At 40.4% G+C, this 57,671-nt stretch carries 44 protein-coding genes (1 of these 44 running past the window's edge); 22 read left to right on the top strand and 22 right to left on the bottom strand.

Features of this window, described 5'->3' with window-relative positions; genetic code table 11:
- From NK987_RS10140 to NK987_RS10110, 7 genes are all read left to right on the top strand, one after another.
- A protein-coding gene (locus NK987_RS10140; protein WP_259263743.1) for a carboxypeptidase-like regulatory domain-containing protein crosses the window boundary here: on the top strand, positions 1–1,417 show its 3' portion. It extends 290 nt beyond the left edge of the window; the window shows 1,417 of its 1,707 coding nt (coding positions 291–1,707); its start codon lies off the left edge, out of view; the stop codon is at positions 1,415–1,417.
- Positions 1,418–1,571: 154 nt separating this feature from the next.
- Positions 1,572–2,264: a hypothetical protein gene (locus NK987_RS10135; protein ID WP_259263742.1), complete on the top strand. Its 693-nt coding sequence runs from the start codon at positions 1,572–1,574 to the stop codon at positions 2,262–2,264.
- A gap of 260 nt (positions 2,265–2,524) precedes the next feature.
- The gene (locus NK987_RS10130; RefSeq protein WP_259263741.1) at positions 2,525–3,760 is read left to right on the top strand and encodes a hypothetical protein; all 1,236 of its coding nucleotides are present in this window, start codon (positions 2,525–2,527) and stop codon (positions 3,758–3,760) included.
- A gap of 159 nt (positions 3,761–3,919) precedes the next feature.
- Positions 3,920–4,525, top strand: coding sequence for a hypothetical protein (locus tag NK987_RS10125; protein ID WP_259263740.1), 606 nt, complete (start codon positions 3,920–3,922; stop codon positions 4,523–4,525).
- A gap of 153 nt (positions 4,526–4,678) precedes the next feature.
- Positions 4,679–7,024 carry a TonB-dependent receptor gene (locus NK987_RS10120; RefSeq protein WP_259263739.1) on the top strand — a complete coding sequence of 782 codons (2,346 nt, stop codon included), beginning with the start codon at positions 4,679–4,681 and terminating at the stop codon, positions 7,022–7,024.
- A gap of 383 nt (positions 7,025–7,407) precedes the next feature.
- On the top strand, positions 7,408–9,693 hold the full coding sequence (locus NK987_RS10115) for a hypothetical protein (protein WP_259263738.1): 2,286 nt from the start codon (positions 7,408–7,410) through the stop codon (positions 9,691–9,693).
- A 54-nt stretch (positions 9,694–9,747) separates the two neighbouring features.
- Positions 9,748–10,635, top strand: a complete 888-nt coding sequence (locus NK987_RS10110) for a hypothetical protein (protein ID WP_259263737.1) — start codon at positions 9,748–9,750, stop codon at positions 10,633–10,635.
- 91 nt (positions 10,636–10,726) lie between these two features.
- On the opposite strand, the gene NK987_RS10105 is transcribed toward NK987_RS10110, so the two are convergent.
- A complete protein-coding gene (locus NK987_RS10105; protein WP_259263736.1) occupies positions 10,727–12,718 on the bottom strand; it encodes a DUF4365 domain-containing protein in 1,992 nt (663 codons plus the stop codon).
- A 359-nt stretch (positions 12,719–13,077) separates the two neighbouring features.
- Between NK987_RS10105 and NK987_RS10100 the strand changes: the two genes are divergently transcribed.
- The 4 genes from NK987_RS10100 (at position 13,078) to NK987_RS10085 (ending at position 18,323) form a co-directional block, all read left to right on the top strand.
- The gene (locus NK987_RS10100; RefSeq protein ID WP_259263735.1) at positions 13,078–14,691 is read left to right on the top strand and encodes an ABC-F family ATP-binding cassette domain-containing protein; all 1,614 of its coding nucleotides are present in this window, start codon (positions 13,078–13,080) and stop codon (positions 14,689–14,691) included.
- A 339-nt stretch (positions 14,692–15,030) separates the two neighbouring features.
- Positions 15,031–16,440 (top strand): high affinity choline transporter 1, encoded by a 1,410-nt coding sequence (locus NK987_RS10095; protein WP_259263734.1) that lies wholly within the window; start codon positions 15,031–15,033, stop codon positions 16,438–16,440.
- Positions 16,409–17,590, top strand: coding sequence for a class I SAM-dependent rRNA methyltransferase (locus NK987_RS10090; protein WP_259263733.1), 1,182 nt, complete (start codon positions 16,409–16,411; stop codon positions 17,588–17,590). The genes NK987_RS10095 and NK987_RS10090 overlap by 32 nt, the downstream gene beginning before the upstream one ends.
- Before the next feature lie 298 nt (positions 17,591–17,888).
- Entirely contained in the window at positions 17,889–18,323 is a 435-nt protein-coding gene (locus NK987_RS10085; RefSeq protein ID WP_259263732.1) for a hypothetical protein, read from the top strand.
- A gap of 132 nt (positions 18,324–18,455) precedes the next feature.
- Here NK987_RS10085 and NK987_RS10080 read toward each other — a convergent pair whose 3' ends face one another.
- Both NK987_RS10080 and NK987_RS10075 read right to left on the bottom strand, forming a co-directional pair.
- Positions 18,456–20,036: an NAD(P)/FAD-dependent oxidoreductase gene (locus tag NK987_RS10080; protein ID WP_259263731.1), complete on the bottom strand. Its 1,581-nt coding sequence runs from the start codon at positions 20,034–20,036 to the stop codon at positions 18,456–18,458.
- A 258-nt stretch (positions 20,037–20,294) separates the two neighbouring features.
- Positions 20,295–21,257 (bottom strand): tryptophan 2,3-dioxygenase family protein, encoded by a 963-nt coding sequence (locus tag NK987_RS10075; protein ID WP_259263730.1) that lies wholly within the window; start codon positions 21,255–21,257, stop codon positions 20,295–20,297.
- A 116-nt stretch (positions 21,258–21,373) separates the two neighbouring features.
- Here NK987_RS10075 and NK987_RS10070 point away from each other — a divergent pair, with 116 nt between their 5' ends.
- Entirely contained in the window at positions 21,374–22,582 is a 1,209-nt protein-coding gene (locus NK987_RS10070; RefSeq protein ID WP_259263729.1) for an acyl-CoA dehydrogenase family protein, read from the top strand.
- Positions 22,583–22,876: 294 nt separating this feature from the next.
- Here the strand turns inward: NK987_RS10070 and NK987_RS10065 are convergent, their stop codons facing one another.
- The 7 genes from NK987_RS10065 to NK987_RS10035 form a co-directional block, all read right to left on the bottom strand.
- Positions 22,877–24,358, bottom strand: coding sequence for a kelch repeat domain-containing protein (locus NK987_RS10065; protein WP_259263728.1), 1,482 nt, complete (start codon positions 24,356–24,358; stop codon positions 22,877–22,879).
- A gap of 646 nt (positions 24,359–25,004) precedes the next feature.
- Positions 25,005–27,074 carry a fibrobacter succinogenes major paralogous domain-containing protein gene (locus NK987_RS10060; RefSeq protein ID WP_259263727.1) on the bottom strand — a complete coding sequence of 690 codons (2,070 nt, stop codon included), beginning with the start codon at positions 27,072–27,074 and terminating at the stop codon, positions 25,005–25,007.
- Between the two features lie 284 nt (positions 27,075–27,358).
- Positions 27,359–29,446, bottom strand: coding sequence for a fibrobacter succinogenes major paralogous domain-containing protein (locus tag NK987_RS10055; RefSeq protein ID WP_258425259.1), 2,088 nt, complete (start codon positions 29,444–29,446; stop codon positions 27,359–27,361).
- A gap of 459 nt (positions 29,447–29,905) precedes the next feature.
- Positions 29,906–30,544, bottom strand: coding sequence for a response regulator transcription factor (locus NK987_RS10050; RefSeq protein ID WP_259263726.1), 639 nt, complete (start codon positions 30,542–30,544; stop codon positions 29,906–29,908).
- Complete coding sequence (locus NK987_RS10045; RefSeq protein WP_259263725.1) at positions 30,516–32,462, bottom strand: sensor histidine kinase; 1,947 nt, start codon at positions 32,460–32,462, stop codon at positions 30,516–30,518. Before NK987_RS10045 ends, NK987_RS10050 begins: the two co-directional genes overlap by 29 nt.
- 223 nt (positions 32,463–32,685) lie before the next feature.
- On the bottom strand, positions 32,686–32,943 hold the full coding sequence (locus NK987_RS10040) for a YtxH domain-containing protein (RefSeq protein ID WP_258425255.1): 258 nt from the start codon (positions 32,941–32,943) through the stop codon (positions 32,686–32,688).
- Between the two features lie 400 nt (positions 32,944–33,343).
- On the bottom strand, positions 33,344–34,426 hold the full coding sequence (locus NK987_RS10035) for a DUF1573 domain-containing protein (protein ID WP_259263724.1): 1,083 nt from the start codon (positions 34,424–34,426) through the stop codon (positions 33,344–33,346).
- An 83-nt stretch (positions 34,427–34,509) separates the two neighbouring features.
- On the opposite strand from NK987_RS10035, the gene trpS reads away from it, so the two are divergent.
- The gene (gene trpS / locus NK987_RS10030; protein WP_259263723.1) at positions 34,510–35,493 is read left to right on the top strand and encodes a tryptophan--tRNA ligase; all 984 of its coding nucleotides are present in this window, start codon (positions 34,510–34,512) and stop codon (positions 35,491–35,493) included.
- Positions 35,494–35,525: 32 nt separating this feature from the next.
- Here the strand turns inward: trpS and NK987_RS10025 are convergent, their stop codons facing one another.
- From NK987_RS10025 to NK987_RS10015, 3 genes are all read right to left on the bottom strand, one after another.
- The gene (locus tag NK987_RS10025; protein ID WP_259263722.1) at positions 35,526–35,675 is read right to left on the bottom strand and encodes a hypothetical protein; all 150 of its coding nucleotides are present in this window, start codon (positions 35,673–35,675) and stop codon (positions 35,526–35,528) included.
- Between the two features lie 73 nt (positions 35,676–35,748).
- Positions 35,749–36,171, bottom strand: a complete 423-nt coding sequence (locus NK987_RS10020; protein ID WP_259263721.1) for a hypothetical protein — start codon at positions 36,169–36,171, stop codon at positions 35,749–35,751.
- A gap of 60 nt (positions 36,172–36,231) precedes the next feature.
- Complete coding sequence (locus NK987_RS10015; protein ID WP_259263720.1) at positions 36,232–37,575, bottom strand: polysaccharide deacetylase family protein; 1,344 nt, start codon at positions 37,573–37,575, stop codon at positions 36,232–36,234.
- 96 nt (positions 37,576–37,671) lie between these two features.
- Here NK987_RS10015 and NK987_RS10010 point away from each other — a divergent pair, with 96 nt between their 5' ends.
- Both NK987_RS10010 and NK987_RS10005 read left to right on the top strand, forming a co-directional pair.
- Positions 37,672–38,109: a DUF6526 family protein gene (locus NK987_RS10010; protein WP_258425250.1), complete on the top strand. Its 438-nt coding sequence runs from the start codon at positions 37,672–37,674 to the stop codon at positions 38,107–38,109.
- Positions 38,102–38,506, top strand: a complete 405-nt coding sequence (locus tag NK987_RS10005; protein WP_259263719.1) for a nuclear transport factor 2 family protein — start codon at positions 38,102–38,104, stop codon at positions 38,504–38,506. Before NK987_RS10010 ends, NK987_RS10005 begins: the two co-directional genes overlap by 8 nt.
- 128 nt (positions 38,507–38,634) lie before the next feature.
- Here the strand turns inward: NK987_RS10005 and NK987_RS10000 are convergent, their stop codons facing one another.
- Positions 38,635–39,996 (bottom strand): AGE family epimerase/isomerase, encoded by a 1,362-nt coding sequence (locus NK987_RS10000; protein ID WP_259263718.1) that lies wholly within the window; start codon positions 39,994–39,996, stop codon positions 38,635–38,637.
- Positions 39,997–40,212: 216 nt separating this feature from the next.
- Between NK987_RS10000 and NK987_RS09995 the strand changes: the two genes are divergently transcribed.
- Together NK987_RS09995 and NK987_RS09990 are read left to right on the top strand one after the other, a co-directional pair.
- On the top strand, positions 40,213–40,824 hold the full coding sequence (locus NK987_RS09995) for a hypothetical protein (protein WP_259263717.1): 612 nt from the start codon (positions 40,213–40,215) through the stop codon (positions 40,822–40,824).
- Positions 40,805–41,374, top strand: a complete 570-nt coding sequence (locus tag NK987_RS09990) for a Riean_0653 family protein (RefSeq protein WP_258425246.1) — start codon at positions 40,805–40,807, stop codon at positions 41,372–41,374. The genes NK987_RS09995 and NK987_RS09990 overlap by 20 nt, the downstream gene beginning before the upstream one ends.
- On the opposite strand, the gene NK987_RS09985 is transcribed toward NK987_RS09990, so the two are convergent.
- The 4 genes from NK987_RS09985 to NK987_RS09970 form a co-directional block, all read right to left on the bottom strand.
- Positions 41,375–42,979 (bottom strand): GMC family oxidoreductase, encoded by a 1,605-nt coding sequence (locus NK987_RS09985; protein WP_259263716.1) that lies wholly within the window; start codon positions 42,977–42,979, stop codon positions 41,375–41,377.
- A gap of 90 nt (positions 42,980–43,069) precedes the next feature.
- The gene (locus NK987_RS09980; protein ID WP_259263715.1) at positions 43,070–44,752 is read right to left on the bottom strand and encodes an AMP-binding protein; all 1,683 of its coding nucleotides are present in this window, start codon (positions 44,750–44,752) and stop codon (positions 43,070–43,072) included.
- A 134-nt stretch (positions 44,753–44,886) separates the two neighbouring features.
- Positions 44,887–46,044: an acyl-CoA dehydrogenase family protein gene (locus NK987_RS09975; protein WP_259263714.1), complete on the bottom strand. Its 1,158-nt coding sequence runs from the start codon at positions 46,042–46,044 to the stop codon at positions 44,887–44,889.
- A 334-nt stretch (positions 46,045–46,378) separates the two neighbouring features.
- Complete coding sequence (locus NK987_RS09970) at positions 46,379–47,914, bottom strand: M20/M25/M40 family metallo-hydrolase (protein WP_259263713.1); 1,536 nt, start codon at positions 47,912–47,914, stop codon at positions 46,379–46,381.
- A 219-nt stretch (positions 47,915–48,133) separates the two neighbouring features.
- On the opposite strand from NK987_RS09970, the gene NK987_RS09965 reads away from it, so the two are divergent.
- The 5 genes from NK987_RS09965 (at position 48,134) to NK987_RS09945 (ending at position 52,215) form a co-directional block, all read left to right on the top strand.
- On the top strand, positions 48,134–49,111 hold the full coding sequence (locus tag NK987_RS09965) for a phosphotransferase (RefSeq protein WP_259263712.1): 978 nt from the start codon (positions 48,134–48,136) through the stop codon (positions 49,109–49,111).
- Positions 49,108–50,391, top strand: a complete 1,284-nt coding sequence (locus NK987_RS09960; protein ID WP_259263711.1) for an ADP-ribosylglycohydrolase family protein — start codon at positions 49,108–49,110, stop codon at positions 50,389–50,391. The genes NK987_RS09965 and NK987_RS09960 overlap by 4 nt, the downstream gene beginning before the upstream one ends.
- Before the next feature lie 152 nt (positions 50,392–50,543).
- Positions 50,544–50,792 carry a DUF6364 family protein gene (locus tag NK987_RS09955; protein ID WP_259263710.1) on the top strand — a complete coding sequence of 83 codons (249 nt, stop codon included), beginning with the start codon at positions 50,544–50,546 and terminating at the stop codon, positions 50,790–50,792.
- The gene (locus tag NK987_RS09950; RefSeq protein WP_259263709.1) at positions 50,792–51,208 is read left to right on the top strand and encodes a type II toxin-antitoxin system VapC family toxin; all 417 of its coding nucleotides are present in this window, start codon (positions 50,792–50,794) and stop codon (positions 51,206–51,208) included. Before NK987_RS09955 ends, NK987_RS09950 begins: the two co-directional genes overlap by 1 nt.
- Positions 51,209–51,264: 56 nt before the next feature.
- A complete protein-coding gene (locus NK987_RS09945; RefSeq protein WP_259263708.1) occupies positions 51,265–52,215 on the top strand; it encodes a polysaccharide deacetylase family protein in 951 nt (316 codons plus the stop codon).
- A gap of 178 nt (positions 52,216–52,393) precedes the next feature.
- On the opposite strand, the gene NK987_RS09940 is transcribed toward NK987_RS09945, so the two are convergent.
- From NK987_RS09940 to NK987_RS09925, 4 genes are all read right to left on the bottom strand, one after another.
- Positions 52,394–52,981: a DUF3244 domain-containing protein gene (locus NK987_RS09940; protein WP_258425235.1), complete on the bottom strand. Its 588-nt coding sequence runs from the start codon at positions 52,979–52,981 to the stop codon at positions 52,394–52,396.
- A gap of 391 nt (positions 52,982–53,372) precedes the next feature.
- On the bottom strand, positions 53,373–53,879 hold the full coding sequence (locus tag NK987_RS09935; protein ID WP_258425234.1) for an acyl-CoA thioesterase: 507 nt from the start codon (positions 53,877–53,879) through the stop codon (positions 53,373–53,375).
- A 548-nt stretch (positions 53,880–54,427) separates the two neighbouring features.
- On the bottom strand, positions 54,428–55,621 hold the full coding sequence (locus NK987_RS09930) for a succinylglutamate desuccinylase/aspartoacylase family protein (RefSeq protein ID WP_259263707.1): 1,194 nt from the start codon (positions 55,619–55,621) through the stop codon (positions 54,428–54,430).
- Complete coding sequence (locus NK987_RS09925) at positions 55,621–57,471, bottom strand: glutamate-cysteine ligase family protein (RefSeq protein WP_259263706.1); 1,851 nt, start codon at positions 57,469–57,471, stop codon at positions 55,621–55,623. The genes NK987_RS09930 and NK987_RS09925 overlap by 1 nt, the downstream gene beginning before the upstream one ends.
- Positions 57,472–57,671: the final 200 nt, after the last annotated feature.

Below are 57,671 nucleotides of genomic sequence, written 5' to 3'. Positions count from 1 at the left end.
GGAAGGGAAAGTGGATATCAAGCAAAAAGGTGTTTATGTCATATTGACTCCAAAACCAGATTCGCCAAAGGACATTGTCATTAGCGGATATATTAGGGATGAAAATACAGGAAAGCCGGTGCGGGATGCGACTGTCTATGACCCCATTACATTGAAGTCTTCCTTGACAGACGAATTCGGGTATTTTCAGCTTTCGGTGAAAAATCCCGCCGAGGATCTCAAATTGGTAATCAATAGTCAGTCCTACTCCGACACACTTTTGATAGACGAAAAACAACCCACTTTCCAAAAGATTCTCCTCAAATCAAAGGAAATTGACTTTGAAGAAGTAGGCAAAAGCATAGCAGAACCTATGAAGGACTTTTGGGTATGGACAAAGAAATCTGTGGCCTTCACCAATATGGATAACATGAGCGATACCCTGCACCGGGGATTTCAGCTTTCCTTAGTGCCTTTTGTCAGCACCAACAGGAAGTTGGCGGGAAGTGTGGTCAATGATTTTTCCTTCAATATTTTGGGCGGTTTTTCGGGAGGAACGAACAAGGCTGAATTTGGGGGTTTGTTTAACCTCAACCATGGAAATGTTAAGTCAGTACAAATGGCAGGGCTATTGAATCAGGTCAGCGGTACGGTCAAAGGTGTCCAGATGGCGGGTTTATCCAATTTTGTTTTGGACTCAGTAAATTCCGTTCAAGCTGCAGGATTGGTGAATTTCACCACAGGAAATGTCAAAGGCCTTCAGATGGCAGGTCTGATGAATGTGGGCACATCAAACTTTCAGGGATTTCAATTGGCCGGGCTTGCCAATTATGCCAACAGGGATGTTGATGGTGTGCAGATGGCAGGTTTATTGAATGTGGGACGCAATGTCAAAGGAACACAGATCGGACTTTTCAATTATGCGGACAGCGTACAAGGAGCGCAGTTCGGGTTAATCAGTTTTGTAAGGAAAGGATACCATCAGGTTGAGATTGGTGCGGATGAAATGTTGCCTTTAAATCTTGCACTCCGGACGGGAACAAGGTCATTTTACAATATACTTTTCGCGGGATTGAGGACAGACAGTTCTGACTCTACGACATGGGCTTTTGGCTATGGAATAGGCACTTCCCCTGCTTTGGGCAAGAAAACCCATCTGAATATCGAACTGAGTGCCCAACAAATGAACAAAGGCTATGTCTCGGCTTTGAACCTTGTCAACAGACTTTACATCGGGCTGGAAATTCGCCTGGCAAATAAAATCCATTTCTTCGCCGGACCAAGTTTGAATCTAAGGGTGTACGACAGCACTTATGCTGACCATCCTCCACTTTTTACTTACACCAATCCAAGAATCATTTCTGAAAGCAGCTATCCCTCTGAAAATATTGCCACACAATTGTGGATTGGCGGAAGAGGGGGATTCAGGTTTTTTTGAGTTGGATTAAATAATATATGCGAAAATAAATCTGAAAATTATTTATAAAGAACCAGCATTAAAAGCTATTATTTGGAAACAATATCTTCAAAGAAATTATTAGGGGTATATTAATCGGATTATTTTATTTTCTTTAATTCTAAATTTAAATCCAATGAAAATTGAAGACAAAAGGTTTATTCTTAGAAAGGTTTATTTTTTCATCTTTGTCTTTAGCTTTTTTTCTTGTTCCGAAAAATCAAAAATCAGTACTAAAATAAAGCAGGTTGAAAGTCAAGACACAATTATTGTAAGGCAGATTTATGATGTCTCAAAATTTAATTACAGCCTTTCCTCAAAGTCAATCAGTTATTATTCGATAAGTGGTAAAGATACCTTAGACATTTCAATTGGAGTAAATGAATCCAAAACCTCGGGCGAGGTAAATATTGATTTTCGAAATAATAAATCTATAATGTTCAAAGATTTACTAAAGAAATTTGATAGATTTTTGCCATTTGTAAAGGAGGATTTTGACTTAACAAGAATCGAAAGTCTAGTTTTTGATCCACCAATTTTTTATCAAGACATTTGTATTCAATTATCTAGGGATTATAAATTAAAATATGGACGAAAAAATATTGACGTCCTGACCCAAAAGGAATTCTTAATGGAAACCAAATTAAAATCAAGCATAGACAGTGTTTTTTTGCCCTATAAAAAGAAAGTCAAATGGATATCAATTGAAAAATTTCATCTTTTTGAAAAGGAGCATTATGATGAATATTTAAATATTGACTTTTCAGCTTATCCTGATTTTGCAATCGACGGAATTATGTTAAATGTTCAATTGACAGAAAACCAATAACTTCACAAAATTCCAAGAAGTCCATTTGTTGAGTAAAAACCGTTTAAATTCCATTAATCATTTCCAAAAAGCCCAAAAAGGACGGGATCACTTATCTTCCAAAAATATTTCGTCCATTCATTGCTTAGTTGTACTTTCCCGATCGAATTTTCAAAATTTTTTCCCTTCTTCCGTCTTCTGTCTTTTTTAAAAAATTTTTTCATTTCGCATAGGGGTGTCTTTGGTTTCGCTTGTCATAGGATTGAAACTAATCCAAAGACATGAATACCATAAGCAAAATCTTAGCAACAGCGGCTTTCTTCTCCCTTTCTCCCGTAGAAACCAAAGCCCTTTCTGGTCATGAAAAAAACCCGACCGATAGCCTCGAAAAGGTGGATTCGAAGATTTCATTTCACCGCTTCGGTGAAAAAATCGGCAAATTAAAATTCAAGCCATTTAGCGTAAATCCTGAGGATACCACCATCGTATCTGTACAGTTTGCATTTGTTCCTTTCGTCGGGACGAATGGCACCCAATCCGGAAACATGATCAATGATGTTTCCTTTAACCTGCTCGGAGGATATTCTGCGGGAACCCGTGCTTTTGAAATGGCAGGACTTTTCAATATCAACCGTGGCGACATGACCGGCGTGCAGTTGGCAGGCCTATTCAATCAGGTAGGTGGAAAAGTCGACGGGGTACAGTTGGCCGGTCTGATCAACTCCAATCTACAATCTGTCAAAGGAGTCCAATTGGCAGGATTGACCAATTTTACCACAGGTGAAGTAGAAGGTGTACAGCTTGCCGGATTGGCTAATTTCTCACCCAAATCAGTCAAAGGAGTTCAAATTGCAGGCCTAGCCAATTTCTCAGGGAAAAACACCGAAGGCTCACAGATCGCCGGTTTGGCGAATTTCACTCCCCATGAAGTCAAAGGATCGCAAGTAGGAACATTTAATTATGGAGGTAAAGTCAATGGCTTTCAGCTTGGTGTGATCAACTATGCCGATAGCATGAGCGGGGTTCCGGTGGGTCTGATCAGCTTTGTCCGCTCAGGTTATCATACGGTCGAGTTTGGAGTCAATGAAGTCCTTCCTCTCAATATTGCATTGCGAACAGGAAAGAGAGAATTCTATAACATCCTATTTGCAGGTATAAGACCAGAAATCAACAAAGATGTCACTTGGGCATTTGGTTATGGCGTAGGAACTTCTCCAAGATTGGGAAAAAAAACTTTCCTGAATGTAGAAGTCAGTTCCGAACAACTGAACAAAGGAGAAGTCCAAGCACTCAATCTGATCAACAAACTCTATGTCGGAGGGGATTATCAGGTGGCGAAAAAGTTGGCCTTATTTGCCGGACCGACGATTAATTTCAGGGTATTTGACGATTCCTTTGATGGCCATCCTGAACTTTTTACCTATACCAAAACACAAATCCGAAATGAAAGGGCCCATCCTGAAAACATCTCCAGTCAATGGTGGTGGGGATTCAGAGCTGGATTTAGATTTTTTTAACTGATATCCCTTATTAATAGAAAAATCAAAAAATCAGATAGGGGTAAAATTCCTTTGAATTGTCATTAAAATAGAAGCTAAACCAACTGCAGAAGCTGCCCGGCTCAAATGAGCTTGGGTAGACCATCTGCCTCAAAAAACAATAACACTTAAAACAAAATGAAAAAGCTATTCACCATTATTATCGCATTACTTATTGTCCAAGCGGCATATAGCCAAGAAGCCGACAGATTTAGATTTCAAATGGACCTCGGAGCTGCTGCTCCAAAAGGAGGGGGAATCGGAGCATTGGTAAATTTTGAACCACAAATTCTCGTTAGAAGAAACCTCGCCTTGGGTGTGAGAATGGGTGTAGCAGGACTTGCCAAAGACATTGTCTATTATGACATTCCGGATGATTACACCGGAGAATTAGGCGCAAATGCATCCATTTCCGGTACTGCAAATTATTATTTCAACTACGGAAAAGGAAAAGCGGCACCCTATATCGGTGGCGGTTTTGGGTACTACACCATGAGCAATGTCAACATTGAAAGCACCAATATCGATGAGGATGACTTGGGAGACCTGAGGGCGAACTTTGCCTGGGCTCCAATGATTAGAGCCGGCGTGGAACTGGGGAAATTCAGGTTAGGCGCTGAATATAATTTTGTCCCTAAAAGCGACCTCCAAAACATCAACGGAGAAGTAATCGGTCAAGCCACCAATGAATACTTCGGGTTTACGATTGGCTACTTTGTTGGTGGTGGAAAATGGGGAAGGTAATCTGAATCAGTTCACCTGCTTCTCAGGAAGCAGGGTTCAAATTTTCCTCGCTTGATATCCTCGTTCTTCGGCTTCTCCAATAGCAGAACTCATTTATCCAGTTAACCTGCATCTCCGGAATCAGGAAAACTACCTGTTAACTAAACCAACATTATGCATTCATTTACAAAAATCCTTGCCCTGATTTTTTTATTCGGGCTCCATTCGCTGCAAGCACAGACTTTGACCCAAACCATAAGGGGAAAAGTCGTAGACCAAGTCACCAAGTTTCCAATGCCAGGTGCAACAGTCATGATCTTGGGGACTGACCCTTTGATGGGTACTGTGACAGATTCTGATGGCTATTTCAAAATGACACAGGTTCCAGTTGGAACACATTCCCTAAGGGTCAGTTTCGTTGGATACCAGGATTTGATTTTGCCTCAGGTGGCAGTAAATTCCGGAAAAGAGGTTGTCCTTGATCTGAATCTGGAAGAAGAATTCAATCAGATTGAGGAAGTGGTAGTCCTTGCCAATGAAAAAGACAGGACCGTCAATGACATGATTGCAGTGAGTGGAAGGACATTTTCGGTAGAGGAAACAAGGAAATTTGCGGCAGCAGTGAATGATCCTGCAAGGATGGCGGCTTCTTTTTCGGGAGTTGTGAGTGCAGACGACGGCAACAACAACATCTCCATCCGGGGCAACAGCCCGAATGGCCTGCTGTGGAGAATGGAAGGAATCGACATTCCAAACCCAAACCACTTCGTCAATCCCGGAACTTCAGGAGGCGGTGTTTCCATTCTCAGCGCACAGTTATTGGCCAACTCTGATTTCATCACAGGAGCATTTCCTGCGGAATATGGAAATGCACTTTCAGGAGCATTTGACCTGAACCTCCGGAAAGGAAACAATGAAAAACGGGAATTCACAATTCAGGCCGGCTTTTTGGGAACTGATGTTTCAGCTGAAGGACCCATGGCCAAAGATTACAAAGGATCTTACCTGATCAATTACCGATACTCTACCCTTTCCTTACTTTCCAAAATCGGGGTTCCGTTGGGAGACTTTGTGACTGACTTTCAGGACCTGTCTTTCAACTTTTATCTTCCGACAGGAGAAAAAAGTGCAATTTCAATATTTGGTTTTGGGGGATTGAGTAATCAAAAAAGTGAAGCCGAAAAGGATTCCCTGACTTGGACGGGAGAATTTGACAGGTTGAATTCTACTTTTTTTTCAAACACAGGCGCGGTAGGGATCAAGCACGCCTACATGATCAATAAATCAAATTTCCTCCAAACCACGGTCCTCGCATCTGGAAATGGAATTGGGGACAAGGCTGAACGGCTCAATGGAGAATACCAAACTGAAGAAAGGTATTATGAGAATTTCTCCCAGTCCAAAATCACTTTCAGCTCGGTTTTGAATACCAAGCTATCAGCGAAAAGTAACCTGCGAAGCGGCTTTTTCCTCAACCACCTCCAATATAACCTCTTCGAAAAAGGCTATGATGAAAGCCTGGGGCAATTGGTCACAAATATTGATGCCCAAGGGGCTACCCAAAGTATTCAGGCATTTTCCCAGCTCAATCTCAGGGCCACCGAGCGTCTCAGCTTCAATGTCGGCGTGCATTACCTCCAACTCTTGCTCAACAATTCCAATTCTCTTGAACCGAGGCTCAGCGCTTCCTATGAAATCGATGAAAAGCAACGGGTCAGTTTGGGCTACGGTCTCCACAGTCAGGTGCAGCCTTTGGGAACGTACTTTGCCAAACAGGAAGAAAACGGGATCACCTCACTTCCCAATAAAAATCTTGGTCTGAGCAAATCCCATCATCTGGTTTTGGGCTATGACCGGTCTCTGAATCCATACCTCCGCATGAAAATCGAAACCTATTACCAGCATTTGTTTGATATTCCTGTCAAACCGGGCGAAGATCAGACCTATTCCATCATCAACCAACAGTGGTCATTTATGACTGATCCATTGGTAAATAGCGGATTTGGTAAAAACTACGGGGCAGAATTCACCTTGGAGCAGTTTACGCACAAAGGCCTGTACTTCTTGGTCTCAGGTTCTGTGTATAACTCTCTTTATAAAACGGAGGAAAATAAATGGAGAAATACCAGATTCAATGGCAAAGCAAACCTCGCCATCACCGCAGGAAAAGAATACAATTGGAAAAAGAACCGGGTTTTTGGCATGAACCTACGGACGATATATGGAGGCGGTTTGTGGAATACCCCGATTGATTTGGATGCTTCTATTTCAAGCGGAGAGACAGTTTTGTTGGAGCAATATGCCTTTGAGGAACAAAATCCTGCTTACTTCAGGACCGACCTTAGGCTCAGTCTGAAACGCAACAGACCAAAATCCACAAGAACCCTCGCCCTAGACATCCAAAATGTAACCAATAAGGCCAATGTCTTTGGCAGCTACTTTGAACCCATGGAAGGTGTTATCAAAACAGCCTATCAGACACCCCTGATTCCTATATTGAGTTATAGGGTGGAGTTTTGAGAGGAAGGGATCCTTCCGCTTCAATTATTTGAAATCAATAAACATTTATGAATTACCTTAATTTTTACCATTTTAAAATAGGCTATTTTAGGATTGCTTAAGGTAAATTTTACCTTCTCCACCAATAGCTTTTGTGGAATTGAAGATCAAAATTTTATACTTTTTATTTATATTGAACATGTAATTTGAATTTGTTCACATCAAATTTTCGGAATTAAGTTTCTTTCAAATCCTTTGGATCATTCTTATTCTGAAATATAAAAATTGGTGAAGGATAGTCTAATCTGTTTGCCCAATTCAAATTATACCAGTAATAATCGAAAATCATCCCAAAAACCGATCAGAGTCCGCTTAGATCTATTTACTATCAAATTTGAAAATCTATGAATCCAAGAATCTTTTTAGTAGCATTTTTGATCACCCTATTTTCTGTCAACGGACTTGCCCAATCCAAAGAAAGGATCTTTTATTCCTCTTTCAGCCCACAGGATTGGGATATTTATCTTTCCAAAGATTCAGGAAAAAGCTTTGGAAAGTTTACTGATCATCCTTCGCTTGACTACGATGCGGTAATCAGCCCGGACGGAAAATGGATTGTCTTTACTTCAGAGCGGTCCGGTATTCCGCAACTCTACATCAAACCTGTTGACGGAGATATTCCTCCTCGGCTTTTGGTGAAAAGCAACTCTTTTCAGGATCAGGCAGCATTTTCACCAGATGGGACACAAATGGCTTTTGTCGCTTCGCACGAAGGAAATTCTGAAATATATATCATCCCGTTTTTACCGGACTCCCTTCAGGATATTTCCAATGCAAAGAATTTGACCAAAAATCCAGGTGGTGATTTCAGGCCTGCTTTCTCTCCTGATGGAAAACACATTGCCTTCAGCAGTGACCGTGGCCACAAAATCGTACCCCATCCCCAATTCCCATTTGCACGTCAACGCATCGGGGATATTTATTCGATGAATATCATGGGAGAGCAATTGAAGAGGTTGACGGATTCAGATTCGTGGGACGGAAGTCCGGTTTGGACAGGCGATGGCTCAAAAATTATCTTCTACAGCGCAAGGAACGGGGATCCGACAATTTTTGAAATGAACTCGGACGGATCTGACCAACATCAGGTAATCGAATTTGACGGACCGGCAGTTTCTCCCAAACTTCTGAAAAATGGTAAAGTGGTTTTTACCACTTGGAAAGGCGAAAGTGATTTTAAAATCATGCAGGCAGAATTGGGGGCCAAAGAAGTCACTCCCCTATTTTCTGGCTCACCGGATTTGATGTTCAATATAGATGTACATTCAGACGGATTGATGGTTTTTCACGGAGGCAAATACCCTAAGAATCAAGATACAAAAGGAATTTTCGGATTTGAAGGTGATGTATTGACAAAAGGGCCAGACACAATAACAATTGCAGACAAGCCAATCCAAATTTTCGGAGTCCGAAGGGCATTTGTGGCACCGCCCCAAGTGGGAAATACTTTACTTTTTTATGACGCCTCAGATTTTCAAGGGTTCTTTGATAACCTCAAACCAATGGGATACAGTGTTTTTTGGCTTCCTATACTTGTGATTCTGATGTTTGTGGCAGGAATTGTAAGCGGTATTATAAACAGAAAAAGCATCCCCTTTTGGAAATATTTGCTGCTCTGCTTAATTGTAATACTTTCAGGAATTACCGTTGCGGGAATTTTCCTTTTTGTGGATGCAATCAACCCGATGTCCATAAATGTGATCCGGTTGGTCATGGCAATATTGACTTTGGCCTTGGTTACTTTAGGTTGGTGGTTTTATAAAAGAAAAACCCTACAAAAATCGAATCAAAAAGCGGTCTATCGGGTATCAGGCCTTTACAGTATCCTGTTTTTTGGACTTGCGGTATTTTCCCTTCTTTGCGCGGTCTTTATCAATAATTTAGTCCATACAGCAATCCATTTTTATCAGGTTGATTATGTTTCAGGAGAGAAAAAGCCGCTTTTTGTTTTTGACAAAGAGGCGAATACCAACCCTGCCAATTTTGGTGTTATCGACAGTAAGGTAACCCACGATGGCAAAGCATTGCTGTTTACGACAGGAAGTTTCAGGGGAAGACCACATACTCAAGGGGATATCTGGAGTTATGATTTTCAGACAAAAAATGTGGCCAAACTGTCGGATTCCCCCTATAATGATGGCTTTGCAGACTTGAGTGATGATGGTAAATTGGTTTTTCGAAGTGGTAGAACCGGAAATTTTGATATTTACCTTAAAACAAATGGCGAACTGACAAACCTTACCAACGATGTGCACCGGGATAATTTTCCTGCTATTTCCAAGCAAGGGGATAAAATTGTATTTGCTTCGGACCGCCTGAGAAAGGAAAATGAATACAAGACAATGGACATTTTTATGATGGAGTTACAGGCAGACAATAGCTGGACCAAACCGGAAAAAATTTCAAGAGGAGAAGGACAAAATGCACACGCCCATTTTTCTCCTGATGGCGAATGGGTGATTTACACAACAGAAGGTTTTGGAATCAACGATGAACAGGCACTTATCCAACCCATTATTTTTTCGCCCCAGATGTATGGCGAAATCGTAGCCTACAATATTATCACCAAACAAAGAATCAGATTGACCCATAATAAATGGGAAGACGGGACGCCACTTTGGCTGAAATAAACATAAAAATATTCTCTAAATTCAGAATTAAAATTCTTGCCCTATCAGGATTGCATGATGGATCAAACAGCCCAAAAACCTAGGTTCACCCCATTCTTATTTCTTGCAATCCTTCCGTCACTCTTGCTTGGAACCTACACCATGGCTTTTTCTGAGGTTCCGAGAACTCTTTGGATGATGAACCTTGGATTCGGATTGATGGGAATTGCTTTGCAATTGGTATTTTTCAGGTTTAGACCGGTTTTCAAAAAGGTGAACCCCTACCCCATCATGTTGATATCGATACTATTATTGCTGCTGACTTTTTGGGATGATGGCTACCAGGATGTCCACAGATGGGTCAGTATTGGGAGCTTTAAGGTCAATATTGGTTTGATCGTAAGTCCATTGATTTTGATCCAGATTCATAAAATGGAAAATAAAATCATGGCCCTTTTGGTCTCCTTACTTACAGTTATCATTTTCCTTTTTCAACCCGATGCTTCATTGGTAACCGCTTTTTCAGCAGCTGCAGTTATGTTACTAATCAGGAAAAATAGCTCCAACATCACCAAAGGCTTGATTTTGATTGCCGCTATTGGTGCTTCGGTTTATGCTTGGTACAATTTGGACAGTTTGCCTGCTGTCAGTTACGTGGAAGATATCCTATCACTAGCCTGGAAAATCAGCGGGTTTTATGGCATTTGTTCAGTGCTTTCTTTAGTGTTGTTACCCCTTCCGTTTTTTGTATTGGCTAGCAAAGAAAACAGGACAATGGCCTACAGTTTAGGCTTGTATTTCTCCCTGATTTTGTTGGCTACCCTTTTTGGAAACTTCCCCGTGATTGTAATGGGTTATGGAATTTCACCGATTATCGGATATTTTATGGGATTGATTTGGTTGGGGGAGGTTACAGATTCTTTTGATCTGACAGACGATAAACCAAGCTTCACAGGAACATAACTTAATCAAAAGAATGATTTAGGAAATCAAAAGGTGTCCAGAAATCCCTTATGTCAAAAATGCAAGGTTTACATTTATTAATTGCAAGTTTTTATTTTTCGTTTAGGCAGGAGTGTGAACTAACAAAGGAAAGAATTGTATTTATTTCTTTACTAGATTCTGAATTAGCACCGCATTTTTTACATTGAATAATATAGGTACAAAAGTTTTTAAAGTATGAGTCAAAAGATTTTGTGTGCCTTAAATCTTGAAGCAAATTAAAGTCTTTGCTTTGATCTGTAAGTCTAAAAACTTCTATGGTTCTCAAATCTGATATTATATTAATTTTCCTGTCTTGAGGCAATTTCAGCTGTTCTACAATTAAATCAGCATATTGCTCTATTAATTCTTCAGTTAAAATCACTCCTTTACTTTTATTAAGATAATAATCATCAACTTGTGATTCATACGGCTCAAATCCATACTTAGTGGCAAACTCTTTGATTATTGAATTAATTACAAAAAGTTCATTTAAAATTACCACTCCATAAGTGTGAAAATAAAATGCTGTTAACTCATACGCAATACAAATTGAACTATAAGCATCCTTATACCTTGCTATTCCTTCATATAAGCTTGATGCAGAAAAAGCTTGATTAATCTTTGTTTCATATAATTCTTCATTAGATTCTAAAGGCAAAAGAAACTCTTCATTCATCAGCAATGCGTTAAGATTTTTTATAAAGAAAAAATTTGAAGTATCCTGTAAACACTTTGCTTTTAAGAAATTATCTTCATTCTTATCTGCATAGATGTAAGTTTTTGCTAATGTGCTTTCGATTAATTTTTCAATTAAATCTTTTTTTTGAATGAATTGAGCTACTTCAAGGTTAAAAATAGGTTTATTAATATCATTTCTTAATTTAAAATTTCCGACTAAACTAGTAATATAATTTATGTAGTACACTTGAATGTTTATAGCATTATAAGCGGAAAGATAGAATTTGGCTTTCTCTGCTAAAGCCGAGCTTTTAATATTTTCTACAATTGACATTATATCAATAATTGTTTCTTCATTGCATTTTCTATTAGTTGTGTCATTTATCAACTTGATATACAAAAGGTTAATTTTAACAATGATTTGATTATAATCTCCTTTTATCTTTTTTGAAATTTTATCTAATAATTCATGATATCCATTATAATCTAAGTTTCCTAACGCAAATTCAACTTTATATTTTATGAATTGCACAGAATCGTAAAATTCATCTTTATTATCAAATTTTTGGAAATATTTTTGTAAGTAGAATTTTGATTCTATAAACTGACCACTTTCGCAAAAAGTTGTAGCTGCAATTGCTATAAGACTGCTAGAATTTAAGATGTCTTTTTGTAAAATTCTTTCCAGCATACCTAATAGGATGCTATAATCATTAGAGTATATTAATTTCCATCCATTAATATTTAATTGATTTATAATTTCTTTAGGATTATTAAAATCTAATTTTCCATCCGTAATTTCATCCTCATAGGTATTAATTCCATAATCAGAACCATAAGCATTAAAACAAAGACTAGCATTTTGATGCCTTTGAAACATTTTTGAATGAATCTCTTTAACTGATTCAGAATTTAAAACAATATCAATTGCTATATAAATTGTAACCAACTTTTTCTCCTTCCAAGAATCTCCATTATGGATATCTTTCAAGTAACTATAAATTTTCTCAGCATATTCATAGTACAGAGTTTCTTTTCTCATATCATATACTACAATTATTCCAAATGCGGGTTGATTTCTTAATAAGTATCCTAATCTAGAAGTTTCAAATTGTAGCTTTAAATAATCTTTGCCTCCTTTATTTATGTACGGATTATCTTTATCTATACTTTTTAATTGTGCAGCAAAGTGCTTATTGGATGCTCCAGAATATTCCTTTCCATTGTAGTAAAGCAGTTCAATATTTTCATCTACACCGAAATCAGGTGATACTGAACGCGTAATAAACCCCCTTTTTTGAGTAACTTGAAACTTAAATGCATTAACTGATTCTTCAGAATTTTTTGCATACTTATCTGATGTGGGATTATCTTTAAATGCCATATACTATTTTGAATAGTTAATCAATTAATTTATTTAATCTTGTGAATATGAATAATTCTACTTTTAATTTATAAATGGGATTGCAATTTTTTGTATCAACAATTTCTAAATTTTTAATCATATAATTTCCAACCAAGAAAAGTAATGTTATTAGATCAAAAAATTGTCATCAAATCAATCAAAGAGATGTAGACAATTTAAAAGTCCAAAAAGCAATTTGAAATATTAAATTCAATTGTCCAGAAGTCGCTAGTGAACTTCTAGCCCCCCACTTTTTAATTTCCCACCAATTCTCCCCTCTCCCTTAGTCCCTTTGTGGGAAATACCTATCTTTGCACCTCGAAATAATTTAGCCAAAAATGATTACTGTAGATAACCTCTCCCTCAAGTTCGGCAAGAGAACCTTATTTGATGAAGTAAGCCTTAAATTCACACCCGGCAACTGCTACGGTGTCATCGGTGCCAACGGTGCCGGAAAATCCACTTTTTTGAAAATCCTCTCCGGAGATCAGGACAGCACCTCCGGTTCGGTGCACATCACCCCGGGCCAAAGGATGGCCGTTTTGAAGCAAAACCACTTTGAATTTGATGAGGTAGAAGTACTGAAAGCTGTCATCATGGGCCACAAAAAACTCTATGCCATCATGGCCGAAAAGGACGCCATCTATATGAAGGAGGACTTTACCGAAGCAGACGGGATCAAAGCTTCCGAACTTGAATCGGAGTTTGCCGAAATGGACGGTTGGAATGCCGAATCCGATGCCGCTTCCCTCCTTTCCGGTCTTGGCATCAGTGAAGACCTGCATTACCTCAAGATGAAGGAACTTGCCGGTAACCAAAAGGTAAGGGTGCTTTTGGCACAGGCGCTTTTTGGCAATCCTGACATCCTGATCCTCGATGAACCAACCAACGACCTTGATGCCCAAACCATCAATTGGCTGGAGGATTTCCTGGTGAATTTCAAAAACCTCGTGATCGTCGTTTCCCACGACCGTCACTTCCTCGATGCGGTTTCTACCCATATCGTGGACATTGACTTTAGCAAAATCAGGATTTACTCCGGTAACTATACCTTCTGGTACGAATCTTCCCAATTGGCCGCCAAGCAGAAGTCGGATCAAAACAAGAAAGTAGAGGAAAAGAGAAAAGAATTGCAGGAATTCATCCTGCGTTTCTCTGCCAACGTTTCCAAATCCAAACAGGCAACTTCCAGAAAGAAGATGCTCGAGAAACTCAATGTGGACGACATTCAGCCTTCAACAAGGAAATATCCGGGCATCATCTTCAAACCAGAAAGAGAAGCAGGCGATCAGATTTTTATGACCGAAAGTCTGGAATTGAGAGATGCCAACGCAATCTATTTCACGGATGTGAACCTAATGATTGACAAAGGAGACAAAATCGCGTTTATCTCCAAGACCAAGCAGGCCGTTACCAAGTTTTTCCAGACCATCATGGAAGAAATCCCTGTTCAAAAAGGAAGCTTCAAATGGGGTGTGACGATCAACAAGGCCTATTTACCGAATGATAACTCCAAGTTTTTTCAGACAGACCTCAACCTGATTGATTGGCTCAAGCAATATTCGACCAATCAGGAGGAAGCGTATGTAAGGACTTTCTTGGGAAGGATGTTGTTTACGGGAGAAGAATCTCTCAAGAAATGTACAGTCCTTTCCGGAGGGGAAAAAGTGCGCTGCATGATCTCCAGGATGATGCTCCAAAATCCAAACCTCCTTGTCATGGACGAACCTACCAACCACTTGGACTTGGAATCCATCACGGCATTCAACAACGCCATCATAGATTACAACGGAACGGTGTTGATGACTTCCTATGACCACGCCTTTGTACAGTCCACTGCCAACAGGATCATCGAATTTACCCCAAAAGGAACCATCGACAGAAGGATGCCTTACGACGATTACCTTGAATCAGCCGAGATCAAGGTTCTTCAGGAGAAGATGTATAAATAGATGTGAGACGCAAGACGTGAGATGTGAGATGTGAGATTTGGATACGACCAGTGATGTAATTGTCGGTGCCGTCACCCTGAGTGAAGCGAAGGGTCTCCCAAAAATTAAATGAGATCCTTCAGTCGTACCTCCTTCAGGATGACGCATCACAAACTCAATTTTACTTTCTGAAAATGCTGAATTATATTAACTCGAATGACAAGAATGCTCCTAGAAAAAGATATTAGATGGATATTGGATATAAATTGATATTTTGATCTTCCCAAGCCTAATATCCCATATCAATCAGTATCCATTAATATCCCATTTTAGTAGATCACATTTAATTTATAGCCAAAGTTGCTTATAACTGCCATCATCATCTACCTCTTAGTCACTGTAGCGATAGGTGCTTGGTCATCGAAGCTGGTCAAAAACTCGAATGACTTTGTATTGGCAGGGAGGCAGTTACCGCTTTTTTTGTCAGCTTCAGCATTGTTTGCGACATGGTTTGGATCAGAGACGATTTTTGGGGCATCTTCAGAATATCTCGAACACGGACTGCAAGGTGTGATGGAAGATCCTTTTGGCGGAGCACTTTGCTTGGTTTTGTTCGGCGCTTTCTTTTTGAGACCGATGTACAGGATGAATGTCCTGACTTTGGGTGATGTTTATAAAAAAATCTTTGGTAAAAGGGTCGAGTTTTTCGCCTCGGTCTTTATGGTTCCGGTTTACTTCGGGTACGTGGCTGCACAATTGGTAGCCATGGCTTTGATTTTCAGCACAGTCACAGATTTAAGTATTCCCCATGGCATTATGATCAGTGCGGTTGTGGTGGTTTTTTACACTTTTCTTGGTGGGATGTGGGCCATTTCTATTACTGATTTCATTCAGACGACGCTGATCGTGGTGGGCTTGGTTTGGGTAGCTGTTTTGGTAGCCCAAAAAGCCGGAGGAGTGATGCCGATTTTAGAATCAGCGCCTGAGGGAAGTTTCCAGTTTTTACCGAATCCAGACCCGATTTCATGGCTCAATTACCTAGGCGCATGGATGGTTTTGGGTTTGGGAAGCATTCCGAGTCAGGACATTTACCAAAGGGTTATGTCTTCCAAATCTGAGAAAGTCGCCGTCCAATCCACCTACTTGGCAGGCGGTTTTTACGTAACGATTGGTCTTTTGCCTCTGTTTATTGCGCTTGGTGCCAAATTCCTTTATCCTGAAATCTACCTCGAAAACAAACAGCTTCTTCTCCCTGAAATGGTCCTAAGGCACAGTGGGATGCATGTTCAAATCCTGTTTTTTGGAGCTTTGATTTCAGCAATTATGAGCACTACGAGTTCGGGATTGTTGGCTCCTTCCGCCATCTTATCAGAAAACATCATCAAACCCTATTTTGGATCAAGGTTAAAAGAGAAATATTTTCTTTGGATCCTGCGGGGAAATATTGTGGCCGTCGCCTTGATAGCAACTGTCATGGCACAATGGAAAACCAATATTTATGAGCTTGTGGCAGGAGCATCGATCCTGTTGTTGGTCTCCTTGTTTGTACCACTCACGGCAGGATTATATTGGAAAAAAGCCTCCGAAATTGGCGCTTTGATGTCTATTGTCTTTGGGATGATTGCTTACCTTGTGTTGGAAATGTTTGAATTGCCGATTTATACCCACATCCCGGCACTGTGCGTCAGCGCTGTCGCCATGATTGTGGGAACTTTGATTTTCCCTAAAAACAAATACCATGCTCCCCTATCCCATCATCAAACTCCTTAAAGGAAAAGAGATTTCAAGTCTCAGGAAACACCATTGGATTTTTTCAGGTGCGATTGCTACCAAAGATGAAGCACTAAAAAACGGAGAATTGGTACAGGTTCTTAGCCACAAGGACCAACTTCTCGGTGTAGGCCATTTCCAATACGGCTCGATCATGGTCAGGATGGTGAGTTTCGAGGAGGAAATAATCGACCTGGAGTTTTGGAAAAAGAGACTTGCCCAATCCTATCGTCTGCGTGAAGCGATCGGGCTGACAGACAATCCGGAAACGAATGTATACCGCTTGGTTCATGGTGAAAGTGATGGGCTGCCAGGGTTAATCATTGATTTTTACAACGGAACGGCTGTCATCCAAACCCATCATATCGGCATGTATAGGCACGTGAAGGAAATCAGTCAGGCACTTCAGTTTGTCTTGGGATCAAAACTGCAATGTGTCTATGACAAAAGCGCGGAGACTTTACCAAGGGATTTGGGGGTTGAAAACAGGGTGGTCTTTGGTCAACCTGATACCAATATGGTGGTGGAATATGGCTGTCAGTATGAAATCGATTGGGAAAAAGGACAGAAAACCGGCTTTTTTGTTGACCAAAGGGAAAACAGGTTCTTGCTTGGCAAATACAGTAAAGGGAAGAAGGTCCTCAACACCTTTTGTTATTCCGGTGGGTTCTCGGTTTCGGCCCTTAAAGCCGGTGCATCGGAAGTCCATTCGGTGGATATTTCTGCCAAAGCCATAGAACTGACAGACAGGAATGTGGCCTTAAACGCAGGATTTGAAGGAAAACACCAATCCATCGTCGCTGATGTGGTGAAGTACATCCGCGAAATCGAAACCGACTTTGACATCATCGTCCTCGATCCACCGGCTTTTGCCAAAAACCTAAAAGCCAAACACAATGCGGTTCAGGCTTACAAAAGGCTTAATCTCGAAGCGCTCAAGCATATCAAAAAGGGAGGAATTTTATTTACATTTTCCTGTTCGCAGGTAGTGGACAAACAGCTTTTCGCGAATACCATCACGGCGGCGGCCATGGAAGCAGGCAGGAATGTCAAAATCCTCCATTATCTTTCCCAACCCGCTGACCACCCGATCAATATTTTCCATATGGAAACGGAGTATTTGAAGGGGTTGGTGGTTTATGTGGATTGAGAGGGAAATTAGATTTGAGATATGAGATCGGCCGAGTATGGGATGGATGAGAATTCTGAATGCTGAATTAATAATGAAGAATTAAAAAAAACAGAAGACGGAATACGGAAGTTATGGTATAAAAAGATATGCCGATTGGGTTAACATCAAACATATAAAAATCCTGTCCTTGTCACTTCGACCATAGGAGAAGTCTTTTGAATCTTGCAAATATTTTAGAAAGTATCCTTATTTATTCCCTGCATTTGCCGGATTATAGGAATTAGGCTTAATTTTAAACCAAAATTATAAACGAAATATGTATACAGGATTACAACATCTACATTCCGGTCTGGCTTACCTGGCCTTGGCTGCTTTGGTCATCGTGATGATTTACGCATTAATCGGCTCATTGGGCGGCAGGGAATTTACCGAAAAGGACAGAAAATTTGCCATGATCGGCTTCATCTTGGCCCATATCCAATTATTAGTTGGCTTGATCCTCTACTTTGTGAGTCCTCTTGGATTTTCATTGTTGACAAGTGGTAATGCCATGGCCGATAAAGTCGCAAGACTGACTGCCTTGGAACATCCGGTCATCAATATCCTGGCGATTATCATCATCTCCGTTGGATATATCCGTGCCAAAAAAATGACTGAAAGCCGTGCGCGCTTCCGTTCCATTTACATGATGTATGCGATCGGATTGGTTTTGATTCTGTCAAGAATCCCTTGGTCAAGCTGGTTGGGGTGATCAGTAATCAATCTCAGTATTCAGTGGGCAGTTTTCAGTAACAGTATTCAGTGGTCAGTTGGCACTCGGCTGACCACTGAGGTCTGATGTTTTGGTCTTGAAAACTATGGACTATGGACTGTGGTCTGTGGACTATTTCAAAACATACATTTCCACCAATTTTTCAGCGCATCGCTCTCCATCCATAGCCGCGGATACGATTCCTCCGGCATAACCTGCGCCCTCCCCACAGGGAAACAATCCTTTGATGATCGGATGCTCAAAACTCTCTTTGTCCCTAGGAATACGTACAGGTGAGGAAGTCCGGCTTTCCACCCCAATAATCTGTGCGTCGTTGGTCAGGTAACCTTTCATTTTTTTACCAAAATCAATAAATCCCTTTCTCAACCTTTCTGAAATAAAATCCGGTAAAACTTCATACATGTCGGCTGATTCCAAACCCGGCTGATAGGAAGTGTCCAACAAACTTTTACTGATCTTTTTCTCCGTAAAATCAACCAATCGTTGGGCTGGAGCAGTTTGGGTTTGACCGCCTGCTTTCCATGCCTTTTGCTCCACTTCGGCTTGAAACATCATCGCAGCAAGTGGTCCATATTTTTGATATTGGGGCAAATCCTCCAATTCGACGGCCACGACTATTCCTGAATTTGCAAACTTGCTGTCCCTCCTACTCGGACTCATGCCGTTGACAACAATCTCGCCCGGAGAAGTGGCTGCAGGCACGATAAATCCACCCGGACACATGCAAAAAGAGAAAACGCCGCGTTGCTTTCCCTTGAACATGGTCTGATTGACCAAAGCATAGGAAGAAGCGGGAAGGTATGGTCCCCGGTCAACTTCACAATGGTATTGGATGCGGTCGATCAGGTTTTGGCTGTGCTCGACCCTTACGCCCAATGCAAAAGGCTTGGCCTCGATCAAAATCTTTTTGGAATGGAGCAAATGAAAAATATCCCTAGCAGAATGTCCGGTGGCAAGAATTACTCCTTTTCCTAAAATCCTTTCTCCGGTATGGGTGGTAATTCCCTTGATTTCATTACTGTCCAAAATCAGGTCAGTCACTTTTGTTTCGAACAGAATCTCCCCTCCTGCGTCAAGGATGCTCTTTCGCAGTTCGGCCACCAAAATGGGTAATTTATTGGTTCCGATATGGGGATGTGCATCGACCAGGATATCTTCCGTGGCACCATGGGCAACCAATATTTCCATGATCCTTCGAATGTCACCACGCTTTTTGGAACGGGTGTAAAGCTTGCCGTCTGAGTAGGTGCCTGCACCACCTTCTCCAAAACAATAATTGGATTCAGGGTTGACGATATGGTCTTTGTTGATGGCGGCAATATCCCTTCTCCGGGCTCTGACATCCTTGCCCCGTTCGATGAGGATAGGTTTCACACCCAATTCAATTGCCCTCAAAGCTGCAAAAAGTCCCGCCGGTCCTGCCCCGACTATGATAATTGGATCTGAATTGCTCACATTTTGGTAAGCTTTGGGAGTCGTCAGGAGTGGCGTTGGGGCTTCATTGACAAATACCTCAGCGGTCACATTCACCCTGACCTGCCTTCCCCGTGCATCAATGGAGCGCTTGACCTGACGGGCATAAGCATTAGGTTGCTCTGCGGAAATTCCCGCCCTTTTGAGCGCCGTTTCCCTAAAAACCTCCTCGTCATATGCTTCCTGAGGGGACAATTGTAATTGTAATTCTTTTTTCATTTTGTAAGGTATTTATCCTTAAATAGATATGAGATTTGAGACGTGAGACATAAGACGTGAGATTTGAGACTTGATCCTAGACGTCAATCTGAGTGTAGAGAAGAATCTCAAGTTAGAAGCGAATTGCTAGACTCAGAATGTTAATACTAATGATACTAATTCAAGATGTGTGGCTTTGTAAGTCTTATTCTTAATTTTAAACAACACATTAACCCTACAACTGATCCAATCTTGAATCTAGTGTCTTTTGTCTTTTGTCTAGACCTCTTCTCCAAAAACCTCTTTCACCACCCAACCTTTTCCCCATTCTTCTTTTTCTTTTTCAGTCCAAAGCTCCGGGTAGAAAATGACTTTCTGAAAACGTGGCGGTAAGTATTTCTGCCAGTTGGTACCACCTGTGGCGGCAATATCAACCGGGTCGCGCTGAAGGTATCTCACTGCCGATTTATAATGTGCCAATGGCCAAAAGACATTTGCCTTCAGGTCAAAATCTTTCATCAGTTTGGTCAACTCTTCGTCCTTGTCGACCCAGGCAAGGTATTTTCTCCAAATATTATTGCTCTTATAATTGGTTATAAATTCTTTGAGTCTTTTGCTGTATTTGGTTTCAAAAGACTTTAGCGTCAGTGTTTTTTCGCCAGTAGCCAATTCCACAGCACCATGTTGCCAATAGAGATTCTCAAACAAGACATCCACATTTTGCTCGCTCTGCATCTTTTCCCTGATGTCGACAAAAAGCAATTGTTGGATATCGCAGGCAAGGATTTCAATCACACGGTATTGTGCACTCTGAAAACCGCTTGATGGTAACAAAGACATCCTGAACTTTAGAAATTGCTCTCTTTCCATCCCTTTCCACATTACCGCAAATGAAGAAATCAACTGGTCAAAATACATATTGACCCGCTCCAGTCTCTCTTTGAAAAACTTTCCATCCAAAGGTTCTTTCTCCGCAATCTGTTCAAGTTCCCAAATAATCAGCTTAAAGTATAGCTCAGTGATCTGATGGTATATGATGAAGATTTTCTCATCCTTGAAGGAAGTTCTGGGTTGCTGCAGGGACAACAAAATATCCAGATTAATATAATCCCAATAAGTCATGTAATCAGCATACAAAAGACCTTCCAAGTAGGAAGATAGGTCCTGACCTGAAGCTTTGAATTTTTGCTGAAGTAGCTCTATTTTATCTAAAATGTCTTTTTGTGTCTGGGCTGGACTCATGTGCTAATTTTTTGTTCAATAAGGTAGTTTTTTACAGACCTTCTTGTTTATTTCAGGCAGGATTCAAACAATCCGTTGCAAAAATCCATTTTAATAAGCAATAAACCAAAAGAGTCATGGAGCATACCGCCACCGCACACAAATCTTTGAAACAGGATTTATATGAAGGAGTAGATTTTTATCAGGTTGATGATTTATTAACCGAGGAGCACCTTCTGATCCGCTCTTCCATCCGTGATTTTGTCAAAAAAGAAATCAGTCCATATATAGAAGATTGGGCACAAAGAGCCCATTTTCCTTATGAAATCGTCAAGAAATTCGGTGATGTAGGGGCTTTTGGTCCACAGATTCCCGAGGCCTACGGCGGCGGCGGGCTTGATTATATCTCTTACGGCATCATCATGCAGGAGATCGAGAGAGGTGACTCAGGCATGAGGAGTACAGCTTCTGTTCAGGGTTCTTTGGTGATGTACCCGATCTATAAATTCGGTTCTGAAGCCCAAAGAATGAAATATCTTCCCAAACTTGCTTCAGGCGAGATGCTTGGCTGTTTTGGATTGACAGAGCCTGACCACGGTTCTAACCCGAGCGGGATGAAGACCAACTTCAAGGACATGGGAGACCATTACCTCCTCAACGGTGCCAAAATGTGGATTTCCAATTCACCAAAAGCAGATATCGCGGTCGTTTGGGCAAAAGATGAATCCGGAAGAATCTACGGCTTGATTGTCGAAAGAGGGATGGAAGGATTCACCACACCAGAGACCCATAACAAATGGTCATTGCGGGCATCCTGCACCGGAGAATTGGTTTTTGACAATGTGAAAGTTCCGAAAGAAAATATTCTGCCAAACAAATCCGGATTGGGTGCACCATTGATGTGCTTGGATTCGGCAAGGTATGGCATCGCTTGGGGAGCATTGGGTGCAGCGATGGATTGCTACGATTCGGCTACAAGGTATGCGATGGAAAGGATACAGTTTGACAAGCCGATTGCTTCCTTCCAATTGATCCAAAAGAAATTGGCAGAGATGCTGACCGAGATCACCAAGGCGCAGTTATTGGTCTGGAAACTCGGTAAAATGATGAATGAGGGCAAAGCCACTACCGCACATATTTCATTGGCAAAAAGAAACAATGTGGCCATGGCATTGGAGATAGCCCGCGAAGCCCGTCAGATCCACGGCGGCATGGGTATCACCGGAGAATACCCGATTATGCGCCATATGATGAATCTCGAATCCGTCGTGACTTATGAAGGAACACACGATATCCATTTGCTGATCTTGGGAAATGAGATTACGGGAATATCGGCGTTTAAATAGTTTCCCGCAAAGGCGCTAAAACGCTAAGAGGATTCCTGAAATTGGTTACAACGAAGTCAGGGAGGCATAAAAATGAAATCACCATAGAAACTGAGGTCGCAGAGAATTAAAATATAAACTAGCTTCGAAATACTAAGTATTCATTAGGAAAAAGAAAAAATTACAAAAAGCTTCCAAATGATTGAGTCTTTGAAATTGTTACAAAGAAGAAATTGAAAAAAAGTGACCTCATGGGCCACTTTTTTTCTTCAAGACGGTATATACCTCATTCTTTCAAACTTAATAATCCAAAGTTTAGGGTAACAAAGCCCTATAAATGGTCCAATCTTTTTTCTCTACACCTGGAGTTTCGGCACCAAAAAGGACATATAAGTAATTATCCATAATAGTCAGACCGGCAACCTGCGATCTTAAAGCAGGTTCCAATAACTTTAAATTAGTATCCACTACATTGTAGGTTTCGGAATTTGTGTCAAAAATCACAAGCTGATGGTTCTTTTCATTGTTTGCAGTCAAACCCATATAAAAAATTTCATGGTTTCTTCGGCTAGAAAATGTTCTTTCTATACCAAACGGAAGTGGATTTTTGGAAAACTCCTTAGTTTTTAAATTAATCCTCCTCAAAAACCCATCATACTCCCCTCCAATCCATGTAGAAGACCCACCAAAAATATAGAGATAGTCATAATTGATAACCCCTCGGGTGTTGGTTTTCATCTCAGGAGAAGTTAAAAACTTTTCCTTCTTTAATGTAGACAGGTTAAACTTGAAGATATCAGGAGTTGCTTCTTGTCCGATGTTCAAATCTGTTACTGCATAGATATAAAAATCATCTTGTACTGAGGACATACCAAAACGCGTGTATGTATCTCCATGTGAAATCCAATCTTGCTGCAGTTTCAGATCCAGGTCATAAATCCAAACCACTTGACCACCAAAAATATATAACCTATCCTGAATCACAACAGAGGTTTTTGTCACAAAGTCTTGATGCCCCAATTCCACTACTTCTTTTTGTTCTTTATTCTGAACGTCAATTTTAATTACCCGCTGTGGTCGTGCAGAATTTGAATCTTCTCTTCCTGAAAAATATAAGGAATTATTTACTGAGGATTTTGTAAGATCAGGGGCATGTCCAGTTACTATGGAAAGATTAATTTTGGTAAATGGCTCAAATTCCAGAAACGTAATTTTTGATTTGCCTTCTTCGATTTCTTGCCTCCTTAATACTACCTCTAGTTCAGCATTTTCATCCTTATAAAAAATTTGACCTTTTAACTTATTGTCTTCGAAAACCTCAAAATTCATCTTACCACCTTCCAATTGAATTTGGTATTTATCCCCTAATTTTTCAATAGCAAATCCATATTGTTCATTGGGGAAAAGATATTCCTGTTTGGATTCTTGAATGGTTTTACCAGTGACATTGATACCATCGCCAATTCTCCATTCCATAAAGTCTGAATCGGATAACCTTCCGTTTGGAGCGGTGGGATTTTTGATGAAAATAAATTCATCATCCCTGACATTAAAATTATCACTGATATCAAAGATGCCATTTGCATTTTTCAATAGGGCTGTCTCAATCTTCCAAATTATGTTTTCTTCATCGTTATTGATAAGGTCTAAAATTTGTTTTTTGGCCTTTTCTGCCTCTTCAATTAAATCATCCTGGTCATCAGGTTCCACCTTCTCTTCAATACAACCTATCAGGCAGGTAAAGAAAATTAGCTGAATAACCACTGCGCACTTCCATACTTTCATTCTTCTTTTCATGACATTCTGATTTAGGTAAAAGTTGCTTTTCATTAAATGATAGGTCTGTGGTCGGTTCAAAAAACCCAATCAAACACCATTCAATTTGTTGCTGTCTAAATTCAATTGGGATTATCGGTAACTAATTGGTTTTTGAATTTAAAACAGAAGATTTTCTGATAATACCCGGAATTAGATATTGGTCACCTAAAGAAAGAATTTGGCAAATTTGACCTAGTTGATGGTCAAAGCAGGATTGGTCTTTTTATTACAATTTTTAGAAATCAGCATCGGCAAATGGATGATGAGGAAAATTCCAAAAAAATCCCCTTTCCAGGCTATTAGGAAAGGGGTCGTTAAAGTTTATTTTTAAAAAGCTACCGTTAGATTGAATTCCAAATATCCGGTTTAGGAAAAATGGATTTGAATTTAAACCCCTTATGAACACATTCATTTTTTTCTATTGTTAGCAAAAGTTAAATAAGAATACCGATCAAAAACAGCTCCTTTTAGTGCATTGCTGGTTTGGCCAAGAAAGTGGCAGGAAACGGGGAGAAAGTGGCAAGTTTTGGTTTTGAGAATTGAAAATATTCTTTAATTCAAATAGTAGGGGAGCAAAAACATCCTAAAATCAATATTGAAAATCCTCCTCCCCTTTCAAAAAATACTACTTCACACAGCGTACACTTAAACCATCCCTTGAGTTTGTGGAAAAAGTAACTGAAAAAAAATCAGCTGATCCTAGGAGAAGTCCTATTTGAGGCAATCCATAAGCATCCTTCGCACTAGTCCAGAATGTAGCCAATTCTCCTGACAGTCCACCAAAATTCCCATTTGTTCCAGAGCGAGCACCACTTGGCAAAATTCGTAATCCTGAAAGATTCGTAGATTTTAATGAACCCATTGGCCATCCATTCACTTCTTTCATGTGTTTTCCGTATTTCATTCCGAAAATACCCGATAAGGAACTGAATTCTGCAATACCCGGAAGTCGCCAGCCTTCAGGGCAAATATCACAGCAGGCTGCAGGGTAGTTGTATAGTTTCCCGTAGATTTCATCCACACCCGAATCATTTCCTTTCCAAGAATAGGCAGGTCCTGTTGCTGAACTCCAAGCAGCATCCGCTTCGATCAATTGGATGGCAGTCCCATCCTTCTTTCTGGTAGTACGCAGGTTTTCCGTCATCCACCAAGTATTGCCGATTTTGACTGTTTCATAGACATTTCCATCAATATCTTCCACCGTTCCAAATTCCGGCACAGGGAAAGGTATTGTTCTTTCGCATCCATCTGCATCGGTAACTTTTACATCATAATTACCTGGAGAAAGGTTTTGGGAGAGGACTCCAATTATTCCATTTGACCAAGTAATTTCGTAAGGTTGCAGCCCTGACACAATATCCAGAGAATGCGTCCTACCGATCATCAACAAATCCACTGTCAAAGGACAACCTGTCTGAAGGACTGCGGAAACCTCAAAACCCTTATTGAAGGAAGGTGCCCATAGTTCTAATTTCAAATTGAATGGAAGTGGGTCCCCTAGATAATTTTCAAACTTTAATGTTAAACTGTCCCCCACAAAATTGTTTTCAACCAATCTAACATCCGGATTATCCATATAAGGCAGGTACCATGACTGACCAATTACCGGACCTGTAGTGATCGGTGCTTCATCGGGAGCAAAGACCAATGATCTCTCATTGAGAATAGGCAAATCCCATTTGTAATCTTCTATGTATGTTTGTATCCAACTTGAAAAGTATTTAGAAAGCAATGCCTTTCTCCTGAATCCATAAGTTGGGGAAAACATTGCATCTATTCCTTGTTCTATGTCCGTTTTGGTGATTTTTCGGAATGTCCCAAAAGCTTTAAATGATATCAGCTCCAAAGGTTCAATACTCACAATGTCACCAGGTTGAAGTATTTTCCCGGTACTTGATTCTATCAATTGAACATCTTGAATTACAGGACATAACAGCGTCTGATAGGCATAATATTCCAAAAGAATTTTCTGGTACCAAAAAGACAAACCAAATCCTGCAACCACTGCTTCATGAAAAGGGGTTTTGGGAAGTTTGGAAATGTGCTTCAGATAAGAAATATCATATGTCACAAACCCATAGGTCATGGAGGACATCGTATCTTCAGGACCATTTAGGCAGCTTAACTCAAAGGATTTCTTTGGATTTTCGAAAAACAAGTGATTCTGTCCCGCTTGAAATGTTCCTGCCATAGCCTCTTTCTCAATATCTGACAAGGATTGCAGCTTTTGGGTAAAAAAGCCAATCCACAATCCAAATGGAACAACCATTTCTTTCAGTTCATCAACCTCTTGGATTTTAATTTGTAGGTCAAGGACACTTTTTAGAAATCTATCAAAAAAAACTCCCGTTTCTGTGTTATTTGGCCATTTGATAAGCTGCAGATCCCAGGTCCGGATCTGTTTGCCCATAGTTACATTCAATTGAGTAGGCCCAGTCCCAATATCCGGAATGATAAAAATTAAAGAATCTCCGGGGATTCTGGCCAAACTGATTTCCACACCACCTATTGTCCCTGAAAAACTCTTGTCCTCTACAGGAATATCCGCTGCAGGGACTTTGGCCAATTGATAGATTATCCACTCACCTCCTTCTACAGGGGGAAGGACTTGGAGGGGTTCCTCTTCCTCTTTGCAGGAAAAAAAGATAATCACAGAAATTGATGCAATTATAAAAAGTAAGACCCTGGATTTCATGCGGTTAAATCAAAACAACGAAAAGTTAGTCATTTTATTTGAATATTTTTTGATGGGAAATGAGGCAGTTTAAAGAGAAAATGCAAAAAAAACAGAAGTCTAATAAAAGGTCATTCCAATTCTGAAAAATATTGAGCACAAAGGTAGTTTTTAAGAAAATCATCTCCCTTTAAGATCTGAATGAATGGTTTTTCACAAAAAAGCCACCGAACCAAAACCTATTGTTTTCAAAACTTATTTTTAAAACCGTAACACTTAATATGGACTTGACAATTTGGCCTTTCTCAATCCTTGACGCACCTTACCGTATAAAGCCCACCGGGATTTTCTGCACTTGCAAAGATCTCTTCACCTAGGCTTATACCCAACAAAAAAAAGTTATGGCTGAAGGGAGGTTCGGATTTGGTAGGTACACGAAAATATGTTACTGAACCCTCTCCTTCATACATGCCAGTCCACTCTATATATCCTGTTGGCTGGGCAGAAAACCCGCTGATATTAGAACCTTTGACTACATTGTTTTCCCAATCCTGATAAGTTTTCATCTTGGTAGCATGCCTTGGGCCTAAAAAATCTTGTAACTGTGCCCAATCTTCTCCCTCAGGGATTGCCCAACCTGTTGGACAGATTTCGCAACAAACCGCTTTTCCATTATATACATTACCATATTTCTGATCGTTTCCCGGTTTGGTTTCAAGAACTGAATAAACGCTTAGATCCGGATTCCCCACCCATTCTGAAGGTGCACTGACTTTGGTGATTGGAGAGCCATCGTTTTTTCTGGTTGTTCTGAGATTTTCCGCCATCCACCATTGATTGCCGATCTTGACTGTCTTGTACTCATTTCCATCAATATCAGTCACCGTACTGAATTCCGGCATTTCAAAATCAATTGCCTCTTCACATCCATTAAAATCCAGTACTTGTACAGTGTATGCTCCAGGAGCAAAATCAAATGGCCCTGTTCCTGTCAGCCCATTGCTCCAAGTAATCTGATAAGGAGTAGTACCGTATTGTATATCCATCTGGATCTTTCCCTCATCCAAAACTACCTGTGCCAACATGGGACAGAAAACCTTGAGTTTGGCAGGAACATTTTTCTCAAAACCTAAAGAGTTCATATTCAAAACAAAATCCTGTTCCAAACCTGTTAAGCTTTCTAATTCCATCTTTAATTTACCCTCTTCAAATACATATCCAATAAATCTGATCTCCGGATTGTCAAAAATTTGGACCGTCATTGGAAAAGAGGACGGAAAAGGAATTTGTTCAAGAGGAGCCGTTGCAGGAATGATATACAGAGGTTCATCATCCATAATTGGAAGATCAGCCCTGTCATCCAACATAACCAGAATTTTGGAGGTGCTTTTTTTTAAGGTTTTGAAACTTTCCACTTTTACTCTGAACTGATCTTCAAAAAAGGAATTAAGACCAATCATATTGGGTTTTTGAAATTCCCCAAAAGCATAAACTTCATTCATTTCACCTGACTCGAAAATCAAAGTCGGCTGTTCAACAAATGACCCCGGCTGGTCTCCGGGTATTTTGAATACAAGGTTCCTGAGGATCGGACAAGTCAAATTTTTGGTTGCCAACGCCTCAATAAGACCGATTTGATACCAAAATGACAAACCGATTCCGGTTTTGATTGATCGATAAAATTTTGAATCAGGCAATTCCGTATACCTTGCTAAATACTCAAAACCTCTTGGGGAAAAGGGTGACGAAAACAAATTTTCAATGAAATTAATCCTCCCTAAAAAATCAATAATGGGATAATCTTCGCAGGCCGGAACTTTCAGTTTCGAGGGAGAATCTTTTAAAAAATTAAGCCAAAATTTATTAAAAGGCTTGGTCATAACACCTTCGAAATCCTTTTTTTCCTTTTCGTTAAGTTGTGAATATTCCATTTTTAATTGGTTGATCCACTTCAAATAATCCTGAGAAAATCCCTCTAATGATTCAAAGGCTTGCATCTCCGACAATAAAGCTTCACTGTTTCGGATCAGGCCATCAAAAACTGATTCTGAAGCAGGAGGAAAATAAATACCGAGATCAAATTTCCATATCCTCGGTTTCCCATTGATCTCTACTTTGAGTTCTGCGCGTCCCATGGGCAACTCAGGCATGATAAAAACCAACGAATCCTCTCCGGAGCGGCCCAAAGTGACCTGGATGATTTCTGAAAAATAGCCCTTAAAAATCTGTTCACTTTTTCCAAGGCCGGGGGCATAGACTTTGACCAAGTCAAATGCGGTAACATAATCTTCCACAATAATCGGGTTATAAACAGGTACTTCCTCTTCTTCCCTGCATCCCAAAAGAAGTAGGATCGAAAAAATAGAGATTAGAATTCTAAAAGAGGTTTTCATCGCTATTCAGGTTTTTGGAATTCAAATGGTCCGGCCTACATTCATCAAACTCAATTAAAGCATTTGATTTTGTACAATAAAGTTACCTAACCTTTGACATTCCAAAGACTAAAAAGAGGTCTTTGTTTGGCAAAAAATGAAAACTCAAAAAATGATTTTGGTGATTTTTAATAATCTCATATGGTCTTTTCTTATTTGTAAAAATCGGTTAAAGTTAAATTCAGTTTTATTTCATTTCTCAGATTTTCATAAAAAAAGCTGCTGCCGAAAAAAATCAGCAACAGCGATGGTCGATAAAAAATGTTCAATTAAGGGATAATCTTAATATTGATGTCAGGAAGTTTTGAATCTTTGTATTGTAAAATTCAATAAATAATCAAAGAATTGAAATACCCCAAAAGGAGTATTTTTCAAACAAGTCGTGATAAAAACTTAAGATCTCAAAAAACCCAATTACTGTTAAAGTCTCGGATGGTCTTTGACCAAAGCCACCAATCCTGCCAGGTTCCTGACTCCAAGTTTTCTGAAAATATTCTTGCGATGGGTTTTTACTGTAAGCGGGCTGAGGTTGAGTTTATCAGCGATTTCGCTGCTTTCATATTGATTGAGGATAAGTTGGATAATATCAACCTCCCGTTTTGAAAGCTTATATTGATGATTTAGTTTTTCGTAAAAGCCCTTTCCTTCGGAATCAAAAACCACTTGATTGGATTCCTGAAAGAATTTACCTCCTTCAATAATTACATTCAGGGCATTCAACATTACATGAAGTGAGGAGTCTTTGCCAATAAAACCATCAGCACCAAGGTTTTTGCACAACTCAATAGAAGATGTTGTTTGGTGCATACTGATCACGAGCTTCTTAATAACCGGATAATCCCGCTGCAAATGCCCAAGCAATTGAAGTCCGTCCATCACAGGCATATTGAGGTCTAGGATCAATACATCAGCTTTGTTTCCACGTTCTAAGTAAGTAAGGACTTCTTTACCGTTTCTGAAATGCGCCAATACCTTGATATTTGGATTTGTACTGACAAGATTGTCTAAGCCTGAAGTAAATAATTCATGGTCATCTGCTATAATTATCTGTGTACTCATTGGTTTGGGTGATCTGTTGAAATGGAATAGTGACTATTACTGTGGTGCCATTTATATTGGAATCAAAATGTAAATTTCCTCTAAGATAGTCAACTCTTTTTTGGAGATTTCTTAGTCCCATGCCGTCATTGGGTTTATCCAAAATTTCCTTGGGAATACCTTTACCATCATCAGTTACAATCAATGTCACTGTCTGATCAATCTCATCATAGAATAACTGAATATCAGCCTCTTTGGCTTCAGCATGCTTGATAATGTTATTAAGCAGTTCTTTGATGATTCTGAAAAGATTGATTTTTGTATCCAAAGTAAGGTAAGGCAAATCTTCAATATTATAGGTAATCGAAATTTTGTTTTGGATCGTCACAAGGTCTAGGACCTCTGACACCATTGTTTTTAACCGTTTTTCGGCAGCTTCCATTGGCATCAGTTCATGGGAAATAAACCTGAGGTCATGGATTGCCATAATGAGTAATTTTTGGGTTTCAGCCAATCCTGTCTTTGATTCTTTTTGCATAGTCTCAGCTTCCAAAAACAAACTATCTACTTTCAATTTGATCAGAGCAAGCAAACCCCCAAGATCATCGTGAAGGTCTTTGGCTATTCTTTGCCTTTCCCGCTCCTGTGCTTCTATGATACTCCTTGCGATATTCCTTTCCTGTTCTATAAACTGTCGGTCCAACAGTTCCTTTTCCTTTTTCATAAAATAGTACCTATGGATAATCCCGATTGTAAGTAAAATAACATTGAAAATGGACCCTACTATCAATCCGTTTGGCTTTAGGGGATGCCAATCGGTCACTGCTGTCAGATTCAGAATGTAGTTAGTAAATCCAAAAACCAACATCAGGTTGGCCAACAGGATATAATAGGCGATTTCTTTTTTTGCTTTGATCTGGAAAAAAGTTATCAGTATCACCAACAACATATTGGTAAAAGAAAGTGATAACCCGGTGCCTGTCAGAATCAGGTTCAATTTTGGGTTCCAATCAAACAACAAAGTAGAAAAAAGCAAAAGGCTAAAGGTAAAAACTGCCTTGATGTATTGGACAGCGTAAGTATGTAGCTTGTTTTTTCCGGCATTTAAATTAAAAAACCGGATGATGAATATCACGAGCATTCCTGACATCATCAGGCTGAAAAACGGGATGATGATCGATGAAAATCTTCCAAGATAATCACCATAAATCCAAAGAAAAAGAAAACCGTCTTCTTCAAGGATCAATGCAAGGCAGGAAAGCAAATATCCAACAAAAATGATGTACAGCTTTTCGCTGAAATAGGCCCACAAAAACAAACCGAATAATGCTGCCATTATGAGCACTCCCGTAACGGTCCCGAAAAAGGCCGTCCTGCTGATTTCATATTCCCAATAGGAATTAGGTTCATCAAGGTAAAAAGGCACATAGGTATTCAATCCTCTGCTATCCAGTTTGAAAAGGTATGTAAAGCCTTCTCCTGCAGGAAGAATCAATTCATAGGAATTCAACCTCGAATGCATATCCCGCGATTGACCTGCATGGATAAATCCCGAATAAGCCGTTTCTATAAGTTTCCCGTTATTATCAAAAGTATACATGGTTCCTTCTCTTATAGCAGCACCTGCAGGACTGAAAATGACTGTGTTTTTAGAGTCAAGCTCATTTTCAATCCGGAATGCAAACCACCAAATGGACTCAGTATATCCTTTGTTGAACAAGGTGGGATGCGCAAGAGGAGAAAAAGATCCCTGTTGAAATTTTCGTAAGGCTTCTTCCGGAGCAGAATTACCATTGTCTTTCCAAAAGGAAATATGCTCACCAATCGGATAATCCGGCGCGGAGTTGATTCTGATAGGGTAGTCACTGACATTTTCTTGTCCAAAAAGGTTGAAAGAAATGAAAGTGATAGAGCACACCAAAAATACCTTAACAAACATTTTTTGGGTTGATTATTTCTAAAAGATAAAAAAAATACTTTCTACTTGATATTTTCCAAAATAATAAATTGAAAACGTAACAAAAGTTAAAAACCGCTTGACTCGATTTGAGTTATCAAAATCTGAAATCCAGGGATTTCATTTTTATGAAAAAATTTTGATTTGTAGGTTGAAAGAAAATAAAAAGAGGGAAAATATCCCCCTTTTTATTTTTTGAATTTGATCATTTCGTAACCTTATCCACTTCAGACTTGGCCTTTCTAGCCAATTTGTCAACTTCATTGCTCACATCGGATACCTTTTTGGTAAGCCCTTCAAAAAACGAATTGAGTTTTCCTGTTGCTTCGTCAAGGTATTCTCCACTCTTCTTGGTGATTTTTTTTCTGGTATTTTCACCTTTATCCGGTGCAATCAATATTCCTATCTGAACACCGATCACTGCACCCACCAATGCTCCTAAAATAAATTTTGTTGAACTCATAGCTGTATTTTATTTAAGTTGAAAATATAAAACTTCAGGATTTCTGATTACTCTAAATTTAAACATTTATCGTACCAAAGTATTGAAAATCCCTAATTTTAATACGATTTTAAAATGAATGAGTTCAATTTTTCACTTTTTCAATTGATGATTTTTGATAATCTCCAATTTGGCCAAAATTAAAAAACAGTGCTTTGATCGGTCTCAAACCGACGGAAAGTAATCTCAGTTCCGAATGGAAAAATAACCTTTCATGTTCAGGATATAAAGAAGGATTACTCCAAGTTACTTCTAAAACAAAATACCTTTTTAAAAATTAGAAAAAGTAAAATTTCTCATTTAAAGGACTATTCTTTGATAAAAGAAAATGTTTTTCCCTTTCGAAGTTGAACCTGACCATCTATTTCACACTACTCCTTACCACTATTGTCCTAACAGGATTCAAAGGATCGTTACTGAAAATGGAGATGTGCTTATGGTCGATTCCCCTTCTTCCTTTGGGATCAAAGGTAAACCTGAGTTCAGTGCTTTCTCCTGATTGAAGGTCATTTTTATCCAATTCAATTTCTACACAATCACAGTTGGTTGCCACTTTTCTGATATTCAGCGGTTCCTGTCCCATATTGGTCATAGTGATGGATCGGGACACTTTGGAATTGGCAGAAATCTCCCTCAAGTCAATCTCTACATTGGCAATTCCCAATTTCGGAACCCTGTTTTCCAGGCTTTTTGGCACAGGTTGAAAGTATTCATATACCACAGACATCACCCTGATACCAAGGTTCAGGTCATCCCGATCTAGCCCGATGCTGATGACCTCATCAAAAAAGCCCAGGTCATTTTTGGCAGCTCCATCATATGTCATTACCAAAAGTCCTCTTTGCAAAGGTTGAAGTTGGCTAGGTTCCAATGATACCGCCATATAATTGGGGATTTTATCCTGAACCTCTTTGAAACCGATGGGGCTGTTTCCAAAATTATAGACCTCCACATATTTGACCTTTGGTTCGTTGGTAAAAATGTAACCCATATTGACAGCTGTCAGCCTAAAACCCAAAGTCCCGACACGGTGGGGAAAAGCCATTTCAGCATTTTCAGGAATCGGCATGTTGATTCCTTCCAAAAACAAAGTATCCCCATAGATATCCAAATTGGTCCTGACAATAATGCCTTTGGAAAATTCCCCTCCTTTTTGGTCAGGGTCGAACTTTACTTTGAGAGAAGCTATTTGCCCATTGACCAAGGTATCCTTGGTATATTGGACGGTGGTACAGCCACAATCTGTAAAAATATCTGTGATATAGATGCTGTCCTGATTTTCATTCAGCGCAAAAAACTCCGCTTCAACTGCTCCTTTTTCCTGCAATACGGCACCGATATCAATTTTTCTCTTTTCCCAAGTCAGCGTCTTTCTTTCAATTGTCTGGCCAGCGAGAGGAAGGCTGCTGATTGTCAGCAGGATTAGACCAGATAGATACAACACTCTTTTTTTCATACGGGCAAATAACGATAAAAAACCAGCGAATTGTACCCTGATTTATTTATTTTGCGCCAAATTTTAAAACAATGGCAAGAGTACTGACAGGCATACAGAGTTCAGGCAAGCCCCATCTTGGAAACATATTGGGTGCGATCGTCCCTGCTATCGAGTTAACCAAAAGAGACAATAACGATTCTTATATATTCATTGCAGACCTGCATTCCCTGACCTCTATCAAGGATGGGAATCTGAGAAAAGAGAATACATTGGCAGTAGCGGCAGCTTGGTTGGCTTTCGGTTTGGACATCAGCAAAACGGTTTTTTACAGGCAATCGATGATTCCTGAGGTAACTGAATTGACCTGGTACCTGAGTTGTTTTACCCCCTACCCCATGCTTGCCAATGCCCACAGTTTCAAAGACAAATCCGACCGATTGGCAGATGTGAATGCAGGACTTTTTACTTACCCTGTCTTGATGGCCGCCGATATTCTTCTGTACGGTGCAAACATTGTTCCGGTGGGAAAAGACCAACTCCAGCATTTGGAAATTGCAAGGGACATCGCAACAACTTTCAATAATCGCGTAGATGAGGAAATCCTAGTCGTTCCTGAGGCCCGAATCAGTGAAGATGTGATGATCATTCCCGGAACTGATGGACAGAAGATGAGCAAGTCTTACAACAATTACATTGATATTTTCCTGCCGGAAAAGGAACTGAAAAAAAACATCAACTCCATCATTACCGACAGTACGCCATTGGAAGAACCCAAGAACCCGGATACCTGCAATGTGTTTAAATTGTATTCTTTGGTAGCCAATGCAGACCAAACCGCAGCATTACGATCAAAGTACCTCGCGGGAAATTTCGGGTATGGCCACGCAAAGCAGGAATTCATGGCTTTGATTTTGGAAAAATATGGAGAAGAGAGAAAACTTTACGATTACTTCATGACCCATCCTGCAGAATTGGAGGCAAGGCTTTCCGAAGGTGAAGCCAAAGCAAAAATCATCGCAAGAAGTTATTTGAACAAGGTGAGAGAAAAGTTGGGATTTGGGGTGATTGGTTAGTGGTTAAAGGTAAAATGGTTATTGGTTATTGGTTAACTGATTCCAGAGAACCGTCCGGTAAAGATCATGGCGGCTGAATACTGACCACTGATAATTGTACTGATCACTACAAACTGCATTCTCACCACTGTAAACTGCCCACAGCGACTGACTACTGCCAACTGAACACTGGAAACTTTCAACTTCCTAACCTCCTACTGACAGACTTCCCAAATCACAATTCGCAAATCTTAATTCTTAATTCGTAATTCAAACTCACCTCCCTACCCAAAGGTCTTTCATAGATTTACCATTGATCTGAAGGATAAACCTTGAAGGATTTGGGACAAGAACAATCCTAACATCCATTTTGTCAAACTGTTCTGATTCGACCGGAACGCCTTCTTTTCCTTTGACCTCATAAGTCACTTTTCCAAAAGAATCCGCAGCTAAAGGCGAGTAATTATTGGCCAAATAGGCGGAAGGTAACAACACATCATTATCAGATTTCAATTGGTTGTAGATTTTTTCCAAAATGGCTTCCAATTCATCCCCGAACTCCTCATTGAAGTCATCTTCCAAATCATGAAGTTCCTCTTCAATGTCATCATAAGCCGCATCGGCATAGGAGATTTTGCTCAAAGCGATTTTTTTCTCAACAAGGACTGAAAGATCCTGATCCAATTTTCTGAAATCCATGGTGTGTTTTATTATTTTAAAAGCACGAAGGTAAAAATTAAGACAAGGTTTTCAAAAATCTTATTGGCTTACATTTTTCAAAGCCAATTCCCCTCCGTGTGGATCAGCATTGTATTGGACAAATGATCCATCGGTATCCTTTTGGACCTCAAGAGTTTCGGTTTTCCCACCTTGAACGAAAGTGACTGACTCCCAATCAGTAGGAATGTAGGTTTTCATTGTTAATAATTGCCGGTACCAATACGGGTCCAAATCCGACTCTAACTTTAGGAAAATCATATCCTTTTTGACCGTCTTGATCATGTTGATATTCATCCTTTGCCTCATATATTGGGTCACATCCCTGAAAGGTGCCACCCAAACTTCCTTGGATTTGCCGGCGATATATTCAAAGTAAGCCCTGATTCTGTCTTCCGGAATGGCTTCCCAACCGATCCCTTCGATGCCGTGAAATACCAAAACCATCCAGGTATCTTCCCTTGTCAGGATGTCATCGACCCATGAATTCATGAGTTCAGGACTTGTTTTGGACAAGGGACCTCGTTGCCATTGAATGTATTCTTTGCTGTAATCCTGATCCGGATCAAACTTCCCTGAACGGTTGATTTCCTCCAGATAATCCTCAGGCATTCTATTTCTCAGAGCCGGAAACATCTCCAAAGCATATTCCATCACCCTTTCATCTTCAGTTCCAAAAGGGCATTCGGCTGAAAAAAGCTGCTCTTTTCCCAATTCTCTCTCAATCTCATCCCGACAGGCTTCCAATTCAAACAACAGATTCTTTTCATCCAACACCGCCAACCTTGGATGTGAAATCGTGTGAACCCCAAACTCATGGCCGTTTTGGGCATACTTTCGGATCTCGTCCCAATCGATCATCGGACCATCAATGATTTTGGGATAGACAAGTTCTGTGACTTTCAATTCCCTAGCCTTGGCAAATCCTTCATCGAGTATTTTGCAGGCTTGCTCTACCCTTCCTTGTTCATAGGTGGAACCGGATCGATCATGGTAAGAAACAGCGTCCGGCATATCCAAAAAACGGATCAAAGAGGCTCTTTCAAAAATATTTTCTTCATTGGTAGGAATAGAAGCTGTCTCCGCGAGGATCACTTTTGGATCCCTTCCAAAAAACTGCGCACGGGTTTGAGATGATGGAATTTCTCCCGTGTTGATATAAAAAGTCCCCTTCATCCCGAGTTCTTCCATGATGGGCAGCGCGACACGGAATTGGTTGTAAGTCCCGTCATCATAGGTCAGGGAAATGGCTGCTTTTTTTCCATCAGGCCATTTCAAAATCTCCGTTTTGAAAGAAGGTTCCTGACTGAATCCATTCTGAAAATTCAAAACCAAAATCAGGATAAGGAGAATTTTGGGGAATAAGAATTTGTTTGTGAGGCTCATAGCTTTTAAAATTAAAAAATAACTTTCCGATCAATTCATCTTTTTGATAATTGGTCAGAATGGGCTTAAATTTCAGAAAAATCCAAAACCATTTTTATGCAAAATTACAAGAACCATACCCGCAGTTTCGCAGTCCATAATTATGTTTTAATTCCATTAGCACTGGCATTTTTCCTTTGGACAGTCGCGGATCTTATCCATTCCATCATGGGCGGTACTGATCTTCTTTATTCTTTTTACCACCTAATCGCGGCCACAGTGCTTTTGTTATTGCCTTTTGTAGCGAGATATTATGGTCTCAAAAATCAGGACAGGATTATCAGGTTGGAGATGAGATTCCGTTATTTTGAATTGACAGGAAAGTCATTTAAAGAAAAAGAAAGTAAATTGAGGCTTTCCCAAATCATCGCTTTGAGATTTGCAGGAGATGAGGAATTTCTTCCTTTGATGGAAAAAGCGATCAAAGAAAATTTAAAAGCAAAAGAAATCAAGATGGCAATCACCAATTGGCAGGAGGACAACAGACGTGTTTAAATTTAAATTAACATTCATTCTGTTTTTGGTGACAGGAACAATTTTCGCGCAGGAAAAAGTGGAAGAGATATCAGAGAAATTGGCACAAGAGCAACTTGAAGCCTACAATAAGAGAGATATTGATGCTTTTGTGGCACCCTATGCGGAGAATGTAAAGGTGTACAAATTCCCAGATGAATTTTTGTATGAAGGCAAAACAGAAATGTATGACATCTACGGAAGGATGTTTGCACGGACGCCTGACCTACACTGCAAGTTGGTCAACCGCATCGTTATGGGAAATACCGTTATCGATCAGGAAGAAGTCACCATTTCCAAAAACGACCCTCCCATGCACGCCATCGCCATTTACAAGATCAAAGATGGTAAGATTGCTGAGGTGTATTTTATTCAGTGAAAAATGTCCACGGTCGACTGTCGACGGTCGACCGTGGACTCTTTTAACCTTCCAACTTTCTCAACTTTGGAACTTTTAAACCTTTTCTCCTTAATCTTCCAATTTTTCAATTTTGTAATTTTTCAATTTTAAAATTTCTCCAATCTCTCAATACACCCCTGCATCGCCCTGAACTGATGGTAATTGGCTTTCCAGATGTGTCCTTTGTCGGCTGTTTTGAGCTCGGGCTGCTTGTCCAATCCTCCTGAATACCAATCTCCGTGCTCATGGTCGATGAGGTAATCCTGATTGTATTTCCAGAGCTGCTCAAACTTCCCAAAGTAATCCCATTCATCATTGGGGAAATATTCCGACATCAGAAGAAGGGTATTCATCCCCTCCGACTGTGCCCACCAGTTTTTGGTATCCTTGATAACCCTTGGTGTTTCTTCCCCCAAGAAATAATAGCCTTCATCAAAAAATCCTGCAAGGTCATTGTCCCATCCATGGCTCAGCGCATGGTCCACCATCTTTTTGGCTTTGGTCAATGTCTCTTGGTCATTTTCCCAACCCAACACATGCGAACTTTCCAATATCAGGTATGCGGTCTCTACATCATGTCCATAAGACACATGGTCCAAACCTTTGTGCTGCATGATGACTTCCTCGGATTGGTCCTGAAAAGAAACAGGCGTCCAATCCGGTTGGAAGAAAAGCACCAAAGAACCCTTGTCATTGGTAATGGTATCCCTGACGAGAAGCAGCATTTCCTCCAGCCTTTCTTTCAATACCGGGTCTTTCCAGACCATATACAATTCCGTAAATGCTTCCAACAAATGGATCGAACTGTTTTGGTCTTTGTAGCCAAGTTCTGAAGTAGAAGGCGTGTCTGCAGGACGGACTACCGGGGTTCCATCCTGCTCCAAATGCTGGAAATATCCCTTATGCACCGGATCGTGGCTATGTTCGTCCAACCATCTGAAGGCCTTGATTGCCATATCCAAACCTGCAGAATCGCCTGTTGCACCGAAATAGGCGGCCAAAGCATAAATACCGAAGCTGTTTCCGTATGCTGTTTTATGAGGGGATTTGTCCAAAAGCGGCTTTCCTGACCGGCTGACCAATTGGTAAAAACCCCCTTTTTCTGAATCCCACATTTTATCCCTCAGAAATTCAAAACCATGTTTGGCACCGTCTGCATAATGCTTCTGCCTACGGTATAGTGCTGAGGCTTTGGAATTGGACCAAAGGTGTCTTGCTTGCGTCACAATCATCTTTTCCTGACTGTTGTCTTTGAGCTGAAAGTCGTAGGTGAAATTGCTGAAATAGCCGCCCGAATCCAAGTCAACCGCTTTGGGATACCATGTTTCCAAAAGATTTTCCCGAAGTGATTTCTCCATTTCATCGGCTAGGAGCTTGTATTTATTTTCTTCGACTTCTGATTTTTCGGTTTTTTGGCAGGAAGCAAGGAATACAAGGGAAAGAAAAAAGAGGCTGATTTTCAGTTTCATACGTTGGTTGTTTTAGGCAATGTTAAAAATAACACAAAATCTTTTTGAGTAAATGCTTTCTCAGGATTTAAACATTTTCGAATTTGGAAAACAAAACAAAGAATTTTAGTGAAAGAAAGCTTTACCAATTCAGGACATACTATTGGCTTAATTCGTCAAGTAAAGAGGGCAGCTTTTCGGCTGTCCTTTTTGTCAAACCATAAATTGTTTTCCTTGATGAGATACAAGTTTATAGTGGTTACTTTTTTCGTTTTTTTCATTCAGATTCCGGAAGGTTTTGCCCAGGTCGGGATGATGTTTGGCACCAATTATTCCAATGTCAGGCATGATGGCCTTCTCGAGAAAACTCAGGGACAAATGAGCCTTCATCTTGGTGCAAATATTGAAGTTGTTCCGATAAAAGGTATCCCAAACTTAAGTTTGAGAACTGATTTAATACTTGTACAAAAAGGCTATACCCCAAGGCTTGACGGTAGCAGATATCGCGTCAATCTAGAATACGGAAGTTTTGCACAGATGGTCAAATATGCCATCATAGAAGATTTCTCAATTCATAGCGGTATTGAATTCAACAGGTTTATGGGTTCAAATGTAGGCGAGGATGTTACTTTTAGAAAAAACGAAAAAGCCGTGTTTTTTGGCGTGGATCTGTTCAACTCGAAGAGACTTTCGTTCTATACGAGAGCATCATTTGGACTTACTCCTGTCCTTGATTATTATGACATTGACCCGATAGAGGGGATTCAAGGAAGGATCTCCGACCTATATACCACCACTATTATGCTTGGCCTCCAATTAAACATCCACCATGAAAAAATCAGGTTTTAAAGCTATTCTCCTGCTCGCATTGGTTTTCCTTTTTTATTCCTGTGACGGATTCATCCCCGATCCGATCAATCCAAGATTGCCGGTTTATTCGGAGTCAGGCAAAAATCAATCCGGTGCCATGATCAACAATATGCCATTCGTTGACTACCCAAACTACAGTATTTTTGGAACAGAAAGTTCGGGATATTTACTAAATCAGGCCGATACGAGCCTTACTTTTAATTTTCATTTGGTTGAAAGAAATAAAGAAAATGCTTTTGTCACCATTTTCTTTTCTCTTGAGAAACTGACCCAAACAGATTGGGAAGAAATGGAAAATGGTTTTGGGAAAAAATTCAGCTTGGACAATCCCGACGTAATTGGCAAAATAATTACCTACTCAGAACAAGAAGATTTGGGAACTCCTGCGGAATCCGGTCAGATTACCGTGAAGTATATTCCCGGTACAAATGCCTTAGCAGGCACTTTTGGTTTTACAGCCATGAATAATTCAGGAAAAAAATACGAAGTCCGTTTTGGGAGATTCGACTATATTTTTCAACGAGATTGATTACTTGTTGGAAAACAAAATCAAATCCGAAGCTTTCTCCCCTATCATGATGCAGGCTGCGTTTGTATTGCCGGAGATGATGGTGGGCATGATGGAGGCATCGGCAATCCTGAGTCCTGATATCCCTTTGACTTTGAGCTTTTCATCCACAACCGCCATATTGTCCTGACCCATTTTGCAAGTGCCGACCGGATGGTAAAGAGTTTCCAAGCTTTTCTTGATATGTTCGGTTAGGCCCTTTTCATCAAATTTCTTGGGTAAATAAATCCCTGACTCACTGAAATCCTTCAAAGGAGAAGTCTCTAAGACGGCCTTGGCTTTCACCATACCTTTGAGCAACACTTCCAAATCCCTTTTATCCGAAAGAAAATTGGGCTGGATCAAAGGAGCTTCCATAGGATCGGCAGATTTCAAACCAATAAATCCACGGCTTTCCGGTCTGATCAAAATCACCATAATTGAAAAGCCACTTTGTTTGGGAAAAGTCTTCAAATTATAAATATCAGTACTGTAATCTTCTGCGATGGCGGTAACTGCAAAATGAAACTGAAGGTCAGGCCTTTCCGAATTCTTTTCGCTGGCTAAAAAAGCATTGGCCGTCAAAGGGCTATTGCCCAAAGGCCCTTTTTTGAAGAGCAGGTATTGTAAAATCGCTTTCCCCATTTGGAGGGGTTTAAGGGTATGGTTATTAGTTGGGACAGTAGACCAAGAACTCACCCCTGACCAAATATGGTCGATCAAATTTTGGCCCACTCCCGGAAGTTGGTGGGTAGGATTGATCCCAAATTTGGCAAGGTAATCCTGGTCTCCGATCCCCGAAAGCATCAAAATCTGTGGGGACTTTATCGCACCTGCACTCAAAATGACTTCTTTGGCTGCTGCAATAAGTTCTTTCTCACCTTTTGCATTGATGACTTCCACACCAGTCGCCTTTAGGTTTTCGATCAGGATTTTGGTAACAGTGCATCCTGTTTTTACCACCAGATTTTTTCTATGTAAGACAGGTTTGAGGAAGGCGGTTGCCGTGCTTTGCCTTTGGTTGTTTTTGATATTGAATTGAAGCATAGAGGTCCCAAACTGGTTATCGCCGTTGTATTCTTTGTTGTGGGGAATCCCATTTCTCTGGCAGGACTCAATAAAATCATGTCCTAGATGGTGTGGTTGATGGGAATAGGCTATGTGCAAAGGACCTTGCTTCCCATAAAATTTTCCAGAAAAATCCTCATTGTGTTCTGATTTTTTGAAGTAGGGCAACACCTCCTCATAAGCCCATCCTTTATTTCCCAAAGCTTCCCATTCATCAAAATCAAGCTTATTTCCTCTGACATACGCCATGGCATTGGTGCTGCTGCTTCCACCTAGAACTTTTCCCCTTGGTACGTAAAGCCTCCTTCCATCTACATTTGACTGGGGTTCTGTCCAAAATGCCCAATCCACCTCTGTACCGTGAAGGTTTCCATAACCACCGGGTATTTGGATTTCAGATTTTTTATCCTGAGAACCTGCCTCTATTAGGAGGACTGCGTTTTGTGGGTTTTCAGAAAGCCTGTTTGCCAAAACACATCCTGCAGAACCTGCACCGATAATGATGTAGTCGAATTGCATCTGGGTAAAATTTGGGTTTATTGGATTAAAATAAAAAAGGATGCGAACTCTTCAAAGTGTCGCATCCTTTTTGTTCTTCGGATTTACAAATCAGGCCGAAATTGTTTTTTCATGCATTTCCTTAATTTTCCTACGCAGGATTTTACCCACATTGGATTTTGGAAGTTCATCAGCGAAGTACACTTCCCTAGGAACTTTATAATTGGTCAGGCTTTCTTTGGAAAGGGAAATGATTTCTTCGGCGGTCACTGATTTGTCTTTTGCTACGACATAGGCCACTACTTTTTCATTGGATTTTGGATCGGGCATGCCAATGACCCCGACTTCCAACACCTTTGAATGAAGTGCAATGGCATTTTCAACCTCATTTGGATAGACATTGAATCCCGAAACAAGAATCATTTCTTTTTTCCTATCGACGATTTTGACAAAACCATCTTCATCCAAAATGGCGATGTCTCCGGTTTTGAACCACTCTCCCTCCATTACTTTAGCGGTTTCCTCAGGCCTGTTCCAATAGCCTTTCATTACTTGTGGTCCTTTGATACAGATTTCTCCACGGGGACCTATACCAAGATCATTGCCTTCGTCATCTATGATTTTGACATCAGTATTGGGCAATGGAATCCCGATTGTCCCGATCCTTTCTGTTCCATCTATAGGATTGCAGGTGGCTACGGGTGAGGTTTCTGTCAATCCATACCCTTCAGCTAATGGTACTCCGGTGATTTTTTCCCACTTTTTGGCTGTGGCCTCCTGTACAGCCATCCCACCACCGACTGCCACTTTGAGTGTTGAGAAGTCAAGATTTGCAAATCCCTCAGCGTTCATCAAACCATTAAAAAGGGTGTTTACACCTGTGATGACCGTGAATTTCACTTTGCTGAGTTCTTTGATAAATCCCGGCATATCACGGGGATTAGTAATCAGCACATTGTGGGCTCCGATCTTCATCATCGCGAGGCAATTTACCGTCAGCGCAAAAATATGGTAAAGAGGAAGTGCAGTAATGACGACTTCTTCCCTTTCTTTCAACTTTGGTTTCATCCACTCTGAGATCTGTTGCATGTTGGCACAGATATTTCCGTGAGTCAGTTCAGCACCTTTGGACACGCCTGTGGTTCCTCCGGTATATTGAAGGTATGCCGCATCTTCTAAGGTCATCTCTTCCCTTTTGTAGCTGCTTCCGGAGCCCAAAGACATTGCCTTTTTCCAGCTAATGGCTTTTGGAAGGATGTATGCCGGTACCATTTTCTTGACATATTTAACTACCAGATTAACAATGGTTCCTTTAAGGCCTCCTAGCATATCGCCTAGCTCGGTGATAATGATATGTTTGGCTTCAATTTCTTCATAGATTTTTTCCAGATTGCAGGCAAAATTGGCCAAAATCACGATAGCTGAGGCACCGGAGTCATTGAACTGATGCTTCATTTCGGTGGGTGTGTAAAGCGGATTGGTATTGACTACCACCATTCCGGCTCTCAACACGCCAAACATCGCCACAGGATATTGGAGACAGTTGGGCATCTGAATCGCAACCCTGTCTCCTTTTTTCAGCTTAAGGTGATTTTGTAGATAGGAAGCAAAGTCTTGAGACAACTTGTCCACTTCATTGAATGTCATGGTTTTTCCCATACATTCGTATGCGGTGGAATTGCCAAATTTTTTGACACTTTCTTCAAAAAGGTTGACAACAGAACTGTATGCCTGAATATCAATGTCGGTTTTGACATTCTTTGGATAAAACTTATACCATGGGAAATTATGCATAGCAGGGTATGTATTTTGGGTTGAATTTGAGTTTGGGAAATTTACAGTACTAAATATAAAATATTAATTTTTGGAAAAAAATAAAGCCAATTTCCTTTGACTGAAATTGGCTCCAACTCAAAACTTTTTTGTTTTCATTGCAAAATCTTCCTTGCAATCAGTTCCTTCATAATCTCATTAGTTCCGGCATAAATCCGCTGCACCCTTGCGTCGGCAAAAGCCCTTGCTACCGAGTAATCCCACATATAACCATACCCTCCGTGCAACTGCACGCATTCATCCGAGACATTACATTGCAGTTCGGTCAGGAGGAATTTGGCGGAAGAAGCCATGGCGCCATCGACTTTCTTTTGGTTATGCAGCACCACCAACTGATCGGCATAGATCCTCCCCTGCTCGAGTTTAGCTCCCATTTCCGCGAGTTTGAACCTGGTATTTTGAAAATCAGAAACCATCTTGCCAAAAGCAGGTCTGTTTTTGACATAGTCCACGGTGGAGATAAATGTTGATTCTGCCAAGGCAATCGCCGCCAATCCCACAATCAAACGCTCCTGTGCCAACTCTGTCATCAGGTATTTGAATCCTTCACCGACATTGCCGAGGAGGTTTTCCTTTGGAACCTTCACATCCTCAAAAAACATTTCACAAGTATCCTGTGCATGCAATCCCACTTTGTCAAAAGGAACACCTTTCGTAAAGCCGGCCATTTCCCCATCCACGATGAAAAGACTGATTCCCTTTGCCCCTTTGCTCGGATCTGTTTTGGCGGCGACTACAACGACGTCACAGAGAAAACCATTGGTGATGAAAGTCTTGGAACCGTTGATCAGGTAATGGTCTCCCCTATCTTCGGCAGTTGCTCTGATCGCCTGCAGGTCAGAACCGGCACCCGGCTCAGTCATTGCAATGGCAGAAATCAGATCACCGCTGATCATGCCCGGGATGTATTTGGATTTTGCGGCTTCGGTACCGTAATGGTGGATGTAGGGAAAGACGATATCGCTGTGGAGCGGATAGCCGATCGCAGGACCTGAGCAACCTGAAAGTCCCAATTCTTCGATGAATACAGCATTGTATCTGAAATCCTGAATTTCCAAACCTCCGTATTGCTCGGGAGCTTGGAGACAGAGAAAACCGTTTTCACCCAATTTCTTCCAGGACTCGCGGGTCACCTGCTTGTCTTTTTCCCATTGGGCATTGTTGGGTGTAATTTCTTTGCCAATAAAATCTCGGAGCGACTGACGGAACATGTCATGCTCTTCGGTAAAAATCGTTCGGGGTACTGAATACATGAGAATTTGGGTTTATACGATTGCAGAATTATATCCTATTATCTAAATAAGAAGGATATAACAAAGTTTAAAATTAATCAAAAATTTACCTTGACATGGAATTTTTTGCGAGGGGGTTTATCGAAAGGTTAAATCTCTCGCAGAGACGCAGAGGAAAAGCGAAAAAATGATATCCACTCTTTAATCTATGTGGTCTATCTGTTTATGTGGTAAACCATACCGGAACCCTGGAGTCCATTGCGGTTATATTTTCACCACAGAGCACCCAGAGTTCTCAGAGTATTTACGTTAGTTTTTTCTCCGCGATCTCTGCGCCCTCTGTGGTAAAAAAGAATTAATTCCAAGGTTTTCTTGGCAGCTTTTCGTCCCGCTGAGCAGTGTTATACACCATTGCCGCAATGATGACCGCCGCCTGTGTCATATCCGCAATCTGCATTCTTTCATACAAATCCATATTGGTGTGGTATCCTTTGCCGTAATCAATCGGATCCTGGATAAACTGAAATCCCGGAACACCCACCGCCTCAAAAGCAACGTGGTCCGTAGAACCTGTATTTCTCCTTGTGATGGTTTTGGCACCCAATTCATGGAATGGCTCAAACCACTTCTCGAAAATCGGGACCACCATGTCATTTCCTTCCACGTAGATGCCCCGGATTTTCCCTGAACCGTTATCCAAATTATAATATGCGGAGATTTTATCCCATTCAGACTTTTTCTCTTTGGATGTTCTGTCGGCTACATACTTTTGAACATATCCTCTTGAGCCGAATAATCCCTGTTCTTCCTCTCCCCAAATCGCGATGCGGATGGTACGCTTTGGCTGCACATTCAGCGCTTTCAAAATTCTGATTGCCTCCATCATCACAGCCACTCCGGCGGCATTGTCATTGGCGCCTGTTCCGGCATGCCAACTGTCAATATGCGCACCAAGCATCACGATTTCGGCTTTGAGGTTCTTGTCAGTTCCGGGGATTTCAGCCAAAACATTGTAGCCTTTGTAATCATCGTCCAACCATTCCACTTCTATTTCGGCTTCAATGCTGACCGATTTGCCGTTTTTTAACAACCTATAAATCCTGCCATAATGCTCTGCCGCGATTTCCATTTCTGGAACGGTAGGCTTCTTATCTATGCTGTATGATCCTGCTCTTGTATGGAATACCGTTCCGAAGCTTCCTCTTGTACCGGTAATTCTCAACCCTACTTCCTCTTCCAAAAGGAATGTTGTAAGCTTTTGGTCCAAGTCACGTTGCGCACGCATCTGGGCCAACACTTCGGGAGTATAGCGGGCATTGTTACCGCCGATATTGATGGTTTTTCTATCTTCCAATTCTTGGTCTGTCCATCTTTTGGCTTCTGCTTCGAAAGCAGGATTGAGTGTCAGTGTCGCAGGTGCCATGACCACTTTGCCTTTGAGCTTGCCTTTGTATTTTTCAAAATCAGCTTCAGAACTGACCTCCAGCAAAGTCACCTCAGATTCCACCAAACCGTTTGTCCCGTCTGTCCAAGCTTTAGGATAGCCGATAACTTGGGCGTAGTAAGGCAACTTCATCGCGATGTATGATTTCTTTACATTCCATCCCCTGCCAAATTCCCCGTAGGAATCGATTTTGATATTGGAAAGTCCCCACTCTTGGAATTTCTCCGATGTCCAAGCCCTTGCATTCCGTAAGTTGGTAGAACCGGAAAGCCTTGGTCCAAGGTAATCCGTCAGGTGAAAAGAAATGTCCTGAATTTGGGACTTGCTGATGCCTTCGGTTTTGATGCGGTGCATCATCTCGAGGTCAACTTGCTCTTGTGCCCATGTTTGACCAAGGATTAGAAAAAAAACCAGGAATAATGCTGTCAGTTTGTTTCGTTGGTTCATATTTTTTTTTATTGAAATTTAAATTTTTGTAACAGTTGTCGGGTTCGGGATATTTGGGGTTTTTGGATTGGATAATCTTGCAATTAAATAGATTGTCAAAACTACTGAATCAGAAATCAGGTTAATAGTATCTTTAATTGAGAATTCAAAAATGTAAAAAAATCCAAAATGGACCTTGCCTTCAATGTAATAATCTAAATTAGCCCCAAATATTGTTTCATGATTTTACAGATTCCTTTAAATCCTCGACAAGAAAAATACCTCAGAAAGTCCGGACTACTTCTCTCGAATGAAAACATACTCGAATACTCCAAAGCCGGTGAAGGAAATATGAATGTGGTCGTCAGGCTGAAAACAGAAACCAGGTCAATCATTCTCAAACAGTCCCGTCCTTTTGTAAACAAATACCCCACCATTCCCGCACCTTTGGGAAGGATTTTTATCGAGGATGATTTTTACAGAATAATCAATCGAAATGAGTTTCTTTCTTCTTATTCACCAAAAATCATAGCCCGGGATAAAATAAACCACCTTGTGGCAATGGATGATTTGGGAAAAGGGTCAGATTTCATGGGTGTGTACCGGGGCGGATTTTCTTTTTCCGAAGAGGAATCAGGCGCTTTGGCAGGATATCTTTCTTCCCTCCATCAGCTGAAAGTGACAAATTTCCCTGACAACATAGAAATGAAAAAACTTAATCATGAACATATTTTTATCTATCCCTATATGGAATTCAACGGCTTTGACCTTGACAGCGTGCAACCGGGGCTGCAAGCCATGTCAATGAAATTCAAAACCGATTTGAAATTGAAAAATACCATAAAAAACTTAGGAAAAAGATATCTTGAAAATGGCAAACACCTACTTCACGGTGATTTTTACCCCGGAAGTTGGATCAGGGTAGACTCGGGACTGAAGGTAATCGATCCGGAATTTGCATTTATGGGCGATGCCGAATTTGACCTTGGGGTTTTGATCGCCCACCTCAAAATGGCCAAATCAAATCAAAATACCATCAACGCCATTAAAAACAGCTACTCCTTGTATTCAGAGTTAGACGAGAAACTGCTTCATAAATATATTGGGACTGAAATACTCCGTCGCTTGATTGGATTGGCGCAGTTGCCGCTAACCCTTACATTGGAAGAAAAATCCGGATTAGCAGAGGAGGCAAAAAAACTGATATTGAAACCATGAGAAATAAAATCATTGCTTCGCTCCTTTTGTCCGCAGCTGTTTGTGTCTATTCCTGCCAAAGTCCCGAAACCAAAAAAGACCTAGCTGAGGAAGAAACCAAGCCTTTGAGCCTTTCAGAGGGTGAACTCCAAGACAAAGTATTGGGAATGCTAGTGGGTTCGGCGATCGGAGATGCCATGGGCGCACCAACAGAAATGTGGTCAAGGGAAATGATCAGCGCAGAATATGGATTTGTACAGGACTTGGACTCTATGGTCAGAGAAGTATCCCCTGAAGGAATCTGGAAAGCAAATTTGCCAGCCGGCGGTACCACCGACGACACGAGATGGAAAAAACTCGCCTTCGAATACCTAGCAGGCGAAAACCCAAAATCACTCGATCCAAAACAGTTCGCCTCTCATATTTTGGCTCAGTTTGACGGGTATCTCGCTGAATACAAAACCATCGAAAGTGAAACCGCCGAACCCTTTGAAGCAAATTCCCTCAAAGTCGGTTGGCTGCAGGAGTGGGCAAAAGCTGCTCGCCCCTATGTCAAAAATGACCTTAACGGCTATCAGATCGGTCTGAGCACTTTTTATGGGGGAGAAATGGTCTGCGCTGGATTGCTTTATGCGCCTGCGATCGGAGCTTTTTTTCCTGAGAACCCCGAAAAAGCCTATTCTGAAGCCTTCAAATTAGCCTTGTTTGATATCGGCTATGCGAAAGACATCACGGCACTTTCCGCAGCGATGACCTCTGCAGCCATGAAAAAAGATGCCACCCAAGCTGAGGTCCTCGACGTGCTGAGGTCAGTCGATCCGGAGCAATATTATGGAGCAAGGTTGGTAGGAAGAAGTTCCTACAGGATCCTGCAGTCTGCCCTGCAGATCGTGCAGGAAGCCAAAGCCATCAACGAAGCCAAGGTCACCACAGAAGAAGAAAGAATCTCCCAAGCCAAAACCTGGACAGCGGAATACCTACAACCTGCTTTTGAACTCTTGGACCAACACCTGCAAGACATGCCTTTCCATGCCGGAGAAATACACCTTCAGGTCCTGACAGCTATGATTTTTGCGGATTTTGATTTTGAGAAAACACTCATCTTCCTTGTCAACTATGGCAGGGACAACGACACCACAGCAGCCATCGCCGGGGGGATTTTGGGTGCATATTATGGCTTCGACCGACTTCCCGAGAAGATGAAAAACCAAGTTCTCGAGGTCAATAAAAATGAACTCGACATCGACTTGAAGGAATTGTCGGAGAATATGACTGAGAATTTATTAAGGAGGTATAAGTGAGTGGGTTAAGTGTTATTTGGTTAATTGGTTAATGGTTAATTGGATATTTGAAGCCTTGTTTAAATAAACATTTTAAATAAAATACACGTGTAAAAAATTTAACATTGACACGTGTAATTATTATTGCTAATTTGGTTTTCAAATTCAAAGCCATGAATACAAAACTGACGCTAACGATTGAGAAATCAGTCATTGAAAACGCCAAAAAGTACGCACGAAGGAAGGAAAGGAGTCTCTCGGATTTGATTGAAAACTACTTGAAGGCCTTGACTGATGAAGAACCTTTAACAGAAAATGAATTGACTCCGATTGTCAAATCTTTGAAAGGCTCATTTAAAATGCCGGAAAATTTCGATTATAATAAAGAATTAACAGACAGCCTATCTGAAAAATATTTATAATGGATACGGTTTTAATAGATACAGATGTTATCCTCGATTTCTTTTTTGACAGAAAGCCTTTTTCAGAAGAAGCATCAAAACTTTTGAGTTTATGTGAAAAAGGAGAAGTCAAAGGTTTTGTTACTTCTATCATGTTGAGCAATGTCTATTATTTATTGCGGAAAACAGCAAGCCATGAAAAGGTGATTGAAAATCTAAAAATTCTGATGAACATCATCGATGTCACCACAACAAACAAAAAAACTGTCATTGAGGCACTTAACTCTGAATTCAAAGATTTTGAGGATGCTCTTCAAAATTTCTCTGCCATAAATGATAAAGAAATCAAAGTCATCATCACCAGAAATATCAAAGATTATAAATCGAGCACTTTATCCATAATGACTCCAGAAACCTATCTGAAATCAGCCAAATAGAAAGGTCAATTTGAAATCATAAGCCTCTTTGGGACTCTAATGTTTCTTGAAAAAAAATGAAAAGAAAACCTACATACAAATGGCTTCTCTGCTTACTGACCTACCTTTTCTTTGGATCGTTTTCTGCATATAGTCAAACGAATGTGGCAATAACGATAGATGATGTACCAAACACCCGGCAGTTTAAAACGGATAATTTTCAATCTCAATTACTCTATAAACTGGATTCATTCAATATTCCGGTTGCTGTTTTTATCAATGAAGGATTGCTTTATAAAACTGATTCAATTGCCAGAAATTTTGAACTCTTGGTTGATTGGGCAAAAAAGGATTTTGTTACTCTTGGCAACCACACTTTTGGCCATCTCAGGTATTCAGATGTGGGGTTTGAACCATTCAAGGCAGATGTTGAAAAAGGTGAATTCATAAGCCAGGAGCTCGCAGGCAAATACAATAAACCACTTCAATATTTTCGCTTCCCTTTCAATGATTTAGGGAAAGATTCTGTCCAACATGTTTTGATGGATAGCTTTCTCAAAGAAAAAAAGTACATCAGTACTCCTTTCACAGTGGAAAGTTCGGATTGGATGATCAATCATATCTATGAGTATTATCTTTCACATGCTGAACCTGAAAAGGCAAAGGAAATCGGTGAATTATATGTTTCCAAAACCTTAGATTATTTCCGTTTTTTTGATTCCCTTTCTGTAGAAAAATATGGAAGAAAAGTGAACCAAATCTTTCTTTGTCATGATAATGCTTTGAACTCCAAATACCTCGGTGAAATCGTCCGGAAGTTAAAAGTGGAAAACTACAATTTCATCAGTCTGGAAACAGCTCTGCAGGACCCAGTCTACAACCAAGAAAATCAGTATTACCAAAAATGGGGAGTTTCTTGGTTTTACAGATGGATGCCTATGCAGCAAGAACGAACCCTTTGGATGAGGTTAGAACCGGATATGAGTAAGGTTGAATCTTTATATAAAAATTTAACAGAAGGAAAATAAAGCAATAGAAAAGCTTCGCTTTGAAAATTTAAGAAGTCTTTTTCAGGACCGTTTTTGACTTGAATTTGAAGGGATTTCATAAATATTTTTTTAATGAAAGCTATCAACCGACAACCTATTTAAACAAAAAAGCCCTGAAGAATCATCTCCAGGGCTTGGTCTTCAATAGTGGTTAAGTTTACAAGAAAAGGGTTTTTGTTCGTCCGGTCGCGTCAGTGATTTTCAATGACACATCGCTGGTATTTAAGTTTTTTAAGTGGTAGACTTTGGTAAAAGCTTCAGCTTGGTCGATTTTTTCAGTGAAAATTGCCCTTCCGCTTTCATCCAAGATTTCAACTTTTGTTCCTGGCTCTTCCAATCCAATGACTGCCAATCTGAACGAGTTTTCATCGATGCTTTTTCCGTAGGCCATCAAAGGAAGCGGAGCGGGTGCCTCTTTGGTTTCGACTGTATAAATCATTTTTTCAGCCGTTGGTTCTTTGATATTGCTTTCGATGGAGATCTGATACTCTCCGGCAGGAAGCAAAGAAAAGTCATAAGGAATCTGCATATCTTCTTTTACCTTGAAGTATTGCTGATGGAGTTTTTTTCCATCACTGTCTAGTACTGCAAGTTTGACTTTTCCCAAACCTTCTTTAAGGGAGATGGCTACTTTCTTGTCCTTGGAACGTACAGAAGACAACTCTTCGATTCCTTCATTTGATGCGTTTGCAAAGCTGGCTACACCTAGTGTGGCGGCTAATGCTAATGTGAGTAACTTTTTCATTTTGTGTGGTTGTTTATAAGTTGGTATGATCTCTTATTCATCTTCTGTACCAATTAATTTTGGCACCGCTTTATGCCAATTCCCATGTTAAAGAATTTTAACCCGATCGTTAATTTTTTAACATTCAATCGGTTGCGGAAATAACTTACAAACCAAAAAACTGTATTATCATGATACAATCAGACAGCAAAGTGTCCTGTTTCGTAACAGGTTTTGATAAAAAACTAAAATTACCACTTTGCCAAAGGTTGCATGAAAGGAAAAATTTTAACTATAATTAATTTTGAAAAAATTTTTACATTTTTTTTTGATCCAGATTAAATAAAAAAACCTGTACGGTTTTGTACAGGTTCCGTTCTTCATCGGTCAAGAATTGTGGACATTCGGCTGATTACAATTCTGATTTGATGATTTTGACCCTTTCGGAAATGGTCATATTGCTGATATCGAGGTTTTCTGATGTTGCCCGAAGGAATTCCAGAACCGCCCCTTCGTGGTTTGTCGAGGCGCCTTCCTTTACTGTCACATACCGCATCGTAGTCCAAAGTACAGTCTTGAGTTCTTTTTGCGTATCATCTGTCATGTAATATTCGACGATGATCGTGTTATGGTTAAACCATAGAAGTCTACTCATGATTCGGACCCACTCTCCTACTTTGGCCGGACGGACGTAGGAAATGTTGTGGTTATATACTACCCAAGCCGATTTGTATTTTCGGATAAAATCAATCACCTCTACCCCATATAGCTTGGGAACCTGATCTTCCCGGGCATTGAAAAAATAGTCAAAGTATTTGGCATTGTTGAGGTGCTGCAATGGATCGCAATCCTGAAACCTGATCACAACTCGACTTTCGGTTTCCTTTGGATAGTGCTTTTCGGGATTATATTCAAACATCTTAGATCGGTTTTAGGATGGAACAACATGAAATTAGGGAATTGTTCCTACTTGACGAAAAAATGGTTATTTGTTATTAGGTTAACGGTCAATCCTGAAACAAAGGAAACAATATTTTCCGCCACCATCATAACCTCAAAAACTTTATCAGGCTGAGTTAAAAACTTCCTATAGGTTATAAGATAAAATGGTTTCATCCTACCCAAAACGGAAGGATCTCCTATCCCATACCTATGGTTCCGTTGTAGTCTCCCCCACCTTCCCCTAAGGATACTCCGTGTCCCTCCTACCCATACTCCGTGTCCTCCCTAACCATACTCCGTCTCTGCGTTACCCTTTAGGTACCTTTTGTCTATCCCCTATAAGGTCTTTGGTATTGTGTTTGGGATCTCCTAAGATCCATAGAAATCCATTCCTCATTTTTAATTCAGAATTTATCATTCTTTTTCCCCGGACCTTATTTCATCGGAACCTCTAACTTTTCACTTCTTACCAAATTCATCTTTCCTACTTACTGCGTCCGTCCTCTGATCCCAACAAATTTAAATCTACCACCATCCCTCATTTTTATACATTTTCTTTTTGGAGGCTTTCTCACGGTTATAGAGTCTGAGGTATTGTCCGTCAAGCTGCCTGACTCGGTATCCGAGCAAATGAAAAAGTGGCTTGGTCATAAACTTGGCAATATTGAGGTTTACTCGTAGGATTTCTTTGTCTTTGTGTTCCCATTTTACCCCGGGAAGCAAATTGAAAAGATTATCGATTTTTATTTTCCTTAAAAAAGCAGACAACATAAGTGCAATTTCCGGGATCTTCCGGATGATAAAAAAACCATCGCTTCCCTGATTTTGGTACAAGGGCATAAACAGTCGCCCATCATAACCTGAATAGACAGGCAAATAGTTATTGGTAGCCAAATGGGTACCTTTATTGATTTTCTGGAAACTCTCGAATCCAGGTAACATTTTGAATACATCCACACCGGTAATCTTATGAAGGTGAACTACCTCAAATATATCCCGTACCGAAGTTGCTGCATTTTCCAATTGGTGCGGATAATGACCAAAATCCTCCACATCCATTTTGCCGATTACACCTGAAGCTATTAAAGTCATATAGGTAAAAGCGACACTGTTGGTGATTGCAGCAGGATCTGTGTGTTGCCCCGATTCAAAACCGACCGCAACATAACCCAACTGATTGATATAGCTGAGCAATGGGCCTTCTAGGAATTCCTCAATCCCAAGTACGATCGGGACGGGAAATTGCATAGCAAACTTCCTGTTGATCATAGAATCGTTGATGGTAATAAAAGGCAATGTCTTACTCGAGGTCGTATGATAATCGATAAAATAGAAAGGCCCTTTTTCTGTTTTGATGATTTCCCTAAGTAAATCCAAGAGTTCCAAGAGTTCTTTTTCTTCTTCCAAAAGGACTTTTTTATTGGAAACCATCTTGATATTGGCTTTGGTCCAAAGTCTGTTGAGGTCCATGTCAACATACCTTTTGCCTTTAGCCAAAGCTTTTTGATTACCAATCAAGCCATACACGGTTCCTCTCAGGGTATTTTCCTTTTTGGAGAGATCCTCAAAAACCTCCTTCAAAGCCATGACGCCGGCAGGTTCATTGCCGTGGACTCCTGCAAAAAATAAAACTGTGGGTCCTGATTTAGAACCCTTCAGTTTTTGCATTACCCTATTGGTAGGCATTTCTATTTTTGTGGTAAGGGCTTGGGCGTCCATTACAGGTCATTTGAAGTCAATATTCCAACAAGCTTGCTATCTCTCACCACAGGTAGGGAATGGATTTTGTGTTTTTCCATCAATACCTTGGCGTCATCTACCCTGCTATCCTGATCAATGGTAATCAAATCGGTTTTCATAAGAGACTTGACTGAGGCATTGGTAGCCTTCCCATTTTCAAATAATTGACTGACATCATTCCAGGATAAAATGCCTACCAGTTCCTTGTCTCCTTTGATGACTGGCATGTGGTGGATATTTTTCCATTTCATCATGTGGGCAACCAATTCAATGGAGTCAATTTCTTCCACTGAGAAAATGTCTGTGCTCATCACATGGTGAACTCTTTTGGTAATGTTGAATTGGGACATGGCATCAGGAGAAAGCACCTCCCACTCCGAAACAGGTTTATTCGATTCCTGATTCAGGTACATGTTTGCAGTCAATACCTGAAGTGCTGCATCCGGTTTTTTGGTGGTGAGGAGATTGCGGTAGCTTTTGCTGATCCATTCGGATCCATTGTGGGTATTGATGCGGTTTTGGATTACAGAAAGGTATTTGTCGATATCATTTTCTGAAATTCCGGATTTCTTCAAACCTTCCTTTGCCATTGGTAAGAAAATTTCAGAAAGCACCTGCCTTCCGGTATACAATTTTCCGTCCCAATGAAACTGCACCGCCAATCCGTATCTTGCCGCAGCCAAAAAATTGGATTTCACTTCTTTAAAATCCATCATACGGTGAATTTCTTTATATTTTTCAGGCCTGCCTTTCATCAAACCTACCCAAAATGCAAAATTGGCAATCTGATCAATGACCGTAGGACCCGAAGGGATATACCTGCATTCTATCCTTAAATGGGGTTTGCTACCGCCCACGCCATAGCAGGCACGGTTCCATCGATAAACCGTACCGTTGTGAAGACATAAGGCTTTAAGTTTGGGAATTTCACCTTTTTTGAGCAGGTCTACGCTGTCGTCTTCAAATTCCGCTGTCAGGATACTTCTGAATCTGGCAATGTTATCCTTGAATACATCCAAGATTGAACCTGTTTGCCATTTACTTTCAAAGCTGACCCTTGGCTGATTTTCATTGAGCAAAAAGGAGTTGGTTCTCACATCCACGCTTTGGGTAAAGAGTGCAATTCTGGTTTCGCTCCAAAGCTCCTTCCCAAAAAGAAGAGGTGAATTGCAACATGCTGCCAAAACAGGTCCTGTGATGGCCTGAGACCAATTAAACATGTCTACGAACTCATCAGGATCTATTTGAAGGTGCATTTGAAAACTGGTATTGCAACCTTCCAGCATGACCGAATCGTGGAGCATGGTCACCTCATCTACTCCTTTGATATGGATGCTGAAGTCCTGACCTCTGTATTTTTTTGCAGCATCGTTCAAAACAAAGTAACGGTCTACAGCCGTCATACTATCCAAAGTCGTGTGTTTTGGTGCAATGGTTGGCAGGATTCCGGTAAGGATGATACGTGAACCAGATTTTTGGGCAGCACTTTTGGCTTTTTCTACCAATAAATCAAGTTCATGATGGAGAAGTGAAAAACAATCATTGTCCAATGGTAGAGGGTCGGAGTTGATTTCAAGATTGTAATTACCTATTTCGGTGGTAAAATGTCTGTCATTGATTTCCTTTAGGACATCAAGGGAATTGTTGTTGGGCAAAAATTCCGGATCAACAATACAGAATTCCTGTTCGGCACCGATTCGGACAGGTGATTTTTCAATCAATCCCTGTTGAATCATTATTTCAAGTGCTTCCATATCACGCACCAAATGATGCAAGTAAATGGCCCTTTGCTTTTTTCCTTTTAGTTTTTGGACATTTTTTGAACCCATTTTTCCTCCTCTATTATTCGTGAAGCTATGGAAAATCAAAACCGGAAACCATGAGAAATGTCATTGATGCGGTTGATCTTTATTTCCTAAGTACGGTATTAAGGTCTTTGGAAATTATTGAATCAAAATTCCGAAGAGAAAACCCAAACCAATAAATTGGTATTATTTTACTATGTTTGAAATTAGGGATTGACAAAATC

This window comes from Aquiflexum gelatinilyticum (assembly GCF_024813435.1).
Lineage (GTDB): Bacteria > Bacteroidota > Bacteroidia > Cytophagales > Cyclobacteriaceae > Cognataquiflexum > Cognataquiflexum gelatinilyticum.
Note: the sequence above shows the minus strand (reverse complement) of the source record. Positions and strands in the feature narration are given on the sequence as shown.

Excerpts from the sequence above, each read along its gene's own strand:
- NK987_RS10020 (WP_259263721.1), bottom strand. The coding sequence starts at position 36,171 with ATGGATTTCAGAAAATTGGATCAGGATCTTTCAGTCCTTGTTGAGAAA.
- NK987_RS09960 (WP_259263711.1), top strand. The coding sequence starts at position 49,108 with ATGAGAAATAAAATCATTGCTTCGCTCCTTTTGTCCGCAGCTGTTTGT.
- NK987_RS10130 (WP_259263741.1), top strand. The coding sequence starts at position 2,525 with ATGAATACCATAAGCAAAATCTTAGCAACAGCGGCTTTCTTCTCCCTT.
- NK987_RS10045 (WP_259263725.1), bottom strand. The coding sequence starts at position 32,462 with ATGTTTGTTAAGGTATTTTTGGTGTGCTCTATCACTTTCATTTCTTTC.
- NK987_RS10090 (WP_259263733.1), top strand. The coding sequence starts at position 16,409 with ATGCTCCCCTATCCCATCATCAAACTCCTTAAAGGAAAAGAGATTTCA.
- NK987_RS10055 (WP_258425259.1), bottom strand. The coding sequence starts at position 29,446 with ATGAAAACCTCTTTTAGAATTCTAATCTCTATTTTTTCGATCCTACTT.
- NK987_RS10125 (WP_259263740.1), top strand. The coding sequence starts at position 3,920 with ATGAAAAAGCTATTCACCATTATTATCGCATTACTTATTGTCCAAGCG.
- NK987_RS10000 (WP_259263718.1), bottom strand. The coding sequence starts at position 39,996 with ATGAAACTGAAAATCAGCCTCTTTTTTCTTTCCCTTGTATTCCTTGCT.
- NK987_RS10010 (WP_258425250.1), top strand. The coding sequence starts at position 37,672 with ATGCAAAATTACAAGAACCATACCCGCAGTTTCGCAGTCCATAATTAT.
- NK987_RS10105 (WP_259263736.1), bottom strand. The coding sequence starts at position 12,718 with ATGGCATTTAAAGATAATCCCACATCAGATAAGTATGCAAAAAATTCT.
- NK987_RS10050 (WP_259263726.1), bottom strand. The coding sequence starts at position 30,544 with ATGAGTACACAGATAATTATAGCAGATGACCATGAATTATTTACTTCA.
- NK987_RS10060 (WP_259263727.1), bottom strand. The coding sequence starts at position 27,074 with ATGAAATCCAGGGTCTTACTTTTTATAATTGCATCAATTTCTGTGATT.
- NK987_RS09925 (WP_259263706.1), bottom strand. The coding sequence starts at position 57,471 with ATGGGTTCAAAAAATGTCCAAAAACTAAAAGGAAAAAAGCAAAGGGCC.
- NK987_RS09990 (WP_258425246.1), top strand. The coding sequence starts at position 40,805 with ATGAAAAAATCAGGTTTTAAAGCTATTCTCCTGCTCGCATTGGTTTTC.
- NK987_RS09970 (WP_259263713.1), bottom strand. The coding sequence starts at position 47,914 with ATGAACCAACGAAACAAACTGACAGCATTATTCCTGGTTTTTTTTCTA.
- NK987_RS10110 (WP_259263737.1), top strand. The coding sequence starts at position 9,748 with ATGATGGATCAAACAGCCCAAAAACCTAGGTTCACCCCATTCTTATTT.
- NK987_RS10040 (WP_258425255.1), bottom strand. The coding sequence starts at position 32,943 with ATGAGTTCAACAAAATTTATTTTAGGAGCATTGGTGGGTGCAGTGATC.
- NK987_RS09945 (WP_259263708.1), top strand. The coding sequence starts at position 51,265 with ATGAAAAGAAAACCTACATACAAATGGCTTCTCTGCTTACTGACCTAC.
- NK987_RS10120 (WP_259263739.1), top strand. The coding sequence starts at position 4,679 with ATGCATTCATTTACAAAAATCCTTGCCCTGATTTTTTTATTCGGGCTC.
- NK987_RS09930 (WP_259263707.1), bottom strand. The coding sequence starts at position 55,621 with ATGGACGCCCAAGCCCTTACCACAAAAATAGAAATGCCTACCAATAGG.
- NK987_RS10085 (WP_259263732.1), top strand. The coding sequence starts at position 17,889 with ATGTATACAGGATTACAACATCTACATTCCGGTCTGGCTTACCTGGCC.
- NK987_RS09965 (WP_259263712.1), top strand. The coding sequence starts at position 48,134 with ATGATTTTACAGATTCCTTTAAATCCTCGACAAGAAAAATACCTCAGA.
- NK987_RS10070 (WP_259263729.1), top strand. The coding sequence starts at position 21,374 with ATGGAGCATACCGCCACCGCACACAAATCTTTGAAACAGGATTTATAT.
- NK987_RS10080 (WP_259263731.1), bottom strand. The coding sequence starts at position 20,036 with ATGAAAAAAGAATTACAATTACAATTGTCCCCTCAGGAAGCATATGAC.
- NK987_RS09995 (WP_259263717.1), top strand. The coding sequence starts at position 40,213 with ATGAGATACAAGTTTATAGTGGTTACTTTTTTCGTTTTTTTCATTCAG.
- NK987_RS10075 (WP_259263730.1), bottom strand. The coding sequence starts at position 21,257 with ATGAGTCCAGCCCAGACACAAAAAGACATTTTAGATAAAATAGAGCTA.
- NK987_RS09980 (WP_259263715.1), bottom strand. The coding sequence starts at position 44,752 with ATGCATAATTTCCCATGGTATAAGTTTTATCCAAAGAATGTCAAAACC.
- trpS (WP_259263723.1), top strand. The coding sequence starts at position 34,510 with ATGGCAAGAGTACTGACAGGCATACAGAGTTCAGGCAAGCCCCATCTT.
- NK987_RS09940 (WP_258425235.1), bottom strand. The coding sequence starts at position 52,981 with ATGAAAAAGTTACTCACATTAGCATTAGCCGCCACACTAGGTGTAGCC.
- NK987_RS09975 (WP_259263714.1), bottom strand. The coding sequence starts at position 46,044 with ATGTATTCAGTACCCCGAACGATTTTTACCGAAGAGCATGACATGTTC.
- NK987_RS09955 (WP_259263710.1), top strand. The coding sequence starts at position 50,544 with ATGAATACAAAACTGACGCTAACGATTGAGAAATCAGTCATTGAAAAC.
- NK987_RS09950 (WP_259263709.1), top strand. The coding sequence starts at position 50,792 with ATGGATACGGTTTTAATAGATACAGATGTTATCCTCGATTTCTTTTTT.
- NK987_RS10100 (WP_259263735.1), top strand. The coding sequence starts at position 13,078 with ATGATTACTGTAGATAACCTCTCCCTCAAGTTCGGCAAGAGAACCTTA.
- NK987_RS10115 (WP_259263738.1), top strand. The coding sequence starts at position 7,408 with ATGAATCCAAGAATCTTTTTAGTAGCATTTTTGATCACCCTATTTTCT.
- NK987_RS09985 (WP_259263716.1), bottom strand. The coding sequence starts at position 42,979 with ATGCAATTCGACTACATCATTATCGGTGCAGGTTCTGCAGGATGTGTT.
- NK987_RS10015 (WP_259263720.1), bottom strand. The coding sequence starts at position 37,575 with ATGAGCCTCACAAACAAATTCTTATTCCCCAAAATTCTCCTTATCCTG.
- NK987_RS09935 (WP_258425234.1), bottom strand. The coding sequence starts at position 53,879 with ATGTTTGAATATAATCCCGAAAAGCACTATCCAAAGGAAACCGAAAGT.
- NK987_RS10065 (WP_259263728.1), bottom strand. The coding sequence starts at position 24,358 with ATGAAAAGAAGAATGAAAGTATGGAAGTGCGCAGTGGTTATTCAGCTA.
- NK987_RS10135 (WP_259263742.1), top strand. The coding sequence starts at position 1,572 with ATGAAAATTGAAGACAAAAGGTTTATTCTTAGAAAGGTTTATTTTTTC.